Source organism: Luteibacter sp. CQ10 (assembly GCF_040900725.1).
Taxonomy (GTDB): domain Bacteria; phylum Pseudomonadota; class Gammaproteobacteria; order Xanthomonadales; family Rhodanobacteraceae; genus Luteibacter.
Genome location: NZ_JAEUYM010000006.1, coordinates 28,111 through 85,781, shown reverse-complemented (window position 1 = coordinate 85,781; position 57,671 = coordinate 28,111). Strand labels below are relative to the sequence as shown.

General features: G+C 62.0%; 52 protein-coding genes (1 of these 52 running past the window's edge). 26 read left to right on the top strand and 26 right to left on the bottom strand.

Annotated features, from left to right (window positions below; genetic code table 11):
- The 13 genes from dbpA to JNG39_RS19215 all read left to right on the top strand — a co-directional run.
- Positions 1-1,080 carry the 3' portion of an ATP-dependent RNA helicase DbpA gene (gene dbpA / locus JNG39_RS19275; protein ID WP_368313589.1) on the top strand. It extends 294 nt beyond the left edge of the window, so 1,080 of the gene's 1,374 nt are visible here — the last part of the coding sequence; its start codon lies beyond the left edge, outside the window; its stop codon occupies positions 1,078-1,080.
- 54 nt (positions 1,081-1,134) lie between these two features.
- A complete protein-coding gene (locus JNG39_RS19270) occupies positions 1,135-1,653 on the top strand; it encodes a hypothetical protein (protein ID WP_368313588.1) in 519 nt (172 codons plus the stop codon).
- A 245-nt stretch (positions 1,654-1,898) separates the two neighbouring features.
- Positions 1,899-2,702 (top strand): enterotoxin A family protein, encoded by an 804-nt coding sequence (locus JNG39_RS19265; RefSeq protein WP_368313587.1) that lies wholly within the window; start codon positions 1,899-1,901, stop codon positions 2,700-2,702.
- 4 nt (positions 2,703-2,706) lie between these two features.
- Complete coding sequence (locus JNG39_RS19260; RefSeq protein ID WP_368313586.1) at positions 2,707-3,102, top strand: hypothetical protein; 396 nt, start codon at positions 2,707-2,709, stop codon at positions 3,100-3,102.
- 64 nt (positions 3,103-3,166) lie between these two features.
- Positions 3,167-3,994 carry an enterotoxin A family protein gene (locus JNG39_RS19255; RefSeq protein ID WP_368313585.1) on the top strand — a complete coding sequence of 276 codons (828 nt, stop codon included), beginning with the start codon at positions 3,167-3,169 and terminating at the stop codon, positions 3,992-3,994.
- A 509-nt stretch (positions 3,995-4,503) separates the two neighbouring features.
- Positions 4,504-4,950 carry a hypothetical protein gene (locus JNG39_RS19250; RefSeq protein WP_368313584.1) on the top strand — a complete coding sequence of 149 codons (447 nt, stop codon included), beginning with the start codon at positions 4,504-4,506 and terminating at the stop codon, positions 4,948-4,950.
- Positions 4,947-5,735, top strand: a complete 789-nt coding sequence (locus JNG39_RS19245; protein ID WP_368313583.1) for a TrbG/VirB9 family P-type conjugative transfer protein — start codon at positions 4,947-4,949, stop codon at positions 5,733-5,735. Before JNG39_RS19250 ends, JNG39_RS19245 begins: the two co-directional genes overlap by 4 nt.
- A complete protein-coding gene (locus tag JNG39_RS19240; protein ID WP_368313582.1) occupies positions 5,732-7,021 on the top strand; it encodes a TrbI/VirB10 family protein in 1,290 nt (429 codons plus the stop codon). Before JNG39_RS19245 ends, JNG39_RS19240 begins: the two co-directional genes overlap by 4 nt.
- The gene (locus tag JNG39_RS19235) at positions 7,018-7,818 is read left to right on the top strand and encodes a hypothetical protein (protein WP_368313581.1); all 801 of its coding nucleotides are present in this window, start codon (positions 7,018-7,020) and stop codon (positions 7,816-7,818) included. Before JNG39_RS19240 ends, JNG39_RS19235 begins: the two co-directional genes overlap by 4 nt.
- Before the next feature lie 22 nt (positions 7,819-7,840).
- Positions 7,841-8,932 carry a type IV secretion system protein gene (locus JNG39_RS19230; protein WP_368313580.1) on the top strand — a complete coding sequence of 364 codons (1,092 nt, stop codon included), beginning with the start codon at positions 7,841-7,843 and terminating at the stop codon, positions 8,930-8,932.
- The gene (locus tag JNG39_RS19225) at positions 8,929-9,423 is read left to right on the top strand and encodes a DUF4189 domain-containing protein (RefSeq protein WP_368313579.1); all 495 of its coding nucleotides are present in this window, start codon (positions 8,929-8,931) and stop codon (positions 9,421-9,423) included. The genes JNG39_RS19230 and JNG39_RS19225 overlap by 4 nt, the downstream gene beginning before the upstream one ends.
- 232 nt (positions 9,424-9,655) lie before the next feature.
- Positions 9,656-10,027, top strand: coding sequence for an outer membrane protein assembly factor BamE (locus JNG39_RS19220; protein WP_368313578.1), 372 nt, complete (start codon positions 9,656-9,658; stop codon positions 10,025-10,027).
- Between the two features lie 430 nt (positions 10,028-10,457).
- Entirely contained in the window at positions 10,458-12,122 is a 1,665-nt protein-coding gene (locus JNG39_RS19215) for a hypothetical protein (protein WP_368313577.1), read from the top strand.
- Between the two features lie 641 nt (positions 12,123-12,763).
- Here JNG39_RS19215 and JNG39_RS19210 read toward each other — a convergent pair.
- The 10 genes from JNG39_RS19210 to JNG39_RS19165 form a co-directional block, all read right to left on the bottom strand.
- A complete protein-coding gene (locus tag JNG39_RS19210; protein ID WP_368313576.1) occupies positions 12,764-13,615 on the bottom strand; it encodes a hypothetical protein in 852 nt (283 codons plus the stop codon).
- A gap of 9 nt (positions 13,616-13,624) precedes the next feature.
- On the bottom strand, positions 13,625-14,155 hold the full coding sequence (locus JNG39_RS19205) for a hypothetical protein (RefSeq protein ID WP_368313575.1): 531 nt from the start codon (positions 14,153-14,155) through the stop codon (positions 13,625-13,627).
- A 204-nt stretch (positions 14,156-14,359) separates the two neighbouring features.
- Entirely contained in the window at positions 14,360-15,031 is a 672-nt protein-coding gene (locus JNG39_RS19200; protein WP_368313574.1) for a hypothetical protein, read from the bottom strand.
- Positions 15,032-15,329: 298 nt separating this feature from the next.
- Positions 15,330-16,046: a lysozyme inhibitor LprI family protein gene (locus JNG39_RS19195; RefSeq protein WP_368313743.1), complete on the bottom strand. Its 717-nt coding sequence runs from the start codon at positions 16,044-16,046 to the stop codon at positions 15,330-15,332.
- Between the two features lie 176 nt (positions 16,047-16,222).
- A complete protein-coding gene (locus JNG39_RS19190; RefSeq protein WP_368313573.1) occupies positions 16,223-18,871 on the bottom strand; it encodes an XVIPCD domain-containing protein in 2,649 nt (882 codons plus the stop codon).
- Between the two features lie 12 nt (positions 18,872-18,883).
- Positions 18,884-19,456: a hypothetical protein gene (locus JNG39_RS19185; protein WP_368313572.1), complete on the bottom strand. Its 573-nt coding sequence runs from the start codon at positions 19,454-19,456 to the stop codon at positions 18,884-18,886.
- 119 nt (positions 19,457-19,575) lie between these two features.
- Positions 19,576-20,145 carry a hypothetical protein gene (locus JNG39_RS19180; RefSeq protein WP_368313571.1) on the bottom strand — a complete coding sequence of 190 codons (570 nt, stop codon included), beginning with the start codon at positions 20,143-20,145 and terminating at the stop codon, positions 19,576-19,578.
- Between the two features lie 114 nt (positions 20,146-20,259).
- Positions 20,260-20,622: a hypothetical protein gene (locus JNG39_RS19175; RefSeq protein WP_368313570.1), complete on the bottom strand. Its 363-nt coding sequence runs from the start codon at positions 20,620-20,622 to the stop codon at positions 20,260-20,262.
- 496 nt (positions 20,623-21,118) lie between these two features.
- Positions 21,119-21,676, bottom strand: a complete 558-nt coding sequence (locus JNG39_RS19170; protein ID WP_368313569.1) for a hypothetical protein — start codon at positions 21,674-21,676, stop codon at positions 21,119-21,121.
- 72 nt (positions 21,677-21,748) lie between these two features.
- Positions 21,749-22,654 (bottom strand): HNH endonuclease, encoded by a 906-nt coding sequence (locus JNG39_RS19165; protein ID WP_368313568.1) that lies wholly within the window; start codon positions 22,652-22,654, stop codon positions 21,749-21,751.
- A 231-nt stretch (positions 22,655-22,885) separates the two neighbouring features.
- Between JNG39_RS19165 and JNG39_RS19160 the strand changes: the two genes are divergently transcribed.
- The 4 genes from JNG39_RS19160 (at position 22,886) to JNG39_RS19145 (ending at position 28,490) form a co-directional block, all read left to right on the top strand.
- The gene (locus tag JNG39_RS19160; RefSeq protein ID WP_368313567.1) at positions 22,886-24,658 is read left to right on the top strand and encodes a hypothetical protein; all 1,773 of its coding nucleotides are present in this window, start codon (positions 22,886-22,888) and stop codon (positions 24,656-24,658) included.
- Positions 24,659-24,982: 324 nt separating this feature from the next.
- Positions 24,983-26,545 carry an ATP-binding protein gene (locus JNG39_RS19155; protein WP_368313566.1) on the top strand — a complete coding sequence of 521 codons (1,563 nt, stop codon included), beginning with the start codon at positions 24,983-24,985 and terminating at the stop codon, positions 26,543-26,545.
- Complete coding sequence (locus tag JNG39_RS19150; RefSeq protein ID WP_368313565.1) at positions 26,542-27,708, top strand: DEAD/DEAH box helicase; 1,167 nt, start codon at positions 26,542-26,544, stop codon at positions 27,706-27,708. The genes JNG39_RS19155 and JNG39_RS19150 overlap by 4 nt, the downstream gene beginning before the upstream one ends.
- Positions 27,705-28,490, top strand: coding sequence for a hypothetical protein (locus JNG39_RS19145; RefSeq protein WP_368313564.1), 786 nt, complete (start codon positions 27,705-27,707; stop codon positions 28,488-28,490). The genes JNG39_RS19150 and JNG39_RS19145 overlap by 4 nt, the downstream gene beginning before the upstream one ends.
- Here the strand turns inward: JNG39_RS19145 and JNG39_RS19140 are convergent, their stop codons facing one another.
- The 4 genes from JNG39_RS19140 to JNG39_RS19125 form a co-directional block, all read right to left on the bottom strand.
- Entirely contained in the window at positions 28,491-29,696 is a 1,206-nt protein-coding gene (locus JNG39_RS19140) for a site-specific DNA-methyltransferase (protein ID WP_368313563.1), read from the bottom strand.
- Between the two features lie 117 nt (positions 29,697-29,813).
- Positions 29,814-30,593, bottom strand: coding sequence for an NrdJb (locus tag JNG39_RS19135; RefSeq protein WP_368313562.1), 780 nt, complete (start codon positions 30,591-30,593; stop codon positions 29,814-29,816).
- Positions 30,594-30,676: 83 nt separating this feature from the next.
- A complete protein-coding gene (locus tag JNG39_RS19130; RefSeq protein ID WP_368313561.1) occupies positions 30,677-31,894 on the bottom strand; it encodes a histone H1-like repetitive region-containing protein in 1,218 nt (405 codons plus the stop codon).
- Between the two features lie 23 nt (positions 31,895-31,917).
- Positions 31,918-34,065, bottom strand: a complete 2,148-nt coding sequence (locus tag JNG39_RS19125) for an adenosylcobalamin-dependent ribonucleoside-diphosphate reductase (RefSeq protein ID WP_368313560.1) — start codon at positions 34,063-34,065, stop codon at positions 31,918-31,920.
- A 428-nt stretch (positions 34,066-34,493) separates the two neighbouring features.
- On the opposite strand from JNG39_RS19125, the gene JNG39_RS19120 reads away from it, so the two are divergent.
- From JNG39_RS19120 to JNG39_RS19105, 4 genes are all read left to right on the top strand, one after another.
- On the top strand, positions 34,494-35,807 hold the full coding sequence (locus tag JNG39_RS19120) for a Do family serine endopeptidase (protein ID WP_247375095.1): 1,314 nt from the start codon (positions 34,494-34,496) through the stop codon (positions 35,805-35,807).
- 750 nt (positions 35,808-36,557) lie between these two features.
- The gene (locus tag JNG39_RS19115; RefSeq protein ID WP_368313559.1) at positions 36,558-38,042 is read left to right on the top strand and encodes a substrate-binding domain-containing protein; all 1,485 of its coding nucleotides are present in this window, start codon (positions 36,558-36,560) and stop codon (positions 38,040-38,042) included.
- A gap of 4 nt (positions 38,043-38,046) precedes the next feature.
- Entirely contained in the window at positions 38,047-38,745 is a 699-nt protein-coding gene (locus tag JNG39_RS19110) for an HAD family hydrolase (protein WP_368313558.1), read from the top strand.
- A gap of 67 nt (positions 38,746-38,812) precedes the next feature.
- Complete coding sequence (locus tag JNG39_RS19105) at positions 38,813-40,189, top strand: M17 family metallopeptidase (RefSeq protein ID WP_368313557.1); 1,377 nt, start codon at positions 38,813-38,815, stop codon at positions 40,187-40,189.
- A gap of 304 nt (positions 40,190-40,493) precedes the next feature.
- Here the strand turns inward: JNG39_RS19105 and JNG39_RS19100 are convergent, their stop codons facing one another.
- Complete coding sequence (locus JNG39_RS19100) at positions 40,494-40,766, bottom strand: hypothetical protein (RefSeq protein ID WP_368313556.1); 273 nt, start codon at positions 40,764-40,766, stop codon at positions 40,494-40,496.
- A 218-nt stretch (positions 40,767-40,984) separates the two neighbouring features.
- Here JNG39_RS19100 and JNG39_RS19095 point away from each other — a divergent pair, with 218 nt between their 5' ends.
- Complete coding sequence (locus JNG39_RS19095) at positions 40,985-41,977, top strand: alpha/beta fold hydrolase (RefSeq protein WP_368313555.1); 993 nt, start codon at positions 40,985-40,987, stop codon at positions 41,975-41,977.
- A 204-nt stretch (positions 41,978-42,181) separates the two neighbouring features.
- Here JNG39_RS19095 and JNG39_RS19090 read toward each other — a convergent pair whose 3' ends face one another.
- The 9 genes from JNG39_RS19090 to JNG39_RS19050 form a co-directional block, all read right to left on the bottom strand.
- The gene (locus JNG39_RS19090; RefSeq protein WP_368313554.1) at positions 42,182-42,652 is read right to left on the bottom strand and encodes a DUF4019 domain-containing protein; all 471 of its coding nucleotides are present in this window, start codon (positions 42,650-42,652) and stop codon (positions 42,182-42,184) included.
- Between the two features lie 254 nt (positions 42,653-42,906).
- Complete coding sequence (locus tag JNG39_RS19085) at positions 42,907-43,575, bottom strand: hypothetical protein (RefSeq protein WP_368313553.1); 669 nt, start codon at positions 43,573-43,575, stop codon at positions 42,907-42,909.
- 3 nt (positions 43,576-43,578) lie between these two features.
- Positions 43,579-45,054 (bottom strand): anthranilate synthase component I, encoded by a 1,476-nt coding sequence (gene trpE, locus JNG39_RS19080; RefSeq protein ID WP_247373067.1) that lies wholly within the window; start codon positions 45,052-45,054, stop codon positions 43,579-43,581.
- A gap of 312 nt (positions 45,055-45,366) precedes the next feature.
- Complete coding sequence (locus JNG39_RS19075) at positions 45,367-47,358, bottom strand: ATP-binding protein (RefSeq protein ID WP_368313552.1); 1,992 nt, start codon at positions 47,356-47,358, stop codon at positions 45,367-45,369.
- 132 nt (positions 47,359-47,490) lie between these two features.
- Positions 47,491-48,180 (bottom strand): proteobacterial dedicated sortase system response regulator, encoded by a 690-nt coding sequence (gene pdsR / locus JNG39_RS19070; protein WP_144915181.1) that lies wholly within the window; start codon positions 48,178-48,180, stop codon positions 47,491-47,493.
- Positions 48,181-48,577: 397 nt separating this feature from the next.
- Positions 48,578-49,318: a hypothetical protein gene (locus JNG39_RS19065; protein ID WP_368313551.1), complete on the bottom strand. Its 741-nt coding sequence runs from the start codon at positions 49,316-49,318 to the stop codon at positions 48,578-48,580.
- A gap of 229 nt (positions 49,319-49,547) precedes the next feature.
- Entirely contained in the window at positions 49,548-50,222 is a 675-nt protein-coding gene (gene rpe, locus JNG39_RS19060) for a ribulose-phosphate 3-epimerase (RefSeq protein WP_368313550.1), read from the bottom strand.
- A gap of 164 nt (positions 50,223-50,386) precedes the next feature.
- Positions 50,387-51,187, bottom strand: a complete 801-nt coding sequence (djlA, locus tag JNG39_RS19055) for a co-chaperone DjlA (RefSeq protein WP_368313549.1) — start codon at positions 51,185-51,187, stop codon at positions 50,387-50,389.
- Positions 51,184-51,495, bottom strand: coding sequence for a cytochrome c (locus tag JNG39_RS19050; RefSeq protein ID WP_368313548.1), 312 nt, complete (start codon positions 51,493-51,495; stop codon positions 51,184-51,186). Before JNG39_RS19050 ends, djlA begins: the two co-directional genes overlap by 4 nt.
- A 176-nt stretch (positions 51,496-51,671) precedes the next feature.
- On the opposite strand from JNG39_RS19050, the gene JNG39_RS19045 reads away from it, so the two are divergent.
- From JNG39_RS19045 to JNG39_RS19030, 4 genes are all read left to right on the top strand, one after another.
- The gene (locus JNG39_RS19045) at positions 51,672-52,568 is read left to right on the top strand and encodes a phosphoribosylaminoimidazolesuccinocarboxamide synthase (protein WP_368313547.1); all 897 of its coding nucleotides are present in this window, start codon (positions 51,672-51,674) and stop codon (positions 52,566-52,568) included.
- A 20-nt stretch (positions 52,569-52,588) separates the two neighbouring features.
- On the top strand, positions 52,589-53,059 hold the full coding sequence (locus JNG39_RS19040; protein ID WP_368313546.1) for a DUF962 domain-containing protein: 471 nt from the start codon (positions 52,589-52,591) through the stop codon (positions 53,057-53,059).
- Entirely contained in the window at positions 53,056-53,466 is a 411-nt protein-coding gene (locus JNG39_RS19035) for a hypothetical protein (RefSeq protein WP_368313545.1), read from the top strand. Before JNG39_RS19040 ends, JNG39_RS19035 begins: the two co-directional genes overlap by 4 nt.
- 88 nt (positions 53,467-53,554) lie before the next feature.
- Positions 53,555-53,737, top strand: a complete 183-nt coding sequence (locus JNG39_RS19030) for a DUF2061 domain-containing protein (protein WP_368313544.1) — start codon at positions 53,555-53,557, stop codon at positions 53,735-53,737.
- Here the strand turns inward: JNG39_RS19030 and JNG39_RS19025 are convergent.
- Both JNG39_RS19025 and JNG39_RS19020 read right to left on the bottom strand, forming a co-directional pair.
- The gene (locus JNG39_RS19025) at positions 53,717-55,567 is read right to left on the bottom strand and encodes a beta-agarase (protein WP_368313543.1); all 1,851 of its coding nucleotides are present in this window, start codon (positions 55,565-55,567) and stop codon (positions 53,717-53,719) included. The two genes, JNG39_RS19030 and JNG39_RS19025, sit on opposite strands and share 21 nt — an antisense overlap.
- Before the next feature lie 480 nt (positions 55,568-56,047).
- Entirely contained in the window at positions 56,048-57,373 is a 1,326-nt protein-coding gene (locus JNG39_RS19020; protein ID WP_256452157.1) for an APC family permease, read from the bottom strand.
- Positions 57,374-57,671 lie beyond the last annotated feature (298 nt).

Below are 57,671 nucleotides of genomic sequence, written 5' to 3'. Positions count from 1 at the left end.
AACGTGAAGTTGCTCACGCTGTGCGGCGGCATGCCGCTGGGCCCGCAGCTCGCCTCGCTGGAACACGATCCGCACATCGTGGTGGGCACGCCCGGTCGCGTGCAGGAGCACCTGAAGCGCGGCAGCCTGCATGGCGGCGGCATCACCACCTTCGTGCTCGACGAAGCCGACCGCATGCTCGACATGGGCTTCGGCGAGGCCATCGACGACATCGTCAAACGCATTTCGAAACACCACCAGACGCTGCTGTTCTCGGCCACGTACCCGGACGAGATCCGCGCCGTGAGCGGGCGCATGCAGAACGATCCGGTGGTGGTGACCATCGAAGAGCCGCACACCGAAGCCACCATCGAGCAGCGCGTGGTGGAAGTGGAACCGCCCACGAAGACCGCCGTGCTCGCCCGCATCCTCACCCACGAAAAGCCCGAATCCACGCTGGTGTTCTGCAACATGCGCAAGGACGTGGACGACCTCGCCGCCGAGCTCGACCGCCTCGGCTTCTCCGCCCTCGCGCTGCATGGCGACCTCGAACAGCGCGACCGCGACGAGGCCCTCGTGCGTTTCGCCAACCGCAGCTGCAACGTGCTGGTGGCCACCGACGTGGCCGCCCGCGGCCTCGACATCGCCGGCCTGCCGCTGGTGGTGAGCTACGACGTGGCGCACGACCCCGACACGCACACCCACCGCAGCGGGCGCACCGGCCGCGCCGGTGCCAGCGGCCTGGCCATCACCCTGGCCGGCTCGCGCGAGCTCAACCGCCTTCGCGCCATCGAGGAGCGCATGGGTGCGCCCATGGCACGCTACCCGGCCAAGGCCGGCGACGGCCGCAAGGTGCTCAACCTCGCGCCCAACAAGACGATCGTGATCGACGCCGGCCGCAAGGACAAACTCCGTCCCGGCGACATCCTCGGCGCGCTCACGGGTGACGCGGGCCTGAAGGCCGACGAGGTGGGCAAGATCGACGTCTTCGCCACGCGGGCCTACGTGGCCATTCGCCGCGATCTCGCGGGCAAGGCATTGGCCCGCCTGCGCGAGGGCAAGATCAAGGGCCGCTCGTTCCGCGTGCGTCCGCTGGGTTGATCGGCGCCTGAGCGTGCCGACATGATCATCCGAAGATACGACCGACCCGCCATCATGCATCGACGCCTCACACTGCTCTGCACCGTATCGATCCTGACCGCCTGCCACGCTCCCAGCAGGTCGGTGCGGGAGCCGGCGAAGCCTGACCGTACGGGCACCGTCAGCTACACCGCATTGCTGACCGGTGCCGACAGTCAGTACAAGCTCAAGCGCGCCGAACACGCCTTCGGCGCGCAGCCCGTCACCAACGATCCACCCGTCTATCCGGCGTCACTCGTCGCCAGGCAGCTCCCCGAGGTAACGATTCGCATCAAGGCCATCGTCGATGAGCAAGGACGGGTGACCGAGGTGAGGGACCTGGATACCTCCACCGACCCGAACCACGTCGCGTTCGTCTCGGCTTGCCGTGACGCGGTGATGCATTGGTCGTACACACCGATGACCGTGGTGGATGAGTTGGACGACGGCCACGGCAACATCACGCAGAAGCGCAAGAACGCGCCTTTCAGCCTCGACTACGCGTTCCGGTTCGCTCTGGTCGAAGGCAAGCCGACCGTATCGGCCGGTCCCTAGAAGCACCCGGGATCGCGTCACCGTCGCACCGGCGCAGGCCGGTGCCCGCGGCGAAGCCCACCTTCGACAGCGACCGCCTCCCACGGGCACGCCCAACGCTGCGCGAAAGACAAGCACCCGGCCTGCGGAAGGCCCTTCCCTACGCAAAATTCAGCCCCCGGAGATTACGGAGCCGGGCGGCAGGCGGCCACCATAACGAGCTCCCATGATCGGCCATCGATCATGGCCACTCCAAGGATGGCGTCGTGAGCAGATTGATCGGTTTTCTTTTTCTATTACTCCTTTCCACGGCGTCGCACGCCAGCTTCCTCTACCGTGCCGATACCCGGCCGCCGGAAGAGATATTCCGAAGCGGATTCGCTCCCTCGGGCAGCAATCCCAGCCTTTTTCAGCATGTCACGGGATATACCTGCCAGCCTGGCGAACAAACGACCGGATTCATCGCCACGTCGTCCAGCGAACAGTTCGCCATCGGATGGGGCCGCGACACCTTCACCGAAGGCACGCATTTCTACGTTTACCGGATACGGTCCAGCCTTCACTTCTACAACGCCGGACAAAGCCTGTTCCACGCCAGCCACCAGACGGGCGACACCGTTTACGAATACGCCGGATGGACGTACCTCGCCGAAAGCGAATGGGTTACCCCCCGGACCATTCCCGCCGCCGACGTCATCGAAGCCACCGAATACGTCAGCCGCGGACGCGACGCCCTGCCCGAGCGGGTGCAGTCCTTCGAAAATCCGGATGCACCGGACGCTCCCGGCCAGATCAATCACGGTCCCTACGAGTGGGACTACAGCCGGGACGACCCCGGCGGGTCCGGTCCGGCCCATCACGTCTGCGGGAACGCCTGTTTCAACATGCACCTGCACCCGACCAAGCGGGACGTCCACGACCCCGACGACGACCTGGACGAATCGGAGAAGGCCATGGACGAACCGCGACGAAAGATGACCAGCGTTCTCCGGTGCCGGGCCAAGGCTGCCCTCGCCACGTATTCGATTCTCGACATCATCGACGACAACCATCGCAACACGGAGCTGTAAACCCATGGACGTTATCGCCCACCGCAAGCCTTCCTTTCCATCGAGCCGGCTTGCGACCGCATGCCTTCTGGCCTGCCTCGCTTCACTGCCGGGACGCGGCAACGCGCAGATCTACAACGCCGACCCGAGCCCCGATAATCCGGTGAACACGCACATCACCCGGACCCTCCGCTCGACCGACTTCAACTGCAACGCGTTGGTCAAAAGCATCTGGGCCAACGACGAAACCACCAGCTCGGTCGCCTTCTCCGACAACGAGATCTGGTATCGCGTCGATTCGCCGAACGTCCGCTCGCTTCTCTTCATGGCCCACGCGATCGGAAAGAAGGTGTGCTACCAGACCGAAGGCGGCGCCCTGGACCCGATCAAGATATCGAGTGCGTTCATCGACCCAAGGTAAGCGATCGCTTGCGCCACGCGCGGGCCACGGCATGGGGCCCGCGTCATGACAGAAAAGGACACCCATGACCATCCCGGGCACGGTATTCGCAGGACGCGTCATCGCCCTCCTGCTTCTGATCGTCATTTCCACGCCATCCCAGGCCAGCTTCTTCTACCGCATGGATACGCGGCCACCGGAGGAAGTGTTCCAGCGAGGCTTCTCACCCAGCGGAAGCCATCCCAGCCTCTTCCAGCACGTGGTGGGGCAGACCTGCCAGCCGGGCCGGCAAACCTCGGGGTTCATCGCCGTATCCGCCAACGAGACGTTCGCCGTCGACTGGGGCCGTGAAACCCAGCCGGAAGGCGCGCGGTTTTACGTGTACCGCATCCGGGCCAGCGAGTTTTTCTACAACGCCGCGCAGAGCCTGTTCCATGCGAGTCGCCAGACCGACGATCTCGCCTATGAACTGGCCGGCTGGATCTTCATGGCGGAAAGCGAGTGGGTCACGCCCGTCGGGATTCCCGCCGAAGACATCGTCGGCGCCGCCGAATACGTCAGCCGCGGTCGCGATAGACCGCCCGGTCGCATGGGTGTTTACATACCCGCGGGCGCTCGCGAATCGCCCGGCACCATAAACCACGCGCCGCTCACGTGGAACTACACGCTCGACCAGACGGAGGCACCGCCCACGTATAACCCGCTGTGTCCCTCGGTGTGCTTCGGCGTCAACCACTCCCGGCACAAGCGATCCATCGTGGCATGGATGGAAGATGACGACGGCGCCGACGAGGCCCGCACCAAGTCAAACCATTTCATGAGGTGTGCCGTCGAGACGGCGTCGGCCGCCCTGGGCATCGACCTGCCCCATACGGACCAACGCGCCACCGGTGGTGGGCGAACCGAATTGTGATCGACGGAAGGGGCCGGCGGATGCCGGTCGCTTCCGTGCCACGACACGCCTTAGGCAACGACCGACCTGAATCTCAGCGCTCTCCCTACCGCCATGTCGGCCCATGGCGAATGTTGTCGGCGAACCGACGCTGGCAACATCGCTTCCCGCTCGTCCATCGGCATTCGATGGACGTCGAGCAGCCTGCGTTACGTAAATTCTCAACTCCCGCTCCAGCGCATGTCAGGGCGCGGCAACGCTCCGACGGGCTTTTGCCGCCATCGCGTAGCGCAACTCAAAATTTGCACTTACACTTCGTAACACACCCCAAGCGAGCGTTCTGAAACGTACGACCAGGAGCGACACATGCCACACGAATCAGGGACGATCCCGCGCCACGGTGCTCCAACCGCGGACACATGACGTCCCGTCATCGCTAGACGCCCAGGCGTCCAGACAAGGTTTCCATGCCTTGCCCTCGAACCCTCGAGGGCGACTATCCCTTGCGTCCCGCAGTTTGTGAGTTGAACTTGAAAAAACGTCACCATCCCAAGCGCCGGTACGGCGCATTGCCCGTTCTCTGCATCGGCCTGATCGGTTGCGGCACGCCGCCCGCCAAGGACTTCGGCGGCTTCTGGAAGCCGGTGAACCGCTTCGACACGAAGATCAACGAAGTGCCCCTGGCCCTTCCCTACACCTACTACGCCTCGCCCACCGACGGCACGCTCAAGACGCTGCTTACGCGCTGGGCCGAAGACACCGGCGCCACGTTGTCGTACCGCCTGCGCTCGGACTTCACCCTGCCCAAGGCCGCCTCGCGCATCCACACCTCGGAAACGCGCGACGCCATGGCGCAATTGAGCGCCATCTACGTCAAGCAAGGCTTCAACGTACTCGTCGACGGCCCGCAGATCGTCGTGGAAGAAATCAAGCCCGCGGCGATCGCGGACGCCGCCAACGGAGCGCTCATCCGATGAAACGCTCCCATCGCCTCGCCGCCGCCCTCGTCGGCGGACTCGCCTTCCTGTGCGCGATACAACCCTCCCGCGCCGAGGGCACCACCTCGAGCCACGCCTCCGTTGCTACCTACGACTACGCGGACGACACCATCTACACCGTGCGCACCGGCCTGGGCATCACCACGCAGATCGAGCTCAGCCCCAACGAGCAGATCCTCGACTACAGCACGGGTTTCAGCTCGGGCTGGGACCTCACGCGCCGTAACAACGTGTTCTACGTCAAGCCGAAAAACGTCGACGTGGACACCAACATGATGATCCGCACGGCCACGCATTCGTACATCTTCGAACTCAAGGTGGTGGCCACCGACTGGAAGACGCTCGACCAGGCCCGCAAGGCCGGCGTGCAATACAAGATCACCTTCAACTACCCCGCCGACGCCAGCCTGGCCCCGGTGGTGAAGCAGGCCGAGGAAGCCGCCCTGCTCGATACCTCGCTGGTGAAGAACCGCGACTATCACTTCGACTACGACTACGCCAAGCGCCGCCGCGTGGCCAAATGGCTGGTGCCGACGCACGTCTACGACGACGGCCGCTTCACGTACATCACCATGCCCGACATGAAGCAGTTCCCCACGGGCAACTTCCCCACCGTGTACATGCGCGAGAAGAAGCGCGGCACCGACGCCATCGTGAACACCACCGTGGAAGGCAACACCATCGTCGTGCACGGCACCTACCCCTTTCTCGTCATCCGCCACGACAGCAACGTCATCGGCCTGCGAAGGAACGCCCGGAAGTGAACCAGAACATGTCACCACAGAATGACGGCGAAATCGTCAACGCAGAGGCGCCGCAAGCCGATGCTCAGGCTAAGCAGGATGCGCGAATCGACTTCAATCCCTATGTCCGTCCGGCAGGTCATCAAGAAGACGCTCAGCCAAACCTGGACGAGAACGCGCCTGACCTCGCCAAACACGAGGAACGACGCCTGAATCGCAAGGCTCTTGGGCTGCTGGCGAGCATAGCGGCGCTGTTGGCCGTGATCATCGCATGGGTTCTGAATGCGCCCGATGGTCAGACCACCCACACACGACCACGCGAAGAAGTACTGACGGTGCCGACGGCACCCGAAGCCCGGTTTGAGCGGCCGGATACCATGCCCATGATGCCTGTAGTTCCGCCTGCGGATCCCATTCCGCTTCGATCCGCGGTATCCAGGATACGTGAGAGCTTTGAACACCCAGAGCCACCGGAAGCACCCCGTGGCCCCTCACTGGTAGAGCGTCGGATCGCAGCCGCCAGCCAAGGCACGACAGGTGTGAGCGATGGAGTGAGCACGGGAGGAGCAGCAGGCTTCCCGATGCCACCCTACCCCGTCGATCCTTCCATGCAACGAGCAGAACCCAGCATGAGCGCCACAGGAAACCTCGCCTATACGGCAAAGGCGCTTCCCAACGTTTCGAATGCATCTCCTTTGACGCATCCCGACACGCTGATGCTTCGTGGCACTTACATCCGTTGCGTACTCGAAACCCGGATTATCACCGACATCCCCGGCTTTACCTCCTGCGTCATCCACGAGCCCATCTATTCGTTCACAGGCAAACGGCTGCTGCTTCCCAAAGGGTCGAAAGTTCAAGGCAAATACGCCATGGAGCCCAACGGGCCACGTGTAGCCGTGATCTGGGATCGGATAATCACGCCTACCGGCATCGACGTAAACATGGCGAGCCCGGGAGTGGATTCGCTCGGGAGCGCTGGACACCCAGGCCATTACAACGCTCATTGGGGTAGCCGCATCGGGTCGGCGCTGATGCTCAGCCTATTCAGCGACACGTTCAAATACGTTGCCGCAAAGCACGGCCCACCGCAGACGACGATTACAAATGGAGTGGTCACGCAAAATCCGTTCGAGAGCAATACAGCCGCCACCATTCAATCACTGGCCAACAGCGCCCTTGCTCGCGGTGCGAACCGGCCGGCGACCGTAACGATCAACCAGGGCACCGTTCTGGCCGTCTACGTCGCCAAGGACGTCGATTTCTCCGGCGTGGTCGCGCGCAATGGTCAAGGACGAAGCCTGTGAATAACACGATGCCTAACGCAAGCTTACGCCGTCGCGCTCTTAAATCTGCCGTCGCATCCACCCTGGCATTAGCCTGCGGCATGTCAAGCGGTCCTGCACACGCAGGCCTTCCAGTTATTGACTACACCGCAGCGACTCAGTGGTGGCAGGAGTACGCGGAGAAGATCGCCGAATGGACCGCAACCGCCACCCACTACAAGTCGGTGATCGGCCACCAGATCAAGGAGGTGAAGCAGTGGGAAGCTCAGCTCAACGATCTCCGCCAGCTCAAGTTCGAAATGTTCAAAGTGGAACGAACATTCGAGACGGTTAGCGAAGATTTCGGTGTCGAAGTCGAGTGCCACGCGAAGGCTTCGTCAGGTGGGCTGTCACCCGTTCTGGACATGACATTGGATCAGATCATTCCCGACATGAATGGCAACGTCCTAGAACAGCAAAGAAGGCTTTGCATCCAGATCGTCCAGGCTCGGAACATCAAGTACAACAACACCGTCAAATACCTGAAGTTCGTCGCAAGAAAAACGAGCGAGATGACCGAAATCCAGTCCAAATTGGTCGAGGAGGCAAAGGAGACGCCGGGCAAGACGGCCGGGCTGGTCCAGCAGATGGCTCAATTTGACGAGACTCTCGCGACGGCTAGTACCCACTGGCAATCGGGCCAGCAACTGACCGACCTACAGATCTCCGTTCTCACGACACAGCAGGCAGGTCTTTCCCGCCGCGCACTGAAAGGATCGCCGAGCCTCTTCGGGACGCTGGTAAATACTGTCGCGCTGAAGGCCGCCCTCAGTAACTAGGCCCGGGAAAGGAATCCAGCACATGCCAAATGTCGCCAGCTACATTTATTTCAAACTCGTCTACAACTACCTCGACAAGGAAATCGCCAAGTTCGGTGACCTCCTTATGGATCGGACGGCCAAATGGGCGAGCGCCATCTCGCTCACCCTGGTGACCGTATGGATACTCGCCCAAGGCTTCCGCATCATCAGTGGCCAGTCGCGCGAGCCCATGATGGGAAAGGTCCTCCATATGGGCCGCATAGCGGTCATCGTCAGTGCGGCCAGTACGATGACCCTTGCCGGGACGAACCTGCACCACCTGCTGACGGTCGATCTCGACAAGGAAGTCCATGGACTTTTCACAGGCCAGCCCAACCGCACGACCGCCGCAGCCATCGACGAGAATCTGGCATGGACCCAGCTCGCGCTGACGACGATCGATGCCGTACAGGTGATGTCGTCCGACCCGGAGATGCTGGCTACCAAGCAGCAAACGTCCTGGCTAGCGGTCGTCGGCAGCGCCAGCCCGCCCATGGCCGCGGGGGCCATGCTGCTTCTCTACCAATTCGCCATGGCGCTTTTCATCGGGCTCGGCCCCATCTTCATTCTCTGCCTGATCTTCGATCAGACGAAGGAGCTGTTCAAAAAGTGGCTCATGTACGGCATCGGCACCATCTTTTCGATGGCTTTGCTCAGTGCCGTAAGTGGCATCGTCCTCGGACTCACCATCAATGTCAGCAAGGCCATGTGGGGCGCGAAGATCGCCAACAAACTTCTCGGCACCGACACCGAGGGCCTAACTAGCACAGCATTGCAACAAGGCGGAATCGGTTTACTCCTCACCGTACTCATCATTTCCGTACCGCCGATGGCCGCCATGTTCTTCCAGGGAACGCTTGGCAGCTTTATGAGTTATTCGGCGTTCGCTGGGGGAGCGGCAAGTCAGCCGGGGCCACAGGGGCAGCCGCCTGGATCGTATTCCGGGCATTCACCTGTATCGTCCCGTCTTCCGACCACTGCGAATCCGTCCGCTCAAGGCCCCAACAATCTCTCTCTTCGAAACGCCATGCCGACCTCGCCGTCACAAAGAGATGAAATTAAATTATCCATCGCACAAAGGCTTGATCGATGAAACGACCATCCGCCTACCTGGTTCTTCTTTCGCTTTTCTCCCCCGCTTATTCGATAGCCGAAGGCGGATGTCCGCCAGGGCAATTCCCCCAAGCTGGGCAGGGATGGCAGACCTGCATTCCGATGCCGAACTATTCCGGAGGAGCTTCTTCGCCCCAAATGCCTAGTGAAGTTTGGGAAGATCGCTATGGTTCGCTTGCCACGGATTCCATGGCCGGAGTAATCGGTTCATCAAGCAACCAACCGACGCGTGCAGGAGCCGAAGCGGAAGCCATGTTCCAGTGCACGCTGGCCGGCGGAACGGACTGTCTAATGCAAGGAAGCTACGGGAACGAATGCCTCGCCATGGCCCTTGGGCCCAATAGTTTTCTATTGCGAAACGGGGCTACGAAGGCCGCAGCTGAGAAGAAGGCTCTCGATGATTGCGCCAAGGAAAACGACACCTGCGGAATCTATCATTCGTCCTGCAGCTTCCCCGTACGGATTCGCTAGATTCGCTCCTTGATTATAAATAATCGATAGCACTTCAACCTTCTCAACGAATCAGATAGGCGATCCAGGTCACCTGTCCATGACAGTGGATCTATTCGTCTCTGAACGGATGAGGCGGAGGCGCCCGCCCCCATTCGTGCTTGGACCAACAGGAGGTTCAAGCAAATGCTCCAACCACATGCACGGGCATGCCCGGAAAACTTGTCACAGAAAACATAAGAATGGAATTGCTATGAAACGAACCATCGCGACGCTGGCCCTGACATCATCCTTAGTGGTGCTTGGCGGATGCGTCGGACTCCCCACCCCCATGGATCACCGCATTGGCACGGAAGTCACTAGCGAGCAACTGTCATCGTTCAAGCCTGGCAAGACAACCCGCGAGGACGTCGTCTCGGCCATTGGCCACCCGGCTCAGAAATCGGAACATATGGGTAAGGAAATCTGGACCTACCCGTTCACCCTGATCGCCGCCATCGGGAAGGACCGCCAGGAAAGCACGATCTTTGAGTTCGACAAGAAGGGCGTCTTACTGAGCGCCTATAAGGCTGGCGCCGTCCCCGGGCAAACGGGCAATCCACTCTTGAATGCTGCGGGTATGTAAATTTGCAAGAAGGCACCGTTGGCTCCCGACGGACTCAGCGATGCCTTCCTCTCTTGAGCCTACTTCGACTATTCGCCCGGCCACTCTCTGGCACGGTTCGCTCGCGACAAGATCAACATCAAAAGACGAATCCGCCGAACGGTTCGCGATGACGTTGCCCGCTCAACGCGACCATCGCAGACCAAAGCCCCTTGACCTCCTGGCGATCTGCAGCGTGAAGGATCAGGCGATCATGACCACCTATGGATGCGATGTTCCCCTGGAGACACAGGAAGGACCGCAAGCGACCCAGGCCTTACGGCGTCATGGGTCACACGGATTCTCACGCCTTTTTTAAATGATTAACACCGCGCTTCATAACTCAACTCGGACCAACCGCACTACAACGTGGACTTCCGATGCAATTTTTCCAAGGACGCACACGAAAGTCATGTTAACGACTCGACCATCTGCCAATTCTTTGTGCCGATTACGCAAGCTAGCTCTCTCGGCTTCCGCCCTGAGTATCACAGCTTGTACAGGCACCCTCACTGCCTCGCGGCCCAATCCTGCCCTGACCGGATTGGGTAATGGTCAAGTTTCGGGCGAAATCTCTCCCAAGGATTCAACGAGGCTGTGCGAAGCGAACTTCGACGACGAAACAAACTTCGTCGGCGGAACGAACTCCATCTACTCAACCTGGACACTGACTCCACTGGGCGAGGAGTCGCGCGAAGCCATGGGACGTCTGAAGGCTTTTGTCTCGTCGATTCCTGAGGCAAAAATGATCTCGGAAAAATACTACGGCTCGCGAGCGAGCATGGATATAGAGCTTTCCGGTGCCTCTTTCATGCGCCCAATGTACGTAGACATCGTCAAAATTCCAGATTTTCGCCCCCTCCCGGTGCGGGTGGAGTTTGACGCCGAGATGGGAGCCACCTCCTTTGTACTACGATCTTTGGCCAAGCAGCAGGGCTACCGCGACAGACTTAAATTCGCGGCGTGCTCGATGCTCTCAGTAGTAGCGAAAGGAGCGCTTGCGGAACCCATAGACAAAAAGGCCAAGCGCCCCCGCCTCGTCAACCCGTTCAAGAAGCCAATTGACGAGTCGGACGACCGCATGCGCCTTAAGAAAGACGGCATGGAAATGCTTATGTCCAGAGCAACGAACGCCGGGAAAGCTGTAGTTCTGATGCCGACGGTACAACTGCATGGGAAATATCCTGAGAGTCTGAACCAGCTTCGCGAAGAGCGGCTCGTCAGCTATTGGATGGATCTCATGGGAACGGTCACATGGCGACGCACTGGAACCGAGACTAGGGTACTGGAAGCCGGCAACACCACGAGCATGAAAGAGCGAGGACTTGCCGGACATATCTTCCGTTATCCAGATGGCAAGAAGTCACAGTATCAGTTCTTTATTGTCGACCCTGGGACGTATGACCTTGTGGGAGCAAGCACGGATCTGCGGCGCGCTCCTATGCCCGATATGACCGGAAGGTCATGGTCCGAAAAAGTATCCCTAGGAAAGATGTCGCTTCGTGCGACTCAGGACACTGAATACTATCAATCTACCGAATGGCAGGATGCCAAGTTCCAAACTCGAAGCTACCCTCAGAGCTACTGCCAGCTAGTTCACGTGAGTGGAAACTGCGTAGGCTATGGTTACACCACGCAAAGCGTCACAGAGCAAGTGGAAGCCGCCGGATATAAACAGGTTAGGCGGGATAGACAAGTGAGCGGCCTTCGCCTGACCATGGATCTTGCGAAGCCTTTTGCATCGTTCACGGTCGCTGGAGGTGAAGTCGCTGTCATAGACGGCTTTGCCCTTGACGGATCGTCCGGAACCATCAATCCAAATGCTTGCAAGCAAAGCGACGACGGTGTAGCTGTATGTGCCATGCGCTCCTTCAGCCTCCTTCGAATACCAGCCAAAATGGAGCACATCCGGTATTGGCAGGATAATCCGTTGATTGGACCCGCAGCCTCCGGCTTGCTCACAAAGGCGAAGCCGGTCGAGGTTTCCGTTACCTCAAGCGCGACTTTAAAGCCAGAGAAGCCAGGGACCTTCGAAGCTGGCTGGGCTCGACGCTACGTGCTGAAAGCCGACCGGTAAATTAATCGCAACAAGGATCGCGAGACCTCTCTCTTGGAATAAGCAACTGCATCTGATCGATTGCCCATTCCTGAATGATTGCAAGGCCATAGCGACGTTAGAAAGTGACGACCGATTGCTGAGGGCCGAGCACGTAGTACCAGGTAGCCGAATCTGTTGTATCCACGATCAATTAAGGGGGGGACGCGGAACTTGCGTGTCCTGAATGGCGTGTCCTCAGGGGACACGCCATTCAAGAATGGTATGCCTTTGACTATGTAGGTTCCCCACTTGTTGGTGATTGACGAGCAGGCCATTCCGGCGTCGAACTCCGCCGTGTCGGTGAGCGCTCGGCCTGATCCCCATCGTCATCGGCGTTTATCTACAGATCCGGGAATATGCCGCCGGAAGACACATAGGCTTGCTCGATGTGGTAGCCGGCATCGTCAGTGCCGCACTGTACGGTACGAGCTGGATGGGTGTTCTCATGAAGTCGCGTATCGAACTCATGGATATGTATCTGCAATATGCACTGGAAAGCAAAGGCGACGACCAAGAACCGTGAGACAAGCCGGGCTTTCATACGACTTCTTTCGGCAGGCGTCGTGACTGCCCATCCGATTTCCATCTTCAACCAGGCTCCCACTACTCAAGGTGCTCGCTCACCTACGCTGGTCCAGCAAAGTCCGTTGCATAGTGGCAACCACCGCCATCTCCTGCGGCGAATAGATCATGTCCCAAACGTCATACAGCGTTATCCCCGGGGCACAGACTCGGCGCATGGCACACACCTGCATCGTCTTGAGCCCTCCGGCTTCGCAGGTGCCCGAGTACGAGCAGGCGACGCTTTCGACGGCAACCCGCTGGAGCTCCCTGAGCTTCCCGGTCATCGCTGTACCCGCGACGGCATCCTTACCAAGATCCCAATCGGCATCCGGCGTATGCATCAAGTATTGGCCTGCGGCCTCGATATCGGAGTAGGACGTCGAATGCAGGACAATGTCGATGGCCTCCTTCGAACGCCCAGCGATAAGCCCACCGTCGTCATTCACCAAGTTCCTGGCTTCCCCCAGGTCCGTGTGTGACAGGCGATAACTCGTGGCATCAATATCCCGAGCGTGGCTGCAGAAGCGGAGACGCCATGCCCTGTACTCCCTGGTCGAGGCATCCACCGGTCGGGAGCTGGATGGCGGTCGCCCCAGGTTTTCACATTGGGCCGAGGCATCGGCTAGAAGCGCCCTCGCATCGAGATCGTCCTTCGCCCTTGCCTTGAGGCGAGAAGACAAGGTCTCGTAAGTATCCCCCTGGAGATACAACCCACGATGGTCGGCGACGCGATTCAGCGGAGCATACTGAACTTTCGCCTCCTCCCTCGCGGCACGCGAGTTCGTCTGTACCGGACTCTGAGCGTAGGCGGCCTCTGCGAATGAGCCATTCCTCACAATAATGAGCGTGACAAGTCCGGCTACCGTCACAAGCGCCAGACTGATTTTCAGGGTAGTTCGCGTCGTCATGTGAGTTTCCTACTGAGGGCGGCACTCACCAAAGGCTTTCCAACGGACACTTCCGTGCTGGGATACCTTCGTAAATTTCCAAGTGTCGCCGCCATACATGTGAACCGTGACGCCGCTTCCCACTTTCACTGGATTCATCGGTGAAATGAGATCGGCTGCGTTCGCGAATTGACCCACGATGACATCCTCTGAGGTGCAATCCACCTCATCCGACATGACGTGCTTCCGATTAGGCGACACCTTCACCACCACCCCACTGCCGAGGGGAACGGGAATCATGGGAATGTCATCCCCCACAGGCGACCATCCGCTTCCATCGAGGCCACCGCTGCTAGGAGGTCCGCCGGCCGGCGCCCCGCCGCTTCCTTCCCACGCATAGCAGTTGCCGAACTGGGCCGTGCAATAGCCGTCGGCACATGCGTCAAATACTTCGCAGTAGACCCCGCCTCCAACGTCGTATAACGCGTGGGCGAGCGGGCTGTACAACATGCCAAACGCGGACGTCAAAATAAACGCAACGACCGACTGAATCCACTTCATCATGCAGCTCCCTGTCTTAGTGAAGCCAACGGTGACTGACGATCGAATCTGGATAGGACAGTAGGCCACGCTCGACGATATCGCAATAACTTGCGAATACACATAATCGGCAAATGCCACGAAGCGGCATGGGCCGATCGGCTTTTCGTGGCGGGCGTATACCGAACGCAGTAGCGGTAGAGCTTACGCTTCGACGATGGGAGGCTACTTGTCAGAATCTGTTTTCCACCCTCCATCCCGGTTACGCGATGCGCGCCATATCGTCGTACCGCCCTCGCGCCACGGCTCATCCTTATCCGGCGGATCGTCATAGATGGGCGGAAGAAAGCCCGGAAAGAGGATGAGTCGGACCTTGGTCTGACCAATGTCGAGCATCAGTCGAAAGTCCAACGACTTCGGAAGCCGGCGATTGCCGATCATGCCGGTAATGACCACATCGGAACGGATCAACTCGTGCAGGCCTACCATCAACGACTGATCACGTCCGAAGCGATCACAGAGAATGATCTCCAGGAAGGACGCCTGATCGTTTGATCGATAGCCTGTGTCATGCCATAGGTCGCGCGGCGCGTCATCTTCCGAACTCCAGGTGACTTCGGAGCTTCCACGATAAATGGCTTGATAGGGCAGCCAGGCGTCTCCGCGCACGGCGAGGGTGAATTCGCCGATGGGTAGCGATTTCGCCGACTTCAAACGCCGACGCAGCTTGCCGTAATAGCCGATCGCCGCTATCGAGAATCCGGTGATAGCTGCACGAATTAACCGCGAGTCGTTTTCGATCCGGTAACCGCCGTCCGCCATGCCCGCCATGCAGGTCACCGCCGCCACGGCCGCGAGCAATATCAGCGTCGCCGCTATGGCTTGTCGCATTTCCATACACCTATCTTCCTAAGCTGCCGCCCGCGCGCGATACACATCCGCCCGGCTGGGCCAGGCCATGCCCAGCCGGAACGCATCACCTCCAAAGACATACGAAGCATCGCTCACCGCGACATCGATGGCCCACCGATCGACCTCTCGAACATTCGCTCGTGCAACCGCTGCTGTCTCAGGTCCGCCTCCTGCTGCTCTTGCTGCTCGAATATCCGCATGGCCTCGGGCCATCTCGCCCCGCTCTGATCCAGCCTAACTTCCAGTGTTGCTCTTCCATATCCTCGTCCTTCCTTATCAACAACTAGTTCCGAAATCTTTCTTCAAGCTCCGCGGCTCTCTCTGCCACTTCGCGTAACTCGCAAGTTTCGCTGTCGACCTGATCGATCGAGCCATCCTCATCAGGAGGCGAGCATCGGCCGGACATCGAGGTCGACCATGCATGATCTTCACCCTCGAAGGCGTCTCTTTCGTCGGCCCCTAATCGGTTCAACAATTTCTGTCGGACCGTGTCGAGTCGCTGATCCTGGTATGCACGTTCCCTCCCAGTACAGCTGAGAAAATCCGAAGTTGCGACACTCCGCGATAAGCACACAGCATAGGCTGCCCGCAGTCCAACGGCCTCCCCGCCCGAGTCGTCCGCTTTGCGGCCGACCGCTTCGGCTCGCCCCGATCCCATCAATCTCGATTCCAAGATCGTTGCACGCTTGGCTGCCTCTTTCGTCATGCACGCCCGCCGCTCAACGCCCGTCACCTTCCCGCACGCGGCATCCCTCTGCTTGATCCAAAGAACTTCCTCGCTTTTCAGCGACGCGGCGCCGCTTTTTGGTAGGGACGCAACTACCTCCTTGTAAGTCACCGTAAGTCGTTCTTCCTGATAGTCCGCTTCGATATCGACGCATGCACCCGCGTCGGGCTCGATCGTCCCCGACTTACCGAAACATCGTTCGTAGGAGGGACGCAGCCCCACAGAAGCGTTCACCGCCTCCCACCGTCTATCGTCCGTACTGGACGCATCCATGCCGACGGCAATCAACGCTACTGAGGCGGTCCATCGGAGGCCGATTCGTCTCACTGTGCTCACTCCTTGGCGAATGGTGCCGCCCGGCGCCCTCAGGCACCTTACGCCGGGCGGAGCGATCCGAGTCACAAAAGCCACTTCGCCGAACGATGCACGGTAGCGAAGCAACACCATCTTCAACGCGACATCGACGGCCCACCGATCGACCTCTCCGTCATCCGCTCCTGCAACCTCTGCTGTTTCAAGTCCGCCTCCTGCTGCTCCTGCTGCTCGAACATCCGCATGGCCTCGGGCCATCTCGCCCCGCTCTGCTCCATGGGCGTATTGGCCTCCTTTGTCATCACTTGCAGGTATTTACTTTCCCAGGTGTATTCCTCACCGCGGGGAGAGAATTGCTCGCCCCACATTTTCGTCCCGTCGGGCGTTAGCCAGACCTTGTCGATTCGGCTCAAGCCCTCCATGCGTGCCTGCACGACGAGTGCCGAAGCGATGTTGTCGGTGTGTTGGTCCGGCTGCCGCCCGAGCGACGCATCGAGCTCGACAACCCGCCTGCGGGTCTGTAGGTAAAGGGAGTGGTCCGGATGTCCGACGCTATCGAGGCGAGATGGCGTCGAGCTTTGCGTCTCCCATGCGGGCTCCGCAGAGATGGCCATGCGGGTAAGGTGCTCCGAGGCATCCAGCTCTTCCTTCACCAGACCTTCGGGATGGCTCGTCGAGCCGAACCACCCTGGGCGAGACCATTCTCCCTCGCCGTCGCGCGTGTAGCCGTGACCGTCCGACGCCATGACCTTCTCCATTGGCTTGGCGAGAGCGCGTGACACCACCTCCGGCATGGGTCCGTGTCTTCCCCAACCCTCATGCTCATAGGTGGCCTGATAACGCATGGCGACGGATCGGGAGGATTCGGCCAGGTTCTCCATGATCGTCCGCTCGGCCGCCTCGTCGAGCTGGGCAGCCCTTTCAGGCGATGCCACCTCCCGGCGCCTGAGCATGTGGCCGTGCTCCTGCCACCCGACCGCGACGTCCCGCGACCACTGATGCGTCTGGGGATCGTGCTTCCACGGCGCATCGCGCAGGCTGGGCGTATCCCGTTGCGAGGACAGCTGCACGTAAGGATCTTTCGGCGCGTAGTCGCGCCCGAGGGCCATCTCGGTCGCCATGCTGCTTGCCTGGTAATCGAGCCAGCTCGCCTCTTCACCACTCGCCCGCTCCGGCTTCCAGTTCGGCACGCCGGGGACGGGCGGCATGTCCAGCTCCCAGACGGACGACTCGTTCAGTACCCAGGGCCGTCCGTCCCGTCCACGTTGATGGTGGATGCGATACGCGTCGACAGCATCCGCCAACCTGTCGCCGACCACTCCTCCGGCGAGACCGCCTAGACCGCCGGTAACGAGCAGACCGGGCCCGGATTCAATGCCCATCGCGCCACCGGCCAGCAGCCCGGCTTGGATACCCGCCCACCCCGCCGCGTTCCGGCTGGCGAAATGCAACATGTGCGAGTTGGCGGATGTCTCGTTCCCGTCATCGAGGCGCTCCCGCACGTCCCGTGCGACGTTAACGGTGTCCACGACCGATGTGACCGCCCCGAGGCCACGGACGACCTTCGGCGCCAAGGGCACCGAACGCCCGGCCTCATTGATGGCCTCATTCGTGGCAGGTCCGAGCGACGGACGATCCGACGTGAGCTTGGTCTCTCCAATGGCGACGGGTTTCGACGGCAAGCCTTCGAGCAGGCGCTTGTCCACGGGCTCGGGAAGGTGCGGCACCGAGCCGGCGTGTCCAGCGTCTGCCGGAAAGAGAATGCGGCTAGTACCTTCGGGCGTTCCTCGCACCGCATCGCGCGGATCGAGCCGGAAGATCATCTCGCCTTCCTTCGACCGATGGATCACGTTGAGACGAACGTCCGTCGGTTCGTGTTTCTTCTGCAGGTACGGTACGGCACTCAACGCATTGCAGTAATCCCGCATGAGGTTGCCGCAGCGGATCGACAGACCGTCGCGGCCGTAGCCGCCGCCGACGTCGGAATGCGCGCCGGGCACTTGCAGATTGAGAAAGCGGCCGTCTTCGGAGAGGCCCGGCGGAATGACCTCATCCGAGAGGAACAGCATGCGTTTCTCGTCCATCGCCGTGATTTGGAGGCCAGAGATCACGGAGGGTGGAAGGCGCCGGTCGAAATCCAGGGGTACGCCGGTGGCGACGGGGTCGAACAGGCCGACGGCTTGGAGGACTTTGCCGGGTTCGCCAATGTAACGGTCGTAGCGAAAGCTGCCATCAGGCTGGGTCACTTTGCTTTCGAGGTCGGGAATGCCCCTTTCATGCAGGAGACGAGCGAAGCCGGGAACTTGGCTTGCGCCTCGGCTGAAGCCTATCGATTTCACCCGAACGTCAATGTCGGAGTCCTTGGCGGCCCACCGATTGGCTTGAATAACGAGTCGCTCGTAAGCTCGTTCGATGTTCGCTTTGTAGGACGAGCCACGAACGGCATCGAGCTTCGCCTCGAAGAAATCCTTCTGGGTTCCCGACCCTTCAATATACGTCCCAGTGAAGTGACTGAACCGATTGCCATCTTCTCCAATCAACTCGTCGTAGATCTTGGCGACGTTAGTGGCGTGCATCGGATCGTTAAATTTACTGTTCCCGGTGCCGTCGAAGGCCACGAGATAAAGCCTTTCGCGCGGATCGGTTCCACTCGTGAGTGGGCGCACCTTAAATTGCGCTAGGAGGTCACTAGCCTCCTTATAACGTTCGAGTACGTCAGGCCCGACATTCGTGTGACCAACCCCATCGTCAGGCGCGCCATCAATGGCGATCTTGTTCTCTATCATGGCATTCCCTGCTTAGAACGTTACTGATTTGGCCAGCACGATGTCGTCACGAAAGCGGCGGCTCCGCAGTTCCGGAGCGTCTCCAGTCTCAATCACCAGTAGGGCGCGCATGAAGACACCCACTGTTCGATCGTTAACCTCTACGAGGATGTCTGGACTCACCGGCTCGGTGGACAAGGTTTCAAGCCAACGCTCCTTGATGTCCTCGCGCGCGACCGCATGGAGCACCCGGCGGTCCTTGAAAAGTACGTCGAAGTCAATTGACGTCGCGTGCTCTTCGCCATCCAACGAGGTCCATTCGATTTCCAACGGCCCAGGGAAGGTCTTCCCGTCCTTGGCGAGAACGGCGTGCCCCGCAGTCCAGTCGTCTCTCCAGTTAGCTACGGGCGGCGGCCCCTTTGGCCGGTCATGTGCGATGCCACGAATCCACTTCCGAGTTCCAAACTGGTAACGGTTGTAGACGCCGCTACACGACAAGGTGTTGTAGCAACGGAACCCGAAAGCGTGGGTATGAAAACGAATCGGCCACGGCTCCTGGCCATACAGGGGTCCGGCGAGTTCGCGACGGACGGATTCTTCAGACATGACGTTCGATCCTCCAAATCAGGGTGGCTTACCCATCGAGTGTTCAAGCGTTCGAAGTAAGGGTTTTTTTTGATAGCGGTCGCTAGACGGGTTCAAGCCACGTCCATAGCGTTCCTTACTCAATACGTAACCGATCTAGCCAGCATCGGGTCAAAACGGAGGCCGCTCACCTTCGTCCCCGGTTCGTCTTCCACCTCGGTGACGATCAGCGCTTCCATGTAGACGCTCACGGTACGGTTGTTGACCTCAACCATGATGTCGGGGCTCACCGGCTCAATGGAGAGCGTCTGAAGCCATAACTCTTTGACTTCCTCTCGCGTCACCGTATGGAGGACCAGCCGCTCCTTGAACAAAGTGTCGAGGTCTATCGAAGTGGCATGTTCTTCGCCATCTAGCGACGTCCACTCGATCTCGACTGGCCCTGGAAAGGTTTTTCCACCCTTCGCGAGAATGGCGTGTCCGCAACGCCACTTGTTTCGATCGTTTTTTGGCGGCGACCCGGATGGGCCGTCATGAGGGATGCCATCGATCCACTTGCGAGTACCGAACTGATAGCGGTTGTAGACACCGCTGCACGCCAGCGTGTTGTAGCAATGAAAAATGAAACCGTGGGTATGAAACCGAATCGGCCAGGGCTCCTGGCCATACAACGGCCCGGCGAGTTGGCGACGGACAGATTCTTCAGACATGACGTTCGATCCTCCAGATCAGGGTGGTCAACCCATCGAGTGTTTCAGTCGCTCCAACAAAGATCTTGAGATAGCTCTCATTGGACGAGGTCAATTCATCATCGGGACAGGGACTCAGCGCGACGCCTTGACCCGCTGATCCCTCTCCAACCTACCCAAGTCCTTCGCCTGTTGCCAACACATCCGTGCATTCGCTTCGGCCGCACACAACACACCAAGATGCGTCAGCTCACCAATGGCTTCCAATCCCAAGGCCATCCTGCCGCAATCCAGGTCATCGGTTTCATGCACCAGGTCCGCCAGCAACTGGCTTAGGCCTCGTGCGTACTGCAACCATTCGGTCGCCTGATTCAACAACTCATGGGCGGTTGCATCCTCATCGAAGGCATAGCAACCGACCTGTTTCACCACACGCTCGCTCGAGAAAGACATCTTCTGTTCCTTGAGAAAACCGCACCCGAGGTCCAGGCGCGGCATGCCGCATCACGCGACATGCCGCGGATCAAACGGACTCGCGGGTTCCTCCGGCTGCCCGTGACCGGGCGCCGGGCGGCTGATTGACGAAGTAGGAGCGGCGCCCACCTTTCTTACCAGCGCACGTGACCACGCCGGGTCGAAACGGCCAAAAAAAGCAGAGGCTTATGGCGAGACGCCGCGGTTCTTCAACCGTGTCTGCGCGGGACGCAGACGGCCCGGTTTCCAAGGGGGATGCCGCCTTGGGGGTTCGGCGGGCGAGCGGGTGCCGTATGATCGGGGGTAGCCACTGGTTAACTCCTCGTAAGTTGGCTGTGGTTAGCGAGTCAGGGGTGTTGCAGCACTCCTGGCTCGCGACTTTTCACCGCTTTGAGCGATGGTTGCCTGCGACGTGTGTTCGACGTTGGCGCGGGCAACGGGTTGAACGTAGCAAATCAACGAAAGGTTGTCTGTAGTCGCGGCAGGCATCCGCGAATTCAGGCCCCGATGCGACGACAGGTCAGGGCAGATCCTGCATGTCGTAAAGCCCTGCTCTCTTTGCATACGCCTTTGCGTCTTCCAGCGAGTCGAAGAATTCGAGATCTGGATACATTTCGCGAAATCCGTCGCGATCTTTATCGTTCGCAAAGCAATAAAACGTCAGCCACGAGGACCTGTCGGACACGGCCATCCACGTCCGACTTTGTGGGATCAGATACGCACGTTCCTGAGCGTCATAGATAGAAAGGAGTTCGGGCGCCTGACTTTCGTACAGCATCGTCTCGACATCAGCCGGGTCGTCTGTCGTCGAAAACTCCAGCGCGCCAAAGTAGCCGGTCTCGGCTGCGTACGGCACCGGGTCAGGTATCGTGAAAAAGATGCTGAGAAGCGAACCACCCCTTGAGGATTCCCATGCCTGCGAGGCTCGAAGATAGCCAACCGTGAATACGGCGGCGTTCCCCGTAGCGAGGAATGATCCGAATCGTCCCTTCAGAACCACTTCGACTGGCTTGTCTTCGTCGTCGCGAGCTTCGTCGAACCAATATCGATGATCGCTGGCATTCTGGATGACTCTCATGGAAGTGGTTCGCCTCGCTCACGAGTGCTTTGATAGTCCACTTTATGGCCAAGAACGAAACATAGACCTCCCTCAATTTCGCTTTAGGCGGTCTACTCGCCGATAGAGGTCATCGATAAGCTTAGCGGCGTCGACCCCATAGTGAAGCCTCCTATGGCAGTTAGGACATAGCGCCACAGCGTTCTCAACGGTATCCGCCCCCCGGTCCACAAGCCTGCGCACGTGATGAACTTCGAGGAAGGGACCTTCCGACGTCCTGAAAGGCGCGTCCTGCTGGCACGACTCACAGCGGCCCTTGGCATTCTCCAAAACCCAGCTTCTCACCGCCGCGTCCCTGACATGTCGAGTCACAGACGCCTGCTCCACGCTCGGGTGGCGATTGCCTTCCGGAACTTTCGACAAGGCCTTGCTAGCGGCCGGCTGCTGGAGCATGGGTTGAACGGGCAACCCCTCCTCCTCCGCTATGATTTCGGCGATGCGCTGAGCGACCTTGGCTCCCACGTTCCTCGCGGGCAATAGGCCACTTACCCAGCGCCTACCTTGCCGCGATAGAACGGCGGAGATGTTCTGCATGCGGCGCTCTATCGACTTTTCGGGCCGTCCCAGTTGAGATGCCAGATCTTGATAGATCGATACTTTGACGTACGGCGTGCCCGCTAGCTCGTGCTCTCGCATCACTAGATACGCCTTAACGGACATGCGAAGCTCATCATCCGTCCAGAGGCGATCGTCGCCAGAAAGCAAGATACGCTGCGGGCTAACGGACTTGTCCTGAAGGAACCGCGTATATTTGCCGCCCGCATCGTTGACTGCCGCGCTAAGTAAGCTCATCGGCGAAAGGCCGTCTCGGCCGCTCTTTCGTCCTGGAGTTTGCAGAAACTCCGGGTAGCGCTCAGCCACAAGTGCCGCCAATTCGCTCGCGGACTTACCGCGAGGGAAATCCGACAGAACCAACTCCATCGCTTCAGCTAGTGTCATTTTTTGGCCGCCCCCACTTTACGGCGGACCTATTCTATCCGTCGACTATCCTTGGCCCAAACGACAAGAACCGACGGGAGCTAGCACGAGGACTGCCCAGGATTGCCGTTTTTGCATACCTATAGATTACTCGTGGCATGCAGCTAGCTCGTCGACTGCCGATACTTGAGATGGGTCGCCAACAGGTGTCCGCCGGCTCACGGCTAACGAAAATCAACATTTGGTCCAGTCATGGAAATAACGCAGAAGGCAACGGGTGCCCACAAGGGAATTATTCGAGCCTACCGAGAGCATCAAGACCTTCTTATTTTTGCCCTCACCGGAAGAACCGGGAGCGGGTGCACGACTGCGGCTGATTTATTGACAAAAGATTTCGACTCTCAGCTCTCCGAGCATTTTCAGCCATCTGCAGTCGAGGCTCGGAAAAGAGACATCGTTGTGGACTTCGCAAAAGCGAACTGGCAGCCGTTTTCCAAAATAACGGTCTCATCAATTATTGTTTCGCTGCTAGCCAAACAAGTGAGCCAGGAGGAACTAAATGGTAATTTACATTTGCTCGGTCTAACTTACGAAGCTCGCCAAACCCTTATCTCGTTTCAAGCAGACCACGCGGACTTCCTGGCGCTTCTCGAAATCGCCGCTCCCGAGTTTGATTCGAAGGTTCGAAGCCATCACGAGATGGCCGCAAAAGTCATCAAGCAAGCGCTTCCAGCCCTCCTGACTGACTTCAAGCGCACCATGGGGGAAAATTACAGCTCACTAATGCAGACAGTAGGCGACAATCTCAGGGCGTCGGGCAACGCTTGCGTCGGTGACGAAGATCCAGAGAAGCTCTTTCATTTACCGCTCGCCATAGTTCGCGCTATCGAATGCATTCGAGAAAATGACAAGTCAAATAGCGTGCCGACGAGAATTGTCATTGACGCAATAAGAAACCCACTTGAACTTATCTACCTAAGGGACCGTTATTCCACGCTCTATGCAATCGCGATCACCACTGACGAAGATGATCGAAAAGATAGGCTCCACGCCTTAGGGCTAAAATCAACGACTATCGAAGAATTGGATGCTCGTGAATACCCGAAAAAACACAAGCCACTGTCCACCTATCACACACTCACAACCCAAGACATCCAAAGCTGCCTTCAAAAGGCAGATATCTTTATTAGTAATACAGGAAAATATACGTCGAGTAAATCCAGTCATCGAGCATCAAACGCTCATCTTTACGGCCAACTACTAAGGTACTACGCGCTCGCACTACATCCTGGCTTAGTGACACCGACTCGCGATGAGCGATGCATGCAGATCGCCCTCGTTGCAAAACTCAATAGCGGGTGTATTTCACGGCAGGTTGGCGCGGCGGTTACCGATAGCAACTATGTCGTAAGAGCAATTGGCTGGAACGATGTCCCTAGGGGTCAGGTACCTTGCGCTCTTCGCAACGTTGACGGGCTAGATACCGCAAAAGACGAAGAAGCGTACAGCGAGTATGAGCGAAGCAACGACGAACTTCGCGCACAGGTGTTGAGTGAACACGCGAATCGGAATGTAGCTCTAAAGAAAGTGGGCCTACCTTGCCCCTATTGTTTCAAAGACGCGGCAAATAGCTCAGTCTTTGCGGATAGAGAAAATCGAACGAAAGGATCGAACCAAGTACACACCCGCTCACTCCACGCCGAGGAGAACGCGTTCTTACAGCTAACATCCAGCGGAACCAGCGGGATAAATGGAGGGAGACTTTACACAACTGCCAGCCCGTGCGAACTCTGCTCCAAGAAGGCGTACCAGCTCGGCATTGCGGACATTATTTACATCGACCCGTACCCGGGAATTTCAATACCTCATATAATGATTGCCGGCTCACCGTCTTCACGGCCCAAATTGCGCTTGTTCCACGGTGCAGTTGGGAAGGCCTATCATCGCCTCTACGACTCGATGTTGCCAATAAAAGATGAGATTAGGGCGCGTCTTCAAGCCGGAAACTCACAACTAACGGCTTGACAATTGATCTTATTGGATGCCCCTATTAGCCTACCGCCGACCATGCTAGTGATCATGGTCGGCGGGAGCAGGCCAGTCTTGATTTAAGCTGGGGTGAAGGTAACAGAACACCTCTTGGACGGCAGACGCTTTCTTAGAACAACCGAGCGCACAGCGCGAGACTTGTAAAAACGCTCAAAAAAATTTAATCCTTACTGCTGTAGAACCGCCCTTCACATTTGCACCGCTTGAGACTATCCTTAAACGGAATATCTAGTCGTTATGGGCATAATCGGCAATTTTTGGCGCTTCAGGTAACGGGACGCGATTAACAGGGGACAACCGATGAGTGATCAAGAAGTCGAATTTCAGACCGACTTTCACATGGGGCCAAGTGCGATTGGCGCCTATTCCCGACTGAGCTACACCATGTGGTATGCCCTCGCCGAGTTCATTGATAATTCTACTCAGAGCAGGGACAACTACGGGGGAATTATCGGGGACATTCTTAAAAAGGAAGACACTCCGTTAGTCGTCTCAGTCACGTATAGCAAGATCACAAAAAAGATTTCTATTGAAGACAATTCGATAGGGATGAGCAAGGATGATTTGATCAATGCCCTCCGTATCGCTCATCCCACGGCTGACAGCAAGGGCAGATCAAAATATGGAATGGGTCTGAAGACAGCAGCATGCTGGATAGGGAGAAAGTGGACAGTCGTGACGACAGAAGTTACCGACGACATGGAATACACCGCAATCGTCGACGTCGATGCTATCGCTCGCGGCGAGAAAATAATCGTAAAAGGTCGACCGGCAGATCGGGACGCGCATTACACTAAAATCGAGATAACGAACCTCAATAGAAGTATTCAGGGACGTACTGAGGAAAACATTAGAAGCTATCTAGGCTCTATGTATCGCTTCGACATTAAAGAAGGAACCTTGAAGCTTCTTTATAACGGCGACCCTATCTCCCCTCCGGACGATCTAGAGTTCGATACCGATGCTTCAGGTGCTTTGTACAGGCGCGACCTACCTAAGACTAAAATAGGGGAGCACCATGTTGTTGGGTGGATCGGTGTCCTAAAAAAGGGCGGGCGTAAATTTGGTGGATTCTCTATATTCCAAAATCGACGCCAGATACAAGGTTTTCCTAACGCGTGGAAGCCGAAAAATATTTTTGGCGGCGTCGACGAAGAAGGCGCGAATAACTTAATTTCACAGCGCCTCGTAGGCGTGATAGAGCTCGACCACTTTGACGTAAGTCATACGAAGGACGCAATTTTATTTAAGGACGGAGAACAGGAAGATCTGGAAGCTTTTCTTGAAGAGCAGACTCGTGATTATTGCAATTACGCAAAGCGTCGTAGAGGAAATACTGGTACTCAATGGAATAGGGACAAAGTCCGAGATCTTATAGATGGCATGCGTGATGAATTCACGAATGACGAGTTCAAAGATGCAGCTGACGACTTCCTCCCTCCACTCGACACGATCCTAGATAATAATCGCAAGCAAGTAGCATCCCTTACCGATGATGAGTCGGTGGTAGACCTAGAAATAGTTCCGGGCCTCAGAGTTGTCGTAGCACTACAGGAGCGCAGTGAAAACGATCCTTATCTGACGATTTCGGTTGGTGCAGAGCAAGGGAAAATATTTGTGATCATAAACAATTTACACCCCTACTATGCCGACATAGACTCGCCCGACGCTAACGAAGAATGCATTCGTCAGTACATCTATGACGCTATCGCGGAGTACCTTGTGTCGAGGCAACAAGGTCGTGTTACCCAGGATTCCACGAGAAAGAAGAAGGATAGTCTTCTTAGAGCGAAGTCAATAAGGGGCGAAAATCTCGCCGAATCCATGCGAGCAGGTAACGTGGAACTGGACGGCATTGCTTGAGCTCAACCGAAAAGTCATTTGATCTACGACGTTGGCAGGTAAGCGCATTAGACGCGTGGCTATCCAATGGCCGCCGGGGAATAGCTAGCGTCGTAACTGGCGGCGGGAAAACGGTTTTCGCGCTTGCTTGTCTACAAAGGTCTAATTGCGGGACCGCGCTTGTCCTCGTACCCACCATTGCGTTAGCAGAGCAATGGTGGGAAGAGTGTTCGTCGTTCTTAGACATATCTCGCACTGACATAAAGATCCTCGCCAGCGACGAGCAGATAGCTACCGGAACCGTGAATATCGCGGTATTGAATACCGCGTCAAATCTTGAGCCGAAGGCAGACATCGAGGGATTGATGTTGATAGTCGATGAGTGCCATAAAGCGGCCACTCCGTCCTATAGGCGCGCTCTTAATTTTCGAGGGGATGCAACGCTTGGTTTATCTGCCACTCCGGACAGGCAATACGACGATGGTTTGTTTTCTATCCTGGTGCCAAAACTAGGCCCAGTTATATATTCATATAACTACCGGGAGGCGATGCGAGATGAAGTCATCGTTCCGATTGTACTTAGGAATGTAATTTTTGATCTTGAAGAAAATATAGCAGAAGAATATCGCAAGCTCACTATTTCCATAGCGCGATCAATTGAAAAGAACGGCATCGAGGCGGAGCAAACAATTGCCTTACTTCTCAAACGAGCTCGAGTGGTCAATAGCAGTCATCGTCGAGTCGAGATTGCACTTCGCATTATCTCATCGCATCGTGAGGAAAAGATCATAGTCTTTCATGAAGACATTGAGTCTGCTGAAGTGATAAATACCGTACTCAAGGAAAACGGTGTTTCCTCCGGGATTTATCATTCTCGGATGAATCTGAAAGAGCGAGCAGAGGTACTTCGCCAGTACAGATCGGGCGCTCTGCGCGTATTAGTAACGTGTAGAGCACTTGACGAAGGATTCAATGTTCCTGATACAGAAATTGCTGTAATCGCTGCTGGAACAGCCACCAAGCGACAGCGAATACAACGTCTCGGACGCGTCTTACGTCCGGTGCCCGGCAAGTATAAAGCCTTAATTTATACGTTGGCCGCAACCAAAGGTGAAATAGAGCGTTTGCGCATGGAGGAGCGAGATATGAATGATTTCGCAGAAATCTCATGGAGCCGCGCGTGAAGACCTTAGCGATAAGGAATGATTCAGGTACTTTTGTCGTTAGCCGCCAGGTAGACCCCGATAGTTTTAGTGAGCAACAATTCGAGTATATGGTGGTACAGGCCCTTTGCGCTGCATACCCCGACTACCGCTGCATAACCTTAGGTGGAGCAACATTTCGGCATCAACAAGAGCGCAGAAAGCCGGATTTAGCGCTCGTCGCAAGGGACTATTCGCATTGGTTTGTAGTGGAAGTAGAGCTATCTTCTCATTCTCTCGACCACCACGTTCTTCCTCAAGTTAGGTGCTTTTCGCTCGGCGAACCAGAGCAGTCTTGCATCACGGCTTTATCTAATGGGCTAGGACTCTCTTTTAACAGATCTGCCACGATAGCGACCCTTCTTCCTCGCGGCGCGGTTGTAGTCTCTAATAGATGGAATCACGCCTGGGCATCTGCTTTGAGGGCTCTCTCGTGCCCCCTCCTTTCCGTCAGTATATTCGACTCGGCTGATGGTAACGGGCATTTAGAAATCTTTGGCCAAATCACCTACACGTCCAGAAGCATCGGCTTTGGGAAATACATTGCCACTGATCGGGCAATTCGCTTCGGAAAAGCCATACCGCTGCCTACCGGGAAGCTAGAAATCACTGATACTGAAGGATTTAAAACTAGGTGGATAATTCGCAGAAGCCAAGAGCACTTATGGGCCTCGAAGATTGATGGCTATTTTAACTTTGCCCATGAAAGTACCGTGCAAATTATCCAAGACATTAACAACTGTTACTCCATTAGAATTCTTTGATTAGGGCTTCTCTTTGAAGGACTTTGGAGGCTTTTTATACCCAAAAGAATCAAGCTTGGTCGTGTCGCTCTCTTTCGCATACGGCTTGATTACCGGAACGACGTACGAAGCTTCTCCTCGTTCCTTCGGTGCCTTTTCACTTTCACCATCAAATTGAAACCGCCCAAGGGCTCCAAGCAAGTAATCTTCTCTCAACTCACAGCAAATCCATTTCCTTCCTAGAGACTCCGCAACTTCGCCGGAAACACAAGACCCAGCAAACGGATCTAGGACCGTGTCACCCTTATCGGTAAGCATGCGAATGAAAAATTCCGGCAGTGCGTGAGGAAAGCGAGCCGGATGGGGATCTTGTTCCATTTCTCTGCAGAATTTTTGGTACGAATCATCAGACACCGTATTCGGAGCTGCAATCAAATTCGGCGGAATTGCCCCGCCGTTGTCGCGCCCCCAAACGTTCGACACTACATGCCCTGAAGGCCTCGGACCCGCGTTATATCCGTTCTTAAAGAGAGCCTGCTGAGATTTACCATAGGGAGTTAATACCCGCCGGTTGCTTGCTTTAGGCCAGGGTGTGGGGGACAGCCACCATACCGGATTGACTGCATCCTTTACCCTGAGTCGCCGAACATTTACCCATTCGGCTGGGGCTGGCATACGAGCAGGATTCCACCAATAAAAGTCTTGGGCTAAGTAAAACCCATACTCCTCACAAAGCATAGTCAACAGTTCAAATTGATATAAGCTCTTTGCAGGAAGCCCTTCAAGCCAAGCTGGCCCGATATCAATTACCAAACTGCCAGTTGGCTTCAGCACTCGCTTCATGCCTTCCGCAAATGGTCGAAACCAGTCTAGATATCGATGCGAAGGTTCGTTTCCGTAAGACTTCTTACGGATAAGGCCAAACGGAGGAGAAGTAACAATTAGATCCACCGAGCCTTTTCTAAGAGTAGATCGCATCAATCGCCGGCTATCTCCATGATAGAGACGACCCCGCCCCTCCTGCCACCAGAGGATGGGCTCCTCTACGGCAATGCCTTCTTCAACAGAAGCCGCTACAGTCGGTATGTGTTGCGCCACCCAACGGCGCAATAATTCCTCAGGGTCTGAGCATCCCTGCTCTGTAGCCAGTGCGCGCAAGCCTTTCAGTTCCGAAGCAGTCAACTTCAGAGTGATCGACTTGGAGAGAGAATCTCCCTTCTTTGTCATTTTAAACCGTGAGCGAAACGATACGGTATTGTCGCTGCTCTTCGGTCAGAAGTAACGCCCCTTCTGTCACTTTCTTCTTAAAGGCTAGACATTTTGGAGTAGAGCGATGCGGCTGGATCACCCGCACTTCGAATACCCACAATTCAAACAAGTCTGACACCCATCCATCAGCACCAGCGCCTGGGTATTGCACTTGCTGCAAAGGGTGGCGCCAGCGGGGAAGCCGGAGGCGTTGGTGTGGGGGTCGTTGCCGGATGCAGCGGTGTCGCGAGCGCCTATCGCCGATGAATCGGCTCCTACGGGAGCGGGGGCCGCGGAGGCCGCGTTGGCCTTCTCGTAGGCCGCGCGCTTTTCGGCGATGAGCTGACGCGTCGCATCGCTCATCTCGGGATCGTGGATGAGCCCGATCGACTTCATGTGCTGCTCGATCACCGCGCCGATCTCGGCCACGATGCTGGGCATGTAGATGCCGCCGGCCTTGAAGTAGCCGCCGCGGGGGTCGAAGACGGCCTTGAGCTCTTCGACGATGAACGTCACGTCGCCACCCTTGCGGAAGACGGCGGACAGGATTCGGGTGAGCGCCACGATCCACTGGAAGTGGTCCATGTTCTTCGAGTTGATGAACAACTCGAACGGACGGCGCTGTTCGTGCGGGGTGCCCGCGTTGAGCACGATGTCGTTGATGGTCACGTACAGCGCGTGCTCGAAGAGCGGCGACTTGATCTTGTACGTATTACCCACGAGCGTCTCGGGACGCTCCAGGCTTTCGTGCATCTGGATGACTTCGGCGACCGGCGCGACGTCTTTCGCCGGCGCGGCTGCGGGGGCCGGGGCGGCCTTGTCTTCGGGCTTTACGACCTGGTAGCCCTTGATCTTCTTTTCGATCTTGATCGCCATGACTTACGTTTCCTGCTGTATCGGTGGCGGCGCGCCCGGTGGGTATCCGGCCCGGCGCGCGCGCCGGGCCGGATGGGTACTACTTACTTGCGACGGCCACGGCCGGCGGTCTTGCGCGCCGACGTGCGGCCGGTGGTGCTGGCAGTGGACCTCTTTGCCGCCTTGACGGCGGACTTCTTGCCGGTTGCCTTGCGGGCGACCGTCTTGCTGGCGGCCTTGCGGGCCGTCTTCTTGGCTACGCCGCGGCCGGTCACCTTGCGGGCGATCTTGCCGACGGACTTCTTCACCGCCTTGCGGGCGGCGCTGGCCTTCTTGACGACGCGGGAAGCGGCCTTCTTGACGGCCTTCTTCACTGCGGCGACCTTGCGGCCGGACGTCTTGCTACCGCCACGCTTGGTCGCGGCGGCCTTGGAGGCGCTGCCGCGCTTGCTGGCGGCGGCCTTCGAAGCGCCACGCTTGGTGACGGCCGCCTTGGCAGCGTTGCCACGCTTGGTGGCCGTCTTCTTCGTGGCGGCCTTGCGGCCGGTGACCTTCTTCGAAGCCACTTTCTTCGAGGCGACCTTCTTCGAAGCGGCCTTCTTGGTGGCCGTCTTCTTCACCGCGACCTTCTTGGCGGCCACCTTCTTAGCGGCGGCTTTCTTCGGCGCGGCCTTCTTCACGGCAGCCTTCTTGACGGCCTTCTTCGCCGCGACCTTCTTGGCAGCCGCTTTCTTGGCCGGAGCCTTCTTCGCGGCAGCCTTCTTGGCGGCGGTTTTCTTGGTTGCAGCCTTCTTGGTCGCGGCCTTCTTGGCGGACGCCTTCTTCGGCGCCGCGGCTTCGGTGGTGGCAACCGGCTTCTTCGACGCGGCCTTGCGGGCCGTCTTCTTCGCCGGGGCCGGCGCGGCCGGGGCGTCGTCGACGACCGGGGCGGCGGCCACCGGCTCGGCGGCCGGCTTGGCCTTCTTCACGGCCGGCTTGCGCGCGGCCTTCGGCTTGTCGGCCTTCACCTGCGCGAGGTCGGCATAGTCGGAATCACCCAGGTCGACGTGGCCGTGGCCGAAGGCGTCGTCCTGCGGCGAGGGCACCGCGTCTTCGATGGACTTCATGGCCACCGGCTTGCGCTTGACCACCTTCTTCGCGGCGATCGGCGCAGGGGCGGCGGCGTCATCGTCGCCGTCGTCGGTGTCCGACACCGGCGTGTCCGCCGCGGTATCGGCGGTGGCGGTGTCTTCCGCCGGTTCGTGCGTGCCGACGTCCGTATCGGGGGTGCCGGTGGTGTCGGGCAGTTCGCCCTCGGCGGTGTCGTCGTGTTCGGTTGCCATGATGTTTTTCCCTCTCCGCGGGGTCAGAACTTGCCGTAGTAGCCTTCTTTCAGGGCATCGAAGAGGTTGGCGGCGGTGTGCATTTCGCCGTCGTATTCCACTTCGTCGTTACCCTTCAGTTCGACAACGCTACCGTCTTCCAATTCGAAGCGATAGAGGGTGTTTTCCAGATCGGTTTCTTTCACCAGCACGCCCTGGAAGGCGGCGGGGTTGAAACGGAACGTGGTGCAGCCCTTCAGGCCCTGCTTGTACGCGTAGAAGTAGATGTCCTTGAAGTCTTCGTACGGGTAATCGGTGGGGACGTTGGCCGTCTTGGAAATGGAGCTGTCCACCCATTTCTGCGACGCGGCCTGGATGTCCACGTGCTCTTTCGGGCTGATGTCGTCAGCGGCCACGAAGTAGTCCGGCAGGCGGGTGCGCGGGTCTTCGGAGTACGGCATGGCGTCGCCGTTGATCAGCGCGCGGTAGGCCAGCAGCTCGTAGCTGAACACCTCGACCTTTTCCTTGCTCTTCTTGCCCTCGCGGATCACGTTGCGCGAATAGTGGTGGGCGAAGCTGGGCTCGATGCCGTTGGAGGCGTTGTTGGCGAGGCTCAGGGAGATGGTGCCGGTGGGCGCGATGGACGAGTGGTGCGTGAAGCGCGCGCCGGTGGCGGCCAGGGCGTCGACCAGCTCGGGCGCCACGGAGGCCACGCGCTGCATGTAGCGCGAGTACTTGGCGTGCAGCACGCTGCCGCGGATGGTGTCGCCGGCCTTCCAGCCGTCTTTGACCATCTCCGGGCGCTTGCGCAGCATGTCGCCGGTCACCGTGAAGTCGCGCGCCAGGATCGGGGCCGGGCCCTTTTCCTTGGCGAGGTCGAGGGCCACTTCCCAGCCGGCCACGGCCATCTCGCGGGACACTTCTTCGGTGAAGGCCACGGCGTCGGCCGTGCCGTAGCGCATCTTGAGCATGGTGAGCGTGGAGCCCAGGCCCAGGAAGCCCATGCCGTGGCGGCGCTTGGAGAGGATCTCGTTGCGCTGCTGCTCGAGCGGCAGGCCGTTGATCTCCACCACGTTGTCGAGCATGCGGGTGAACACGCGCACGACTTCGCGGTATTCGTCCCAGTCGAAGCGGGCCTTGGGACCGAACGGGTCGCGCACGAAGAGGGTGAGGTTCACCGAGCCCAGCAGGCACGAGCCGTAGGGCGGCAGCGGCTGCTCGCCGCAGGGGTTGGTGGCGCGGATGTGCTCGCACCACCAGTTGTTGTTCATCTCGTTGACGCGGTCGATGAGGATGAAGCCCGGCTCGGCGTAGTCATACGTGGAGACCATGATCATGTCCCACAGATGACGGGCACGGATGTGGCCGTAGATCTTGCAGGCCACCAGGCCGTCGTCGCGCACCACGTAGTTTTCGTTGGTGGGCCACTCGCGCCACACGACCTTGGTGGGGTCGTTGAGGTCGATTTCGTCCTGTTCCTTCACATGCACCGGGAAGACCGTGGGCCAGTCCTGGTCGTTTTCCACCGCGTCCATGAAGCCGTCGGTGATGAGCAGCGACAGGTTGAACTGGCGCAGGCGGCCGTCTTCGCGCTTGGCGCGGATGAATTCCTTGGCGTCGGGGTGGCTCACGTCGAACGTGCCCATCTGCGCGCCGCGGCGGCCGCCGGCGGACGAGACGGTGAAGCACATCTTGTCGTAGATATCCATGAACGACAGCGGGCCCGACGTGTGGGCGCCGGCGCCGCTCACGTAGGCGCCGCGCGGGCGCAGCGTGCTGAATTCGTAGCCGATGCCGCAGCCGGCCTTCAGCGTGAGGCCAGCCTCGTGCACCTTCTCGAGGATGTCGTCCATCGAGTCGCGGATGGTGCCCGACACCGTGCAGTTAATCGTGGAGGTGGCGGGCTTGTGGTCGAGCGCGCCGGCGTTGGAGGTGATGCGGCCGGCGGGGATCGCCCCGCGGCGCAGCGCCCAGAGGAAGCGCTCGTACCAGTGCTGGCGGAGTTCGTCGGTGGCTTCCACGTCGGAAAGCGCACGCGCCACGCGCTGGTAGGTTTCGTCCACCGAGCCGTCGACGGGCACGCCGGACTTGGCCTTCAGGCGGTACTTCTTGTCCCAGATGTCATACGAGGCGGGCTGGAGCGGAATGGCCGTGGGATCGATGCCCATCGCTTGCGCACGTGCAGTGCTCATGTTGTGTCGTCCTCGAGCTTGGGCCTGTGGCGGCCTTTTGTTTTGGCAGCGTGGCGCAACCCTGCCGACGCGTTCTGCGGAAAGCGCCGGCCATCCTTTGCCCATCGCCAACCCCCATAAGGAAAAACCCCTTTGACGGCGACGGTTTGAAGCGGGAACGTGAGTCTTCGCAACACCAGCACTTGGTGACGAGCGGGTGACGGAACACAAGATGTTGTGGTTGCGGCCGGGGGCAACCTTAACGCCGGAGGTTGCCGATGTAAAGTGTCGTCCGATGCCGTCTCAAGGGTTGAAACCCGGCGGCATTCACGTGGTCGAATGGGCCGATTCATGTGCCCGGAGCACACCAGCCAAGGAGCTTTTCCATGCCTTCAAGCCTTTACCGGCATACCACTCGTTTTCTGATCGGTGCAGCCCTCGCCGTGGCGATGGCACCGCCCGCGTTCGCCGGCACCGCCCTGCCCTCGGCCATCGACGGCCAGCCGATGCCGTCGCTGGCGCCGATGCTCGCCAAGGTGACGCCGGCGGTGGTGAACATTTCCACCAAGACGCGCATCCGTACGCGCGATGCGTATTTCGACGATCCCCTCTTCGGGCAGTTGTTCGGCAACCAGGGCCTGCCGCGCGAGCGCGTGGCGCAGAGCCTGGGCTCGGGCGTGGTGGTGGATGCCGCCAAGGGCTACGTGCTCACCAACAACCACGTGGTGGGCGGCGCGGACGACATCACCGTCACCCTGCAGGACGGGCGCGACCTCAAGGCCAAGCTGATCGGCACCGATCCGGATACCGACGTGGCGGTGTTGCAGATCCCCGCGCAGAACCTCCAGGCCCTGCCGATCGCCGACTCCGCGCAGCTGCGCGTGGGCGATTTCGTGGTGGCGGTGGGCGACCCGTTCGGGCTGGGACAGACGGCCACCTCGGGCATGGTGTCGGCGCTGGGGCGCTCGGGCTTGGGCAAGGGCATCCAGAACTTCATCCAGACGGATGCGTCGATCAATCCGGGGAACTCCGGTGGCGCGCTGGTGAACCTACGCGGCGAGCTGGTGGGGATCAACTCGATGATCTTCACGCCGTCGGGCGGCAACGTGGGTATCGGCTTCGCCATCCCCACGGATCTGGCCACCGGGGTGATGAAGCAGTTGCTGGCCTACGGCAAGGTGCGCCGGGGCAACCTGGGCGTGGAGGTGCAGGACATCACGCCGCGCATCGCGCAGGCGCTGGGATTGAAGGACACCAACGGCGCGGTGGTGACACGGGTGAACGACGGCTCGCCGGCCGATGGGGCGGGGTTGCAGACGGGCGACGTGCTGACGGCGGTGGATGGGAAGCCGGTGCGTAGTGCGCAGGATGTGCGCAATACCGAGGGGCTGCTGCCGCTGGGGGCGAAGGTGAAGCTGTCGGTGCGGCGCGAGGGGGCGTCGAAGGATGTGGAGGCGACCATCGCCGCGGTGAAGCTGGCGACGCTCGAGGGTGGCAAGGTCGATAAGCGCCTGGCCGGGGTGGTGTTGAGCGATCTGTCCACCGAGCAGAAGGAAGGTGGGCTGTATGGCGTGGCCTTGTCCTCGGTGCAGCGCGGATCGACGGCGTATGCGGCCGGGTTGCGGGATGGGGATGTGGTGGTGGCCATCCAGCGGCAGCGGATCAATGGGGTGAAGTCGTTGCCTACGACGGGGTCGTTGCCGGTGCGGCAGTTGTTGCTGTCGGTGGTGCGGGATGGGGATGTGTATTACGTCGTGCTCTGACGGTGTCGCGACCGGGTTTCGCCGATACGATCGGCTCCCACCCCTTCGGTAGGTAAATCACCGCCTTGCTACCGGGTGGTGGGAACCGATCGCATCGGCGAATGGGCCGCGGACAGGGTCCACTCCCACCCTTCGGTAGGTAGAGCACGGTCTTGCTACCGAAGGGGTGGGAGCCGATCGCATCGGCGAACGGGCCGCGGACAGGGTCCGCTCCCCCCTTCGGTAGGTAGAGCACGGTCTTGCTACCGAAGGGGTGGGAGCCGATCGCATCGGCGAACAGGCCGCGGACAGGGTCCGCTCCCCCTTCGGTAGGTAGAGCACGGCCTTGCTACCGAAGGGGTGGGAGCCGATCGCATCGGCGAACGGGCCGCAGACAGCGCCCGCTCCCACCCTTCGGTAGGTAGAGCACGGTCTTGCTACCGAAGGGGTGGGAGCCGATCGCATCGGCGAACGGGCCGCGGACAGGGGCCGCTCCCACCCTTCGGTAGGTGAGCACGGCCTTGCTACCAAAGGGGTGGGAGCCGATCGCATCGGCGAACGGGCTGGCCTCACCCTTTCGCGATCTCGAACCGCGGACAGGGTCCACGAAGGGGCTTGCCCCGGTTCACATGAACACCACACCCCTACAGCCTACGTTCCGTTTTCCGTCGGCAGGATGCTGAACGACGTCGATGGTGCGCCAGCGCCTGCAATGGCCCACAATGGCGCCCTTCTTGCCAACCCCGTTCCGTCCCGAGGTTCTAGCCGTCCATGTCCTTTCGTCTCACGCGACTGTTCACCGCCACGCTGATCGGCCTTAGCGCCTCCGCCACCGTTCTCGCCGCCGGCAGCCAGCTGGTCTGGCGTGGCGACGTCACCACCGCGCGCGGCGTGGTCACCGACGTGGCCAAGGCCTGGGAGAAATCCGGCAAGGGCAAGATCGAACTGCAGCCCTTCAACACCGCCTCGGGCATCGATGCCGTCGCCAAGGGCACGGCCGACCTCGCCGGCTCCGCCCGCCCGGGCATCGGCGGTGCCGAGCAGTCGCTCACCTTCACGCCGGTGGCATGGGACGCCCTGGTGATGGTCACCTACCCGTCCAACCCGGTGAAGAACATCACCCTGATGCAGCTCCATGAGATCTACATGGGCCACATCACCAACTGGAAGGAACTGGGCGGCGAAGACGCGCCGATCAACCTCTACGCGGTCGCCAGCCCCAACGACGGCGTGGAATACAGCCTGCGCAAGCTGCTGTTCGGCCGCGGCAACCAGCCGGTGGCCGCGCCGCGCCTCTACGTGAACGCCGCCAAGCTCGAAGAGGGCGTCACCCTCGACAAGCGCGGCCTCGGCGCCACCACGCTGGGCAACGTCGCGAGCAACAAGAAGCTCAAGGTGCTGTCGATCGACGGCGTGACGCCGTCGTCGTCCACCGTCGCCAGCGGCGCCTACCCGCTCTACACCGAGCTGTATCTCGTCTCCAACGACGCCAGCCCGAAGGCGGCCGACGTGAAGGAGTTCATCGCCTACGTCACCTCCAGCGCCGGCAGCTCGCTGCTGCGTTCGCACAGCCTCGTGCCTTACGCCGACGGCATGGCGCTGGCCTCGGGCGATGCCGCGCGCCGCGCGAAGATCGCCTCCACCGTGGGCACGCGCGCCAACGCCGGTCAGGCGATGACCACCGCCCCGGCCGTCGCGGCCGCACCGGCGGCCGCCGCCGTGGCGAAGGAAACCGCCATCGCCCAGGCGCAGACCAAGGGCAAGGGCGCCAAGGCGGCGAAGGAGACCAAGGGCTCCGTGGCCACCACGGCCGAGCCGTCGCAGTTCGCCAGGGTGGTCGCCAGCGTCAGCACCACGGCGCACCAGGGCTTCGCCGGCGTGCGTGCGGAAGCCTTCACGGTGTCCGACAACGCCAAGCGTGGCGGCAAGTTCGCCAAGGTCACGGCCGATGCCGTCACCGTGAAGGGCAAGCCGGTGGCCAAGCCCGCCGCGCCGGTCGACAGCAGCGAGAAGCCGTCGGGCAAGATCGACACGCCCAAGGCCGCCGCGGTGAAGGCGGCCAAGGCCGAGCCGAAGGCCGTCGCCAAGACCGAGAAGAAGACGGCCGCCGGTCGCACCTACAAGGTGTCGGCGGGCGACACGCTCTACTCCATCGCCAAGCGCAACAACGTGGACGTGACGCAGCTTCGCGCCATGAACGGCCTGAAGGACAACAACGTCCACCCGGGCCAGGTGCTGAAGGTCGGCGCCCGCTGACACCGTGACGATCCGCGCCGTTACGCTCGACCTCGACGATACCCTGTGGCCGGTCCTCCCGGCCCTCATCGAGGCCGAGCACTGCGCCGATCGCTGGCTGAAAGAGCATCATCCCAACGTCGCCCTCGCATGGCCCATCGAGGCCATGCGGGAGCTTCGTGAGAAGATCACCCGCGACTACCCGCACCTCTCGCACGATTTCAGCGAGCAGCGCCGCCTCACCATCCGCCACGCCTTCGCCGAGTGCGGCATCGACGATGCCCCGGTGGAGGAGTTGTGGCGCGTCTACTACGTGGCGCGCAACAACGTGGAGCTGTATCCCGACAGCCTCGCGGCGCTCGAGCGCATCGCCTCGCGCCTGCCCATCGCCAGCATCTCCAACGGCAATGCCGACCTGGAAATGATCGGGCTGCACCACCTCTTCCATTCGCGCGTCAACGCGTCCGGCGTGGGCGTGGCCAAGCCCGATGCGAAGATCTTCCTGCATGCCGCCGAGGCCTTGGGCGTGGCGCCGGAACACATCCTGCACGTGGGCGACGATCCCCTGCTCGACGTGGTGGGCGCCCACGAGGCGGGCATGCGCACCGTGTGGCTCAACCGCACGGGCGAGGCGTGGTCGCATGGCCCCGAGCCCAACTTCGTCTTCACGAACATGACCGAGCTTGCCGACTGGGTTGAGACGGCGACCGATACCCACCGTTAGAATGGGCCTTCGCTGATTGCACTCATTCATTGGCGCAGGCGGAAGGCCGCGCCATTCGGGAGCCCTGATGTCGTCGCTGATCGAACGCAAGTCCGGAAAACGCCGCCCCATTCCCATCGAGACGGTGGATGCCGCCGGGATGGCCGCGGCGGAAGAGCGCCTGAGCCCGGCGCACCGGCAGTGGGTCGCATCGACGGGGTTCCGGCCCATGCCCGGCTCCTGCGTGGTGCTGCCCGATGCGCGCGGCGCCATCGCCCGTGTGTTGATCGGCGTGGATCGCACCGATCCGCTGCCGGCCCTGGGTGACCTGGCCCGCCGGCTGCCCGAGGGCGTTTATGACATCGCCGACGAAGGCGTGATCGACGACCGTGACCTGCTCGCGCTCGGCTGGGCGCTGGGCGCGTATCGCTTCGAGCGTTATCGCAAGCCCGGCCGTGAGCCCGCGTCGCTGGTCGTCGAGGGTTCCACGCTGCGTGCGTTGCAGCCGATCGTCGACGCCACCGCGCAGGTGCGCGACCTGGTCAACACGCCCACCGAGGACATGGGGCCGGAGCACCTTTCCCAGGCCGTCCATGCGCTGGCGACGGAGCACAAGGCGAAGGTGCGCGAGTGGGTGGGCGACGAGCTGCTGCAGGCCAACTTCCCCACCATCCACGCCGTGGGCCGCGCCAGCCATCGCGCGCCACGCATGATCGAGCTCACCTGGGGCAAGAATTCGAACCCGAAGCTGACCATCGTCGGCAAGGGCGTGTGCTTCGACACGGGCGGCCTGGACATCAAGCCGTCGGACGGCATGCGCTGGATGAAGAAGGACATGGGCGGCGCGGCGCATGCCATCGCGCTGGCCGGTCTGGTGATGGGCGCGAAGCTGCCGGTGCGGCTCACGCTGCTGGTGCCCGCCGTGGAGAACGCCATCGCCGGTAACGCCCTGCGTCCGGGCGAGGTGATCCGCACGCGCGCGGGCATCACGGTGGAAGTGGACAACACCGACGCCGAGGGGCGCCTGATCCTTTGCGATGCGCTGGCCTTCGCGGCCGAGCAGGCGCCGGACCTGATCGTGGATTTCGCCACCCTCACGGGCGCGGCACGCGTGGCGCTGGGGCCGGAGTTGCCTGCGCTGTTCACCAATCGCGATCAACTGGCCGACGACGTGATCGGGGCGGCGGAGGCCGTGCACGATCCAATGTGGCGCTTGCCGCTGTGGCGTCCTTACCGGCGCATGCTCGATTCGTACATCGCCGACTTCGCCAACGCGGGGCCGTCGCGACATGCGGGCGCGGTCACGGCGGCACTGTACCTCGAGCGGTTCGTTCCCGAGGGTCAGAACTGGATGCACCTGGATACCTACTCGTGGAACGACGGCGATCGGCCGGCGCATCCGCGGGGCGGTGAGGCGCAGGGATTGCGTGCGTTTTTCCGGTTCTTGTCCGAGCGGTATTCGTGAATTGACCGTCGCTCCTGCGTACGCAGGAGCCCAGGGCGGTGAGCTCGGTTATCGCGCGGGTGCCGATGTTTGCGTAGCTACGTGGCGGCGAAGACCGTTTGCCCGGCGCTGGGTTCCTGCGTGCGCAGGAACGACGTGAGGGCGTATCTGACTCACCGTCGCTCCTGCGTATGCAGGAGCCCAGGGCGGTGAGCTCGGTTATCGCGAGGGCGCCGATGTTTGCGTAGCTACGTGGCGGCGAAAACCGATTGCCCGGCGCTGGGTTCCTGCGTGCGCAGGAACGACGTGAGGGAGGTGTGGGGCGTCAGTTGTCTTCCGTGCTGCTCTGCTTCGCAGCGATCACCGCCCGCAAGTTGCGCTCCAGTTCCGCGAGCGTCAGTGGGAAGTAGTTCTCTTCGCGATCGCCCACCGACCAGCTCGCCACGCGCTGGTCGGTCACCGGCACGCCGCTGGCGTTGAGCGCCGCGCGCACCTCGGCCGGCGACAGGTCGGTGGCCTGGAGGATCAGCTGCCAGAGCCAGTTCATGCGTTGCGGGTCGACGCCGCGGGTCATCGGTGGACGGGTGTAGTCGGGCATGGTGAAGGTCTCGGCAATGCGATGCGGCCGTATGCTAACGGCGGTCGCGCGCTTGCGGCAGGTCCTGTCGTTGCCGTGCCGTCCGCGGGACGGTCCGCTGCCGAAGGGTGGGAGCGTACCCTGTCCGCGATTCGTGCGGAGCGGCCGCCCTGAATCGCCGACACGACAGGCCCTCACGCAGTAGGCTTGGCTGTCCCGTCCTCCCCGGAGCACTCCCCATGCGCCGCTTCGCCCTCTGCCTGCTCACCCTCGCCCTGCCCGCCTTCGCCGACGACACGCCGACCGTGCAAGACCTCGGCGCGCGGCTGGAACGTGCCGAATATCCCTACCCCGTGACGATGTTCCCCGTAAGCAGCCAGGGCCAGTCGCTGGAGATGGCCTACATGGACGTGAAGCCCGCCAAGCCGAACGGGCGCGCGGTGGTGCTGCTGCACGGCAAGAACTTCTGCGGCCCTTATTGGAAAGCCACGGCCGATCGCCTGGCCGGCGAGGGCTATCGCGTGGTGATTCCCGACCAGATCGGTTTCTGCAAATCGTCGAAGCCGCGCGGTTACCAGTACAGCATCCCGCAATTGGCCGCGAACACGCACGCCTTGCTGGCGAGCCTGGGCATCGACAAGGTGACCGTGGTGGCGCATTCGATGGGCGGCATGATCGGTGCGCGCTATGCACTGATGTTTCCGCAGGGTACCGAGAAACTGGTGATGGTGGATCCGCTCGGGCTGGAAGACTGGAAAGCCAAGGGCGTGCCGTGGCGCAGCGTCGACGACTGGTACCGCAGCGAGCTGAAGACCTCTTACGCGAGCATTCGCGCATATCAGTTGAAGAGCTATTACGACGGCAAGTGGAAGCCGGAGTACGACACGTGGGCCTTGATGCAGGCCGGGCAGTATGAGGGCTCGGGTCGTGAGACGTCGTCGTGGGCGGGTGCGCTGACCTACGACATGATCATGAACCAGCCGGTGGTGTATGAGTTCGCGCAGATCCGCGTGCCGACGGTGTTGATCATCGGGCAGCGCGATCGCACGGCGGTGGGCAAGGATGCGGCACCTGCCGACGTTCGCGAGACGCTGGGGAATTACCCGGTGCTGGGGCGCGAGGCGGCGGCGAAGATTCCCAGGGCGAAACTGATTCCGCTGGAGGGGTTGGGACATTCACCGATGATCGAGGCCCCGGAGCGGTTCTATAAGGCGTTGGATGAGGCACTCTGAAAGGCCGTTCGCCGATACGATCGGCTCCCACCCCTTCGGTAGCGACGTTATCGCGACCCGCTTACGGACTTGTCTCATCCCTTCGGTAGCGACGTTGTCGCAGCCCGCATGCCGACGTGCTCACCCGCAGCGAACAAGCTTATCGAAGCCGTTCTACCGAAGGGGTGGGAGCCGATCGCATCGGCGAAACACGTCGCGACACGCTCACACCTCGTGCTGCACCGGCCGGATCACATACCCCACCGGCAACCACCCCGACGCCCCGGGCGCCAGCGATATCGTCTCGAACTGCATCGCTTTCGCGTAATGCGCCACGAAGATCACGTTGAGGTAATCGCCCGCGGGCAGTCCCACCGGATCGCGCACGCGCGTCACCTCGAACCATTCGCGCGCCTGCAGCGGCCCACGATCGACGCGGATGCGGCGGATGTAACGCGACCATTCTTCGCGCGAGACGAGTTTCTGCATCATCGCCCCGGCTTCGAGCCACATGGCATCGGGGCGGCGCAGTTCGGCGAGCCTTACCCAGTGCGTGGCGCTGCTGACGGCGTTGTCGAGCGAATTGGGTTGGGGCCCGAGTTTCGGCGTGTGAGCGATCGTGAGCATCGCGCCGAACGTGGCGGCACTGGGTGTTACGGCGGCGACCTTGCCGGCGGTCGCGGTGTGCGTTCGCATGGACCGTCCTCCTCTTGGACGATCACAGATTGGCCACCCCCGCCGGCCGGGGCAATTCGGCCGGATGGACTAGCCCTTCGTGGGCCACGTGGAGGTCGGCCATCGCCGCTGAAGCGGCTCCTACCAAGCGGGGTGCGGCACCGTGCAGGCGTTTGCCCTTGCCCGGTAGGAGCCGATTCATCGGCGATCCCTAACCGTGTCGCGACGGGCCATCGCCGCTGAAGCGGCTCCTACCAAGCGGGGGTCGGCACGATTCAGCGCTTGCCGAAGGCCAGCACGTCGGCCGTGTAGGTTTCCACCACGAGGCTGAAGGGCTGGTTGGCCTCGGTGTAGAGCACGGCCCGGTGCCGCAGCACTTCATGGGGAATCGCCAGAGGCCCCGGATGGGCCGCCGGCAGCGGCGCCTCCATCTCCCAGCCCTTCGGCAGCGGTGACCAGAGCAGGTCGGCGCTGATGGTCTGGCGGCGGAAATGCAACGCCTGCACCACCTTGCCGAAGGGCTGGTCGGTGCTGTCGAGAATCCGGTTCATCTCGGCCGTGAGACGCGAGGGCACATACCAGTTGTCCGCCTCGGACAGCACGTGGCTGCCGCACGACAGGCGCACGCGGCGGTAACGCACCGGCTCGTCGGGACCGATGCCGAGCGTGTCGCGGTCGGCGGCGGGAAGCGGCTTGTCCTGTCCCTTCACGCGGTTGGCCACGATCTTCGCCTCGCCGGCCAGGCCGTGATCGCCGCACCAGCGCTCCAGCGTGAGCGTGGCGCTGGGGTGGCTGAGCAGGTCGGCATTGAGCGTCTGCAACAGCGCCAGCGCCTGCGTGCGCGAGGCCACGTCGTCGCCGAAGGCTTCGCGCGCCGTGGCGGGGCCGCTGCTGGCGGCCATCACGGCGATGGAGCCGGCGGCGATGAAAGCGCGTGAATTCATGGATTACAGTCCCTTGGCGGCCTGGGCCACCGCGCGGAACAGCGCGCGGCCCTTGTTCATGGTCTCTTCCCACTCGGCGGCGGGGTCGGAGTCGTACACCACGCCGCCACCGGCCTGCACGTGCAGGCGGCCGTCCTGGATCACGGCCGTGCGGATCGCGATGGCCGTATCCGCGTCGCCCCACCAGCCGAGCCAGCCGATGGCGCCAGCGTAGATGTTGCGCTTGAAGGGCTCGAGCTCCTGGATGATCTCCAGCGCGCGGATCTTCGGCGCGCCGCTCACCGTGCCCGCGGGGAACGTGGCCTTGATGACGTCCATGTACGACATGCCGTCCTTCAGGTCGCCTTCCACCTGCGACACGATGTGCATCACATGCGAGTAGCGCTCCACCACGAAGGATTCGGAAAGCTGCACCGTACCCGTCCGGCTCACGCGGCCCACGTCGTTGCGGCCGAGGTCGATGAGCATGAGGTGCTCGGCGCGCTCCTTCGGATCGGCGAGCAGTTCTTCCTCGAGCGCCACGTCTTCGGCCGTGTCTTTACCGCGACGGCGCGTGCCGGCGATGGGACGCAGCACCACGCGGCCGTTCTTCAGGCGCACGAGGATCTCCGGCGACGAGCCGACGATCTGCGTGCCGCCGATGTCGATGAAGAACATGTACGGCGAGGGATTCATCGCGCGCAGCGCGCGGTAGACGTCCACCGGCCGTGCGTTGAAGCCGACGCTGAGGCGTTGCGAGGGCACCACCTGGAAGATGTCGCCCGCGCGGATGTATTCCTGAGCGGTGCGCACCATGGCTTCGTATTCCTCGCGGGTGAACGAGGATTTGAAATCGGATTCGTCGATGGCCGCCGGCTGCAGCATCTGCGGATACGACGCGCCGGCCTGGCGCAGGCGGAAGGCCAGCGCGTCGAGGCGGCGCACGGCTTCGGCGTAGGCCTGCGGACGCGAGGGGTCCGCGTGCACGATGAGGTAGAGGCGGCCCTTGAGGTTGTCGAACACGGCCAGCTCGTCGGCGAGCATCAGCAGCACGTCGGGCGTGCCCAGTTCGTCGCGCTTGTCCCACTGGGCGAGGCGCTTCTCGATGTAGCCGATGGTTTCGAAGCCGAAGTAGCCGACGAGGCCGCCGTTGAAGTCGGGCAGGCCCGGCAGCTTCGGCACCACGTATTGCTGGCGCAGCACCTCGATTTCCGCGAGTGGGTCGTCGAGGTGGCGGCGTTCGATCACTTCGCCGTTGTCTTCCACCTCCAATTCGTGGCCGCGCAGGCGGTACACGCGCCTGGCCGGCAAGCCGATGATGGAATGGCGTCCCCAGGTGGCGCCGCCCTCGACCGATTCGAACAGGAAGGTGTACGGGCCGTCGGCCAGCTTCAGGTACACCGACAGCGGGGTATCGAGATCGGAGAAGACCTCGCGCACCAGCGGGATGCGGGTGTGGCCCTGCGCGGCGTAGGCGTCGAATTGTTCGCGGGAGATCATGGGGGGGACGGATTCGGGAGGTGACTTCCGATTGTAGTCCAGCCGTGAGGGGAGCCGTATCGCCGATACGATCGGCTCCCACCCCTTCGGTGGGCAGGCTTTCCTGCCGACGGTTGGAAGCGGGCCGATGGCCAAGCCTCGACCGCCTTGCTACCGAAGGGGAGCTGTATCGCCGATACGATCGGCTCCCGCCCTTCGGTAGGCAGGCCTTCCTACCGACGGTTGGAAGCCGGCCGATGTCCAAGCCTCGACCACCTTGCTACCGAAGGGGTGGGAGCCGATCGTATCGGCGAACCCTACGGAGCCATGCGGTCAGGCCAACCGCTGCCTCGGCATACCCTTCAGGTGCAGGGTGAAGGCCACCCCGCCCTCGATATTGCGCGCACTCGCCGAGCCCTGGTGACGCTCGGCCACCAGCCGCACCACGTAGAGCCCCAGCCCCAGGTGCGGCGCGTCGCCCGGCGTGGCCTTGTCGCGCAAGCTCACCAGCGAATCGAACAGGCGTCCCTGCATCGCCGCCGGCAACGGCGGGCCCTGGTTGGCCAGCTCGATATCGGCGCCGTCGGGCGTGGGGCGCAGGGCGATGCGCAGCCAGCCGTCGGCCGGCGTGAACGACACGGCGTTGTCGAAGAGCTTGTCCAGCGCCTGCGCGATAAGTTCGGGCGACACATGCATGCGAACGGGCGCGTCCGGCAGTTCGGTCTGGATGCGGCGGCCGCCGGCCAGGCCCCGGTAACCCTCGGCGCATCCCCGCACGATCTCGCCCATGTCCACGTCTTCGGCTTCCGCGGCGGCGATCGCGCGCTCCATGCGCGTGGCTTCGCTCATGGCGCGCACCAGCGCACCCAGGCGGGCCACGCCGTCGCGCGCACGGGCGAGGTAGGGCTCGGCTTCGGCGGGCAATCCCGCGTGATCGAGGTTGTCCAGCGACGACTTCACGATGGCCAGCGGCGTGTTGAGTTCGTGCGAGAGCTTGGAGGCCAGCGTGCGCAGGTAGTCGGTGTAGCCGCCCACCACCTCGAACAATCTCGCGAAGCTGCGCGCGAGATCGCCCAGCTCGTCGGTGGCGTCGATGAGCGGGAACGGGCCGTCGAGGCGGCCGTCGTTGTCCTGCGCGCGCTCGGCGGCGTTGCGCAGGCGACGCAGGCGGAAGGTCAGGCGCGTGGCGAACAGCAGCAGCACGCCGCCGGCCACCAGCAGCACCCCGAAGCTGACGATCAGCAGACTGAAGAGTGCGCGGTTCGCCAGCAGGGGCACGGCTCGGCTGGGCTGTTCGAGCAGCACCACGCCATGCAGCTTGCCGCGCATGGTGATCGGCATGGCGGCGGCCAGCACCACGCTGCCGCGGGCCTCGCCCGTGCGCCACGACGTGGACGGCTTGCCCTTCAAGGCGCGGCGCACCTCGGGCAGGTCGATGCGCGGGGCATCTTCGGCCCACGCGCCGGCGTCGTCCAGGCGCCCGGCCACGAGCGAGCGGTAGATCAACGAGGCCAGCCAGCCCGGCCGGTCGGCCAGCGACTGGTCGGGAAGTTGCAGCTTGCCGCTCTGCGCCATCAGCCAGGCGTCGGGCGACAGCACGCGCACGCGCACGCCGTCGGGGGCCAGGCGCGATAGCTCCTGCGAGAGCGACGTGGAGAATTCGAGCAGCGGGCGGTTGTCGACGGACAACGGTTCGCCATCGCCTCCCAGGTGCACGCCCACGCCGAAGTGATCCAGGCGCAGCCCGCGCGGCAGTCGGAACTCGGCGTGGAAGCCTCCGCCGTCTTCCTGCCATTGCGCGTTGATGCGATCGGGCAGCACGCCCGCTTCGGCGTCGAGCGCGATCGCCGTGGTGGGGCCCGGCGCGGCGCTGGCGAGGAGGTAGCGCTGGGCGTCGTCGCCGCTGGCGATGGAGACGATGAGATGGTCGGCGCTGAGCGCGAGGCGGTCGCCCGCATCGGCGCGGTGGCGCTGGGCCGCGCGCACGTCGATGTAGAAGTAGAGCCAGTGGGCGTCCTCGGCGAGCATCACGCGGGCGTTGCGGTCGAGCGGCTGTGCCCAGGCGCTGAGCGGGGCCCAGTCGTCGCCGTAACCGTCGACGGTGATGGGTACGTTGCTCTGCTGCACGTACCAGGCGGCGCCGGCGGGAGGCAGAGGGGCGTCCACCACCACGAGGCTGCGCGCCAGGGCGCGGGCGGAGGCCACCAGGGCCTGGGCCTGGCCTTCGCGCAGGAGGGTTTCCATCTGGCGCACGTAGAGCCACCCGGCCACGGGAAGGGCCAGTGTGCAGAGTGCGACGAGGAGGAGTTTTTGTCGGAGGGTCATGGCAAGAGCTTCGCCGATACGATCGGCTCCCACCCCTTCGGTAGGGAGCACTCGATGCCCGGACTACCTCGCTCGGCAGTAGGCACAGACGAGCTGGCGACCGAAAGGGTAGGAACCGATCGTCTCGGCGATTTACGGCGTCCAGCGATAGCCGACACCGTGCACCGTCTCGATCGCATCGAAATCCGGCGCCAGCGCCACGAACTTCTTGCGGATGCGCTTGATGTGCGAGGTGATGGTGGCGTCGTCGACCACCAGTTCGGCCTCGCGCATCAGCTGGTCGCGGTTCTTCACGTGGCCGGGGAAACGCACCAGCGTGTGCACCATCCAGAATTCGGTGACGGTCAGCGGAATCTCCGTGCCGTTCCAGGTGACGCGCATGCGCTCGGATTCCAGGCGCAGCGGGCCGTGCTCGATTACCGTCTCGCTGGAGGCGGGCACCTTCAGCGATTCGATGCGGCGGAACAGCGCCGCAATGCGCGCGGCGAGCTGGTGCAGGCTGGTGTCCTTGGAGAGGTAGTCGTCGGCGCCCAGGCGCAGGCCCGAGATCACGTCGAAATCCGAATCGCGCGCGGTGAGGAAGATGATCGGCAAGGTGGCCGACTTCGCGCGCAGTTCACGGCACAGGTCGAAGCCGCCCTCGGGCTCGTCGCCCAGGCCGATGTCGATGATCACCAGCTCGGGCAGGCGCATGGCGAACGCGGTGGAGGCCTCGCCGCGCGAGCCGTAGCCGCGCGTTTCGTAACCGAAACGGTTGAGGGCCTCGACGTAGTTGGCGCGGATGAGGGGTTCGTCTTCGACGATGGCGATGCTGCGGGCCATGGGCATTCCGTGGGGAGGGATCGGCGAGCGCAGGGTGCTACGCCGGTTGCGTGTTCCGCAAGCCTTCGTTTCCTTCACGGGTCCACTGCCATCGGTTTGCCATGAATGGCCCCCGGATTGCCCCGACCGGGTCGTTTCCCGCGCCGCGTCGGGCGTTCAACTGTCCATCACGGCAGCCATCGCGGCGCCGAAGGAACCTCGCCATGAAGACCAAGCTCGACGCCGACAACTCCGAACTGGAACGCGATTTCGAACCGCTGCGCGTGATGCTCGCGCTGGGCGCCCTGATCCTGGGCATCGTCTTCGGCATGCACTGATCCCTTCCCCCTGGGACGCTCTTGAGTGAGCCCCTTCACTCCCCCGGTCTCGTGGCCGGGGGAGCTTTTTCGCGTGCGCTTCAGTCGGCGCGCGGAGCCACCTGGCTGATCGGAACGAGCTGTTCCTCACCGACGAAGACCCGGCTGTTGTAGCCCTGGAAGTAGCTCGACCTCTGCGCCTGGAGGAAACGGGCCAGGGAGAAGCCGCTCTGGTGACCGATGCCGTTGGGGTTGAAGCTGTCGGGCATCGTCAGCCCATCGATGAAGACCGATCCGCCGAAGTTCATCGCCCAGGCGATCTCGCGGTAGGCCCGGTCGAAGCGGTGTTCCGCCCGCTTGGCGGCGATGTCGTCGGCGTACTTCGCCTTGAGTTGCACCCAATAGGCGTTGGCCTGGCGCAGTTCGTCGGGCGTGACCGCCTTATAGGCCGAGATGAAGGCCGGCTCATAGTTCGGGTCGTGGCGTTCGGCCGCCAGCGCCAGCCAGGCCAGGCCGAGCGGGCGGTTCCGGTCGGCGTGATCGCCGTTGAAGTACATGATGCCCAGTGCGTACTGCGCGGGCTTGCTGGCCCAGGCGGCGGCGTCTTTCAGGCTTTCGCGGGCCATGCCCGGGTAGCCGCGCCAGTAGTTTCGCGCCGCCGAGCAGAAGTAGTAGTCGCCCGGCAGGAAACGCTCGAGGCCGCCGGGGCACGGGAGCAACGATTTGGCGACCACGTCCTGCTGATCGGGCAGGGGCTGGGGCCTGTCGCGGGCGACGGCCGCTCCGGCGAAGAAGGTGGATGCAAGGATCAGAGAGAGCGACAGCAGGTTCGATGGTTTCATCGCCGTGTACTCCGTGTTTTGCCCCCCGAGGCAATGCCGAAGATACCACCGTGGCGGTCGTGCGGGCGTTATCCGCTTCGTAGGGTTCGCCGATGCGATCGGCTCCCACCCCTTCGGTAGGGAAGGCTTCGGTGACCTTGCCTGATGGGGTAACTCCGGCGCGGGCAGGTTGAGGAGGCCTTGCTACCGAAGGGGTGGGAGCCGATCGTATCGGCGAACCCGCCTGGCCTCAGCCTTTGTCGATGGCGGCATGCATCCGCCGGATCACGTCGGCGTAATCCGGGGCCGTAAAGATGGCCGAGCCGGCCACGAAGGTATCCGCGCCCGCGGCGGCGATCTGACCGATGTTGTCGGCGTTTACGCCGCCGTCCACTTCCAGGCGGATAGCGCGCCCGCTCGCATCGATCCGCTCGCGCACCTGGCGGATCTTCTCCAGCGCCGAGGGAATGAACTTCTGCCCGCCGAAACCCGGGTTCACCGACATGATGAGCACCATGTCGATGGTGTCGATCACGTGGTCGAGCCAGTTCAGCGGCGTGGCCGGGTTGAACACCAGGCCCGCCTCGCACCCTTCGCCCTTGATGAGCTGGATCGTGCGATGCACGTGCTCGGACGCCTCGGGATGGAAGCTGATGCTGCGCGCGCCGGCCTTGGCGAAGTCGGGCACGATGCGGTCCACCGGCTTCACCATCAGGTGCACGTCGATGTGCTCGGTGATGCCGTAATCGCGCAGTGCCTTGAGCACCATCGGGCCGATGGTGAGGTTGGGCACGTAGTGGTTGTCCATCACGTCGAAGTGAACCCACTGCGCGCCCGCGTCGAGCACCTTGCGGGTGTCTTCGCCGAGACGGGCGAAGTCGGCCGAGAGGATGGACGGGGCGATGACGGGGGATTGCTTGGCCATGGTGGGTACCGTGTCTGGGCGGCGAAAAACCGCAGGGTAAACCGTTTGGGTTAAAGCTGGCGTCGACGATCCGCTACGCCGGTTCGCCGATACGATCGGCTCCCACCCCTCCGGTAGCGAGCTTCCTACCGAAGGGGTGGGAGCCGATCGTATCGGCGATGCTTTTATTTGAACCCTCGCTCGGACTTGATGCGCTCGTACGCCGCGTTGATCTCGCTCGCGCGCGCTTCGGCGCGGCGGCGCATGTCTTCGGGGAGATCGCCGAGGCGGTCGGGGTGGTGTTCGGAAATGAGCTTGCGATAGGCGCGCTTCACCGCGCGCTCGTCGGCGTCGCGCTGGATGCCGAGCACGGCGTAGGGATCGGGGCCCTGGGTGTTCCGCTGCGGGGGCACGTAACCGCCGCCGTGGTTCCCGTGCGCGCGACCGCCCTGCCCCGCGTTCCACGCGTAGCCCTTCATCGCCATGAGGGCCATGAGTTCCATGTCGCTCACGCGCAGCGCGAAGGCGAGCTGGCGCAGGATGGCCATCTTCGCCGGCGACGGCGCACCCTCGGCGAGCACGGTGTCGATCACCACGTCGATCACGGGGAACGCATGGTCGCGGCGATGGCCGACCCACTGGCGCAGCTCGTCGATGACTTCGGCGGCGTTGAACTCCGGCTGCTTGCCTTCGTTGAAGGCGCCGATGGCCTTGCGGCGCTCGTCCTGGTCGAGGCCCATGCGCGCCATCAGCCGCTCGGCGATGGCGATCTCGGCCTCGGAGATGCGGCCGTCGGCCTTGGCGACGGCACCGATCAGCGCGAAAAGGGGCGCCACGTAGCCGCCCTGGGCGGGCGTGCGTCGGCGTTGCTGGCGGCTGGCGTCGAACATGAAGCCGAGCACGCCGCCGACGAGCATGCCGATCAGGCTGTAATGGGTGAGCCAGAAGCCGACCATGGCTCCGATGAAGGCACCGGTAAGATTCATTGAACGCCCTTGGAGGGGGTCTGGGCGGAGAACCATTCGGCGAGCTGGCTCAGCTCCGCATCGGTGAGGGGGCCGACGGCGGCGCGCATCACGGGGATGTCGCGGCGGCCGTCACGGTATTGGGCGAGCGCGGCTTTGAGGTAATCGAGCTTCTGCCCCGCCAGGTTCGGCGCGCCGGGAATGCGCGCCATGCCGTCTTCGCCGTGGCAGGCCGCGCACAGGCCCAGTCGCGCCGGCTTCGCGGGCGGCGTGGCAAGGACGGGGGCGGAGAGGGCCAGGGCGAGAGCCGCGGTCGTGAGGTTGCGCATGGCAAGGCTATGGGGGCGGTAACCGCAGATTCTAGCAGGCTGGCCCATCGGTCATGAGGCACCGCCGATTCGCCGATGCGATCGGCTCCCACCCCTTCGGTAGCGGGGTTTCGTGCCGATCGGATCGGCGATTGGCCCTACAATAAGGTGATCCCCGCCTCACCCGGAGCCCGCACGTGCCCACCACCCTGAGCCAATCCGACCTGCCCGGCCTGGACCTCATCCATCGCGGCAAGGTCCGCGATGTCTACGCCCTCCCCGGCAACCGCCTGCTCATGGTGGCCACCGATCGCCTCTCGGCCTTCGACGTGGTGCTGCCCGATCCGATCCCGGGCAAGGGCGAGATGCTTACGCAGATCTCCAATTTCTGGTTCGCCAAGACCGCGCACCTCATCCCCAACCACCTCACCGGCGAGGACGTCGCCTCGGTGCTGCCGTCCGGCGTCGACCCGGCGCTCTATGAAAAGCGCGCCGTCGTCACCAAGCGCCTGAAGCCGGTGCCGGTGGAGGCCATCGCGCGCGGCTACCTCATCGGTTCGGGCTGGAAGGATTACACCGCCACCGGCGCCATCTGCGGCATCACGCTGCCGCCGGGCCTGCAGCAGGCTCAGCAGCTTCCCGAGCCCATCTTCACCCCGTCGACCAAGGCCGCCGTGGGCGACCACGACGAGAACGTGAGCTTCGACGCCGTGGTGGCCGCCGTGGGCGAAGACCTCGCCCACGCCGTGCGCAAGGCCACGCTCGACATCTACCGATTCGCCGCCGCGTACGCCGCCGAGCGCGGCATCATCGTGGCCGATACCAAGCTCGAGTTCGGCACCGACGAGAACGGCGTGCTGCACGTGATGGACGAGATGCTTACCCCGGATTCCTCGCGTTTCTGGCCCGCCGACGACTACCAGGTGGGCATCAGCCCGCCCAGCTACGACAAGCAGTTCGTGCGCGATTACCTCGAGCAGATCGGCTGGAACAAGCAGCCGCCTGCACCCCGGGTGCCAGCCGATGTCATCGAAGGCACCGCCGCGAAGTATGCTGAGGCCCTGGACAAGCTCGCAGGCATCCGCCTCGGCTGATACGTCCCGGGGAGGCCACGATGCGAGACGCAGCGACCTGGTTCGGCAACTACAGCCGCGATCACCAGAATCCCACCAACCGCCTGATCCATTGGATCTGCGTGCCGGCGATCACCTGGACGGTGGTCGCCCTGGTCTGGCTGATTCCCGTGCCCTCCTGGCTGGGCAAGCCCGGTCTGTGGGCCGTGCTGGCGATGTTCCTGGCGTTCTGTTTCTACTACTACCGGCTCTCGCGGGCGATCGGCCTGGCGATGGCCGGCGCCTTCGTGGCGCTGGCCCTCGTCACCGATACGCTCTACCGCGGCATCGGCGCCTCCGGCCTGGCCTGGCTGGCCGTGATCGTCTTCGTGGTGGCCTGGGTGGGCCAGTTCATCGGCCACAAGATCGAAGGGCGGCGCCCGTCCTTCCTCACCGACCTGCAATACCTGCTGATCGGCCCCGCATGGCTCATGAGCAAGGCCATGACCCGCTTCGGCGTGCGCTACGAATGACCCAGCCCCTGCTGACCCTGCTCTCCGCGGGCATCTGGTGGGTGATCTACTCCAGCGCGGCGGCCGTGCTGCCCGCGGTGATGATCTGGGCCATCCTGCGCTGGCTCGAACGTACCCCCGTCGTATTCAACCGCGCCTATTTCGCCAGTCTGCTCTGGGCCTTGTCGCTGGTGGCCCTGGGAGGCCTGGTGATCGCCGCGCATCACGGGCAGGCCGTCGGCCAGTCGGTGTTCGCCCTGCCCTGGATGCGGGCCGTGCTCGTCGTCGGCATGCTGCTCGGCGCCTTTCTCGTCTGGCGCCTCGTGCCACGGGTGGACGCCCGCCGGGTGAAACCGACCAGCGCCTGCATGGCCGTGGCCATGGTCATGGTGGTGGTCATGGTGCTGGGGACCACGCTGCATCGATAGGAAACCCCTATCGAATCGATGCGAACCATCAGTTGGACTCGTGGGACGGCGTCCCCATAATGAGAGTCATTCTTATTGGAGAGTCCCCATGGCGCGCAAGATCAAATATGCCGCGACGCATTTCAGCATCGCCTTTTCCATGAGTTACGCGGTAAACCAGAACGTGGCCGTCAGCACCCTGGTGGGCTTGGCCGAGCCGTTCTGCTTCGCCTTCGGCCGCAACGTCGCGCGCGAGGCCCGCACGGGCCTGTCAGTGGCGCCCGCCGCCTGATCCGCCACCCACGCGCGCGTTGACGTCGGTCACGGCGCGAGTAAATCCCTCGAACGGGACGTCGGTGATGCCGACGAGCCCGATGTGTGCGTTCTCCCCATCGAGAACCCGCCCGGTGACCGGCTGGTCGACGTATTGGAACCAGTGCGTGCCCACCACCACGCCCGATGCGGCCGCCGCATCGACAAAGCGCGCGTACGCCTTGCCGCGCTCGTCCTCGTTCGCCACCGCCGCCACGCCGTTGCCGAACGGCCCGCGATCGGCCGAGCCGAAATGGAATTCCGTCAGCAGCACCGGCTTGTCCCAGCGGCGGAATTCGGCCACGTCGAAGCCGTGTTCCGGAAGGTCGGTGTAGGTGTTGATGCTGGTGACGTCGGCGACGGTCGCGCTGGCCTCTTCCACTTCCGGCGTGCGCACGGCGAGGCGGCCGCCGAGGAAGAGGTGGTTCGGGTCGGCCTTTTTCAGCGTCCGGGCCACGGTCTGGAAGTAGCGCGTGGCGAAGGTTTTCAGGAAAGCGATGTAGTCCGCGGCGATGGCCGGGTGGGCTTCGTTGAAATCGGGCGCGTGGAACCCCTGGGCCTCGACGCGGTGCCAGTCCGGTGCGTCGACGCCCCAGGCTGTCGCGAATGCGCTCGCGTCGGGATACGTGCGCTTGAGTTGCGCGAGGAAGGCCTGCTTCGCCGGGCTGTCGGGACCTTGCGCCAGTGAACCCGTCGCCAGTGCCCAGCGCCCCTGTGGCCCCTGCCCTGCCCACGCCAGTTCGTTGTCGGCGAAATAGCCGAGCAGCCAGGGATCGTCGCGCACGCCTTTCGTGGCGATGGCCACGGCCTGTTCGGTGGCTTTGGCGAAACGCGGATCGAAGGGGTCGGGCATGCGGCCCCAATAGTCGTAGCCCGTGCTCACCGTATTGAAGTCGCCGCGGATGAGGATGGGCACGGTATAGGCCATGCGTTTGTCGCCGGCGAACGCGGGATCGCTCCAGTTGCCGAGCGTGTTGAAGTGCCAGGCCTTGAGGCGGTCGAGCGTGCGCGAGCGCCATGCGGCGGCGAAATCGTCGCCCAGCGTGCGGGCGACGTTGTTCGCGTAGATGTCCCACCAGCGGCCATGGTTCATGCCATTGTCGCGTTGCGAACCGTTATCGCTGCGGCTGTCCGCCGTGCCGCCGAAGCGGCCGTTCGCGCCCGAGGGGTCGGCGAACATGAACTCGCGGCCCTGCACGTAGGTGCGGCCGTCGGTGTGGTTGACCGCGTTGACGCCAAGGGAGAAGAACGCATGGCCCTCGGGGGTGACGAGCCACCAGCGGTTGCCTTGTTTCTGTGTACGGAACCAGCCCGTCGCGCGCATGGCCGGCAGGTCGGTGCGGCCGCCGTAGCGGTCGAGGCCCGGTACGGCGTCGACGTGCGGGGTCGCGCTGGCGCGTTGCTTCAACTCGTCGTCGTTGGCGATCTTCTCGGGCCACGTGGCACGGGTGTACTGGCCGTAGCGGTCGACGATGTGGGTGTAGGCGGCGCGGAGGTCGGCGTCGCCGGGAACGTCATCGAGTTTGCCGATCAGGATGGTCTGCGCGGCGCCCGGTTGCGGCATGGAGAGCGTGACCGCGGTGACCTTGGCCGCGTCGACGGCCCCTTCGACCGTGGTCGCGACAAGGCGTTTCTCCTTGCCGTCGTCGAAGGGCATCGGCGGGCCGACCTGCATGCCGAAGGCACGCGGCGAGGTGGCCGTGAGGGGAAGCGACAGGGTTTGTGGCGGGCCCGGCGGGAGGCCCACCGTGGTTTTCAGATGCTTGTCGCCGGAGGCGACATCGACGATGAGGGTAACGGGCCACGGCATGCCATTCTGCACACGCAGGCGCAGGGTGCCGTTGGCTGGCCAGGTCCAGGGGGCGCGGGCCGGCGCGAGTGTGAGCGAGGGCGATGGCGCAGGTTGGAACGTGACGGCGACTAACTCAGTGCCGTCGGCGGCTTTGCGTGCCGTCGGATCCAGCGATGCACCGTTCCCGCCGATGCGCAGGCCGTCACCTGGATGAACGGGATCGACCGCTAAGGCGTGGGCTGCGGGAACCAGGCAAGCCGTGAAGGCGAACGTTATGAAGCGCATCGCTCAACCTTAGCGCATCGCAAGACGGGTTTCGCCGATGCGATCGGCTCCCACCCCTTCGGTAGGCGAGATGACGCGGGTGGTGGGTGGATCGAGGCTACCGGGTTCGCCAATGCGATCGGCTCCTGCCCCCTTGACCGCAAACGATCTACCGAAGGGGTGGGAGCCGATCGCATCGGCGAAACCCGGCCGCGGCATCGCGACGTTTAGCGGTCAGCCTTTCGCCCACTGCCTGCGCCACAGGTAATACACCGGCACGCCGATCGCGATGATCAGCAGGCTCATGCCCGCATCGCCGGGCGCGGCGATGGCCGTGGCGGCGATCACGCACAGCACCGTGGTGGTGAACACCAGCGGCAACCATGGATACCCCGGCACGAGGTAGGGCGACGGCTCGGACGTCAGCTTTCGGCGATACCAGAAGATCGTGGCGATGCCGAAGGCATGCGACAGCCACTCGCCGACGGTGGTGTAGTTGAGCAGCGCATCGAAACTGCCCGAGAGGATCAGCGTAATCGCCCAGGCACCGAGCACGATCAGGGAAATCTGCGGCGCGCCGGTTTTCGCATCGATGCGGGCGATCGGTTTGAAGAACATGCCGTCGGCACTCATCACCTGCAGCACGCGGGCGCCGCCGGCAATGGCGATGCTGCAATAGCCGAAGGTGGAGCAGGCGATGCCTACGGCGATGATGGTGGCGCCCGATTCGCCGAACAGCTTGCGCATGAGATCGGCCGCGGGGGCCGTGCTGGCGGCGAGCCCGTCATGGCCGAGTCCCGCCATGTAGGCGACATTGACCAGGATGTAGCAGATCACCACGCTGCCCATGCCCAGGCCGAGTGCCCGCGGCAACGTGCGCTGGGGCTCGCGTACTTCACCGGCGAGGTCGTTGAGGTAGTGGAAGCCGCCGTAGGCGAAGAGCGCGGGTAGCAAGGCGCCGACCAGCGTGCTTACCGGCACGTCGTGCGTCGGGTCGTGGGCAAAGGCCGCGCCGAGATGGCCGCGCGCGAGGTACAGGCCGACGGCGATGAGCAGTGCCACCGCGCTGAGCTTCAGCACGGTGAAGATGTTCTGTACGACGGCACCGGCGCGGATACCGAAGAGGTTCACCGCCACGATGAAGGCGATGGCCGCGACGGCGAGCGGCTTGACCCATTCGTGCGGAAGGCCGACGGCTTTGGTGGCGTAGTCGGCGAAGGTGGTCGCCACGGCGGCGACGCTGCCCGGGTAGTTGATGAGGGCCATCGTCCAGCCGAAGAGGAACGCCGGGAGTTGGCCGAATGCTTCACGCAGATATACGTAGGTACCGCCGGCCTGGGGACGTCTTGCGCCCAGTTCCGCGTAACAGAGCACGCCGGCCAGGGTGAGCAGGCCGCCCAGGGTCCAGAGGATGAGCACCTCGGTTCCGGAGCTGGTGCTTTTGGCGACGGAGGCCGGCGTGCGGAAGATACCCGCGCCGATGACTCCGCCGATGACGATCATCGCGGCATCCCAGATGCCGAGGCGACGCAGGTAGTGGGCTGGCTGGGGGGCAGGCATCCGCCGACGATGCCATAACCGAGGTTCGTGTGCGAGATGACCGATGTAAATCATGAGTCTACCGCGCCGTACCCCGCTTGGTAGGAGCCGCTTCAGCGGCGATGGCCCGTCGCGACACCGTTAGGGATCGCCGATGAATCGGCTCCTACCGAGCAAGGGCAAACGCCTGTACCGTGCCGCACCCCGCTTGGTAGGAGCCGCTTCAGCGGCGATGGCCCGTTGCGACACCGTTAGGGATCGCCGATGAATCGGCTCCTACCGAGCAAGGGCAAACGCCTGTACCGTGCCGCACCCCGCT

Excerpts from the sequence above, each read along its gene's own strand:
- JNG39_RS19270 (WP_368313588.1), top strand. The coding sequence starts at position 1,135 with ATGCATCGACGCCTCACACTGCTCTGCACCGTATCGATCCTGACCGCC.
- JNG39_RS19260 (WP_368313586.1), top strand. The coding sequence starts at position 2,707 with ATGGACGTTATCGCCCACCGCAAGCCTTCCTTTCCATCGAGCCGGCTT.
- JNG39_RS19255 (WP_368313585.1), top strand. The coding sequence starts at position 3,167 with ATGACCATCCCGGGCACGGTATTCGCAGGACGCGTCATCGCCCTCCTG.
- JNG39_RS19245 (WP_368313583.1), top strand. The coding sequence starts at position 4,947 with ATGAAACGCTCCCATCGCCTCGCCGCCGCCCTCGTCGGCGGACTCGCC.
- JNG39_RS19230 (WP_368313580.1), top strand. The coding sequence starts at position 7,841 with ATGCCAAATGTCGCCAGCTACATTTATTTCAAACTCGTCTACAACTAC.
- JNG39_RS19225 (WP_368313579.1), top strand. The coding sequence starts at position 8,929 with ATGAAACGACCATCCGCCTACCTGGTTCTTCTTTCGCTTTTCTCCCCC.
- JNG39_RS19220 (WP_368313578.1), top strand. The coding sequence starts at position 9,656 with ATGAAACGAACCATCGCGACGCTGGCCCTGACATCATCCTTAGTGGTG.
- JNG39_RS19215 (WP_368313577.1), top strand. The coding sequence starts at position 10,458 with ATGTTAACGACTCGACCATCTGCCAATTCTTTGTGCCGATTACGCAAG.
- JNG39_RS19210 (WP_368313576.1), bottom strand. The coding sequence starts at position 13,615 with ATGACGACGCGAACTACCCTGAAAATCAGTCTGGCGCTTGTGACGGTA.
- JNG39_RS19205 (WP_368313575.1), bottom strand. The coding sequence starts at position 14,155 with ATGAAGTGGATTCAGTCGGTCGTTGCGTTTATTTTGACGTCCGCGTTT.
- JNG39_RS19200 (WP_368313574.1), bottom strand. The coding sequence starts at position 15,031 with ATGGAAATGCGACAAGCCATAGCGGCGACGCTGATATTGCTCGCGGCC.
- JNG39_RS19195 (WP_368313743.1), bottom strand. The coding sequence starts at position 16,046 with ATGGATGCGTCCAGTACGGACGATAGACGGTGGGAGGCGGTGAACGCT.
- JNG39_RS19190 (WP_368313573.1), bottom strand. The coding sequence starts at position 18,871 with ATGATAGAGAACAAGATCGCCATTGATGGCGCGCCTGACGATGGGGTT.
- JNG39_RS19185 (WP_368313572.1), bottom strand. The coding sequence starts at position 19,456 with ATGTCTGAAGAATCCGTCCGTCGCGAACTCGCCGGACCCCTGTATGGC.
- JNG39_RS19180 (WP_368313571.1), bottom strand. The coding sequence starts at position 20,145 with ATGTCTGAAGAATCTGTCCGTCGCCAACTCGCCGGGCCGTTGTATGGC.
- JNG39_RS19175 (WP_368313570.1), bottom strand. The coding sequence starts at position 20,622 with ATGCCGCGCCTGGACCTCGGGTGCGGTTTTCTCAAGGAACAGAAGATG.
- JNG39_RS19170 (WP_368313569.1), bottom strand. The coding sequence starts at position 21,676 with ATGAGAGTCATCCAGAATGCCAGCGATCATCGATATTGGTTCGACGAA.
- JNG39_RS19165 (WP_368313568.1), bottom strand. The coding sequence starts at position 22,654 with ATGACACTAGCTGAAGCGATGGAGTTGGTTCTGTCGGATTTCCCTCGC.
- JNG39_RS19160 (WP_368313567.1), top strand. The coding sequence starts at position 22,886 with ATGGAAATAACGCAGAAGGCAACGGGTGCCCACAAGGGAATTATTCGA.
- JNG39_RS19155 (WP_368313566.1), top strand. The coding sequence starts at position 24,983 with ATGAGTGATCAAGAAGTCGAATTTCAGACCGACTTTCACATGGGGCCA.
- JNG39_RS19140 (WP_368313563.1), bottom strand. The coding sequence starts at position 29,696 with ATGACAAAGAAGGGAGATTCTCTCTCCAAGTCGATCACTCTGAAGTTG.
- JNG39_RS19135 (WP_368313562.1), bottom strand. The coding sequence starts at position 30,593 with ATGGCGATCAAGATCGAAAAGAAGATCAAGGGCTACCAGGTCGTAAAG.
- JNG39_RS19130 (WP_368313561.1), bottom strand. The coding sequence starts at position 31,894 with ATGGCAACCGAACACGACGACACCGCCGAGGGCGAACTGCCCGACACC.
- JNG39_RS19125 (WP_368313560.1), bottom strand. The coding sequence starts at position 34,065 with ATGAGCACTGCACGTGCGCAAGCGATGGGCATCGATCCCACGGCCATT.
- JNG39_RS19120 (WP_247375095.1), top strand. The coding sequence starts at position 34,494 with ATGGCACCGCCCGCGTTCGCCGGCACCGCCCTGCCCTCGGCCATCGAC.
- JNG39_RS19115 (WP_368313559.1), top strand. The coding sequence starts at position 36,558 with ATGTCCTTTCGTCTCACGCGACTGTTCACCGCCACGCTGATCGGCCTT.
- JNG39_RS19105 (WP_368313557.1), top strand. The coding sequence starts at position 38,813 with ATGTCGTCGCTGATCGAACGCAAGTCCGGAAAACGCCGCCCCATTCCC.
- JNG39_RS19100 (WP_368313556.1), bottom strand. The coding sequence starts at position 40,766 with ATGCCCGACTACACCCGTCCACCGATGACCCGCGGCGTCGACCCGCAA.
- JNG39_RS19095 (WP_368313555.1), top strand. The coding sequence starts at position 40,985 with ATGCGCCGCTTCGCCCTCTGCCTGCTCACCCTCGCCCTGCCCGCCTTC.
- JNG39_RS19090 (WP_368313554.1), bottom strand. The coding sequence starts at position 42,652 with ATGCGAACGCACACCGCGACCGCCGGCAAGGTCGCCGCCGTAACACCC.
- JNG39_RS19085 (WP_368313553.1), bottom strand. The coding sequence starts at position 43,575 with ATGAATTCACGCGCTTTCATCGCCGCCGGCTCCATCGCCGTGATGGCC.
- trpE (WP_247373067.1), bottom strand. The coding sequence starts at position 45,054 with ATGATCTCCCGCGAACAATTCGACGCCTACGCCGCGCAGGGCCACACC.
- JNG39_RS19075 (WP_368313552.1), bottom strand. The coding sequence starts at position 47,358 with ATGACCCTCCGACAAAAACTCCTCCTCGTCGCACTCTGCACACTGGCC.
- pdsR (WP_144915181.1), bottom strand. The coding sequence starts at position 48,180 with ATGGCCCGCAGCATCGCCATCGTCGAAGACGAACCCCTCATCCGCGCC.
- JNG39_RS19065 (WP_368313551.1), bottom strand. The coding sequence starts at position 49,318 with ATGAAACCATCGAACCTGCTGTCGCTCTCTCTGATCCTTGCATCCACC.
- rpe (WP_368313550.1), bottom strand. The coding sequence starts at position 50,222 with ATGGCCAAGCAATCCCCCGTCATCGCCCCGTCCATCCTCTCGGCCGAC.
- djlA (WP_368313549.1), bottom strand. The coding sequence starts at position 51,187 with ATGAATCTTACCGGTGCCTTCATCGGAGCCATGGTCGGCTTCTGGCTC.
- JNG39_RS19050 (WP_368313548.1), bottom strand. The coding sequence starts at position 51,495 with ATGCGCAACCTCACGACCGCGGCTCTCGCCCTGGCCCTCTCCGCCCCC.
- JNG39_RS19040 (WP_368313546.1), top strand. The coding sequence starts at position 52,589 with ATGCGAGACGCAGCGACCTGGTTCGGCAACTACAGCCGCGATCACCAG.
- JNG39_RS19035 (WP_368313545.1), top strand. The coding sequence starts at position 53,056 with ATGACCCAGCCCCTGCTGACCCTGCTCTCCGCGGGCATCTGGTGGGTG.
- JNG39_RS19030 (WP_368313544.1), top strand. The coding sequence starts at position 53,555 with ATGGCGCGCAAGATCAAATATGCCGCGACGCATTTCAGCATCGCCTTT.
- JNG39_RS19025 (WP_368313543.1), bottom strand. The coding sequence starts at position 55,567 with ATGCCGTGGCCCGTTACCCTCATCGTCGATGTCGCCTCCGGCGACAAG.
- JNG39_RS19020 (WP_256452157.1), bottom strand. The coding sequence starts at position 57,373 with ATGCCTGCCCCCCAGCCAGCCCACTACCTGCGTCGCCTCGGCATCTGG.